The organism is Leuconostoc gelidum subsp. gelidum KCTC 3527, assembly GCF_000166715.1.
GTDB lineage: Bacteria > Bacillota > Bacilli > Lactobacillales > Lactobacillaceae > Leuconostoc > Leuconostoc gelidum.
In genome coordinates this window covers 57672-115342 of sequence record NZ_AEMI01000020.1, presented here as the reverse complement: position 1 = coordinate 115342, position 57671 = coordinate 57672, and the positions used below count along the sequence as shown (strand labels likewise).

57 protein-coding genes (2 of these 57 cut by a window edge) are annotated in these 57671 nt (G+C 36.6%); 51 read left to right on the top strand and 6 right to left on the bottom strand.

The window, feature by feature from the left end; all coding sequences use genetic code 11:
• The 20 genes from EUI_RS0106525 to EUI_RS0106430 form a co-directional block, all read left to right on the top strand.
• Window positions 1-73 carry the 3' portion of a sensor histidine kinase gene (locus EUI_RS0106525; RefSeq protein ID WP_010016929.1) on the top strand. It extends 1283 nt beyond the left edge of the window, so the window shows 73 of its 1356 coding nt (coding positions 1284-1356); its start codon lies beyond the left edge, outside the window; the stop codon is at window positions 71-73.
• 97 nt (window positions 74-170) lie between these two features.
• Window positions 171-1052 carry a phosphate ABC transporter substrate-binding protein PstS family protein gene (locus tag EUI_RS0106520; RefSeq protein WP_010016927.1) on the top strand — a complete coding sequence of 294 codons (882 nt, stop codon included), beginning with the start codon at window positions 171-173 and terminating at the stop codon, window positions 1050-1052.
• A gap of 152 nt (window positions 1053-1204) precedes the next feature.
• Window positions 1205-2104: a phosphate ABC transporter permease subunit PstC gene (gene pstC, locus EUI_RS0106515; protein WP_462803922.1), complete on the top strand. Its 900-nt coding sequence runs from the start codon at window positions 1205-1207 to the stop codon at window positions 2102-2104.
• Window positions 2104-2988: a phosphate ABC transporter permease PstA gene (pstA, locus tag EUI_RS0106510; protein ID WP_010016925.1), complete on the top strand. Its 885-nt coding sequence runs from the start codon at window positions 2104-2106 to the stop codon at window positions 2986-2988. Before pstC ends, pstA begins: the two co-directional genes overlap by 1 nt.
• 72 nt (window positions 2989-3060) lie before the next feature.
• Window positions 3061-3900 (top strand): phosphate ABC transporter ATP-binding protein PstB, encoded by an 840-nt coding sequence (pstB, locus tag EUI_RS0106505; protein WP_010016924.1) that lies wholly within the window; start codon window positions 3061-3063, stop codon window positions 3898-3900.
• A complete protein-coding gene (gene pstB, locus EUI_RS0106500) occupies window positions 3897-4667 on the top strand; it encodes a phosphate ABC transporter ATP-binding protein PstB (RefSeq protein WP_010016923.1) in 771 nt (256 codons plus the stop codon). Before pstB (EUI_RS0106505) ends, pstB (EUI_RS0106500) begins: the two co-directional genes overlap by 4 nt.
• 63 nt (window positions 4668-4730) lie before the next feature.
• Complete coding sequence (phoU, locus tag EUI_RS0106495; protein WP_010016920.1) at window positions 4731-5405, top strand: phosphate signaling complex protein PhoU; 675 nt, start codon at window positions 4731-4733, stop codon at window positions 5403-5405.
• A gap of 174 nt (window positions 5406-5579) precedes the next feature.
• Window positions 5580-5936 (top strand): phage holin family protein, encoded by a 357-nt coding sequence (locus EUI_RS0106490; RefSeq protein WP_010016919.1) that lies wholly within the window; start codon window positions 5580-5582, stop codon window positions 5934-5936.
• 1 nt (window position 5937) lies between these two features.
• Window positions 5938-6900: an HPr(Ser) kinase/phosphatase gene (gene hprK / locus EUI_RS0106485; RefSeq protein ID WP_010016918.1), complete on the top strand. Its 963-nt coding sequence runs from the start codon at window positions 5938-5940 to the stop codon at window positions 6898-6900.
• A complete protein-coding gene (locus tag EUI_RS0106480) occupies window positions 6893-7903 on the top strand; it encodes an NAD(P)H-dependent glycerol-3-phosphate dehydrogenase (protein ID WP_010016917.1) in 1011 nt (336 codons plus the stop codon). Before hprK ends, EUI_RS0106480 begins: the two co-directional genes overlap by 8 nt.
• Before the next feature lie 41 nt (window positions 7904-7944).
• Window positions 7945-8817 carry a UTP--glucose-1-phosphate uridylyltransferase GalU gene (gene galU / locus EUI_RS0106475; protein WP_010016916.1) on the top strand — a complete coding sequence of 291 codons (873 nt, stop codon included), beginning with the start codon at window positions 7945-7947 and terminating at the stop codon, window positions 8815-8817.
• 127 nt (window positions 8818-8944) lie between these two features.
• A complete protein-coding gene (gene trxB / locus EUI_RS0106470; RefSeq protein ID WP_010016914.1) occupies window positions 8945-9898 on the top strand; it encodes a thioredoxin-disulfide reductase in 954 nt (317 codons plus the stop codon).
• 275 nt (window positions 9899-10173) lie between these two features.
• Window positions 10174-11367, top strand: coding sequence for an MFS transporter (locus EUI_RS0106465; RefSeq protein WP_010016913.1), 1194 nt, complete (start codon window positions 10174-10176; stop codon window positions 11365-11367).
• 101 nt (window positions 11368-11468) lie between these two features.
• On the top strand, window positions 11469-12920 hold the full coding sequence (gtfA, locus tag EUI_RS0106460) for a sucrose phosphorylase (protein ID WP_010016911.1): 1452 nt from the start codon (window positions 11469-11471) through the stop codon (window positions 12918-12920).
• Between the two features lie 63 nt (window positions 12921-12983).
• Window positions 12984-13640: a DedA family protein gene (locus tag EUI_RS0106455; RefSeq protein WP_010016910.1), complete on the top strand. Its 657-nt coding sequence runs from the start codon at window positions 12984-12986 to the stop codon at window positions 13638-13640.
• A 45-nt stretch (window positions 13641-13685) separates the two neighbouring features.
• The gene (locus tag EUI_RS0106450) at window positions 13686-15386 is read left to right on the top strand and encodes a phospho-sugar mutase (RefSeq protein WP_010016908.1); all 1701 of its coding nucleotides are present in this window, start codon (window positions 13686-13688) and stop codon (window positions 15384-15386) included.
• A 121-nt stretch (window positions 15387-15507) separates the two neighbouring features.
• Window positions 15508-15867, top strand: a complete 360-nt coding sequence (gene rplS, locus EUI_RS0106445; protein ID WP_010016907.1) for a 50S ribosomal protein L19 — start codon at window positions 15508-15510, stop codon at window positions 15865-15867.
• Between the two features lie 387 nt (window positions 15868-16254).
• Window positions 16255-17340, top strand: a complete 1086-nt coding sequence (gene dinB, locus EUI_RS0106440) for a DNA polymerase IV (protein WP_029508535.1) — start codon at window positions 16255-16257, stop codon at window positions 17338-17340.
• Between the two features lie 67 nt (window positions 17341-17407).
• Window positions 17408-18424, top strand: coding sequence for a DHH family phosphoesterase (locus EUI_RS0106435; protein WP_010016903.1), 1017 nt, complete (start codon window positions 17408-17410; stop codon window positions 18422-18424).
• The gene (locus tag EUI_RS0106430; RefSeq protein ID WP_010016902.1) at window positions 18424-19797 is read left to right on the top strand and encodes a DEAD/DEAH box helicase; all 1374 of its coding nucleotides are present in this window, start codon (window positions 18424-18426) and stop codon (window positions 19795-19797) included. The genes EUI_RS0106435 and EUI_RS0106430 overlap by 1 nt, the downstream gene beginning before the upstream one ends.
• 37 nt (window positions 19798-19834) lie before the next feature.
• On the opposite strand, the gene EUI_RS0106425 is transcribed toward EUI_RS0106430, so the two are convergent.
• Both EUI_RS0106425 and EUI_RS0106420 read right to left on the bottom strand, forming a co-directional pair.
• The gene (locus EUI_RS0106425) at window positions 19835-20674 is read right to left on the bottom strand and encodes an alpha/beta hydrolase (RefSeq protein ID WP_010016901.1); all 840 of its coding nucleotides are present in this window, start codon (window positions 20672-20674) and stop codon (window positions 19835-19837) included.
• Window positions 20664-21878: a hypothetical protein gene (locus tag EUI_RS0106420; RefSeq protein ID WP_010016900.1), complete on the bottom strand. Its 1215-nt coding sequence runs from the start codon at window positions 21876-21878 to the stop codon at window positions 20664-20666. The genes EUI_RS0106425 and EUI_RS0106420 overlap by 11 nt, the downstream gene beginning before the upstream one ends.
• 154 nt (window positions 21879-22032) lie before the next feature.
• Here EUI_RS0106420 and EUI_RS10400 point away from each other — a divergent pair, with 154 nt between their 5' ends.
• Genes EUI_RS10400 through dltD form a run of 5 tightly spaced genes read left to right on the top strand, consistent with a single transcriptional unit; the run spans window position 22033 to window position 26473 of the window.
• A complete protein-coding gene (locus EUI_RS10400; RefSeq protein ID WP_013231414.1) occupies window positions 22033-22173 on the top strand; it encodes a teichoic acid D-Ala incorporation-associated protein DltX in 141 nt (46 codons plus the stop codon).
• A 15-nt stretch (window positions 22174-22188) separates the two neighbouring features.
• Window positions 22189-23721 (top strand): D-alanine--poly(phosphoribitol) ligase subunit DltA, encoded by a 1533-nt coding sequence (gene dltA / locus EUI_RS0106415; RefSeq protein WP_010016898.1) that lies wholly within the window; start codon window positions 22189-22191, stop codon window positions 23719-23721.
• On the top strand, window positions 23714-24919 hold the full coding sequence (gene dltB / locus EUI_RS0106410) for a D-alanyl-lipoteichoic acid biosynthesis protein DltB (RefSeq protein ID WP_010016896.1): 1206 nt from the start codon (window positions 23714-23716) through the stop codon (window positions 24917-24919). Before dltA ends, dltB begins: the two co-directional genes overlap by 8 nt.
• A gap of 28 nt (window positions 24920-24947) precedes the next feature.
• Entirely contained in the window at window positions 24948-25184 is a 237-nt protein-coding gene (gene dltC, locus EUI_RS0106405) for a D-alanine--poly(phosphoribitol) ligase subunit DltC (protein ID WP_010016895.1), read from the top strand.
• Window positions 25185-25189: 5 nt separating this feature from the next.
• Window positions 25190-26473 (top strand): D-alanyl-lipoteichoic acid biosynthesis protein DltD, encoded by a 1284-nt coding sequence (dltD, locus tag EUI_RS0106400; protein WP_010016894.1) that lies wholly within the window; start codon window positions 25190-25192, stop codon window positions 26471-26473.
• 74 nt (window positions 26474-26547) lie between these two features.
• Here dltD and EUI_RS0106395 read toward each other — a convergent pair whose 3' ends face one another.
• The gene (locus EUI_RS0106395) at window positions 26548-27267 is read right to left on the bottom strand and encodes a YslB family protein (RefSeq protein WP_010016893.1); all 720 of its coding nucleotides are present in this window, start codon (window positions 27265-27267) and stop codon (window positions 26548-26550) included.
• Window positions 27268-27357: 90 nt separating this feature from the next.
• On the opposite strand from EUI_RS0106395, the gene murI reads away from it, so the two are divergent.
• From murI to ruvA, 6 genes are all read left to right on the top strand, one after another.
• The gene (gene murI, locus EUI_RS0106390) at window positions 27358-28815 is read left to right on the top strand and encodes a glutamate racemase (protein WP_029508534.1); all 1458 of its coding nucleotides are present in this window, start codon (window positions 27358-27360) and stop codon (window positions 28813-28815) included.
• 38 nt (window positions 28816-28853) lie between these two features.
• Complete coding sequence (locus EUI_RS0106385) at window positions 28854-29390, top strand: YfcE family phosphodiesterase (protein ID WP_010016890.1); 537 nt, start codon at window positions 28854-28856, stop codon at window positions 29388-29390.
• A 55-nt stretch (window positions 29391-29445) separates the two neighbouring features.
• Window positions 29446-30504 (top strand): Holliday junction branch migration DNA helicase RuvB, encoded by a 1059-nt coding sequence (ruvB, locus tag EUI_RS0106380; protein ID WP_010016889.1) that lies wholly within the window; start codon window positions 29446-29448, stop codon window positions 30502-30504.
• Window positions 30504-31364 carry a metallophosphoesterase family protein gene (locus tag EUI_RS0106375; RefSeq protein ID WP_010016888.1) on the top strand — a complete coding sequence of 287 codons (861 nt, stop codon included), beginning with the start codon at window positions 30504-30506 and terminating at the stop codon, window positions 31362-31364. The genes ruvB and EUI_RS0106375 overlap by 1 nt, the downstream gene beginning before the upstream one ends.
• The gene (gene queA, locus EUI_RS0106370) at window positions 31357-32418 is read left to right on the top strand and encodes a tRNA preQ1(34) S-adenosylmethionine ribosyltransferase-isomerase QueA (RefSeq protein WP_010016886.1); all 1062 of its coding nucleotides are present in this window, start codon (window positions 31357-31359) and stop codon (window positions 32416-32418) included. Before EUI_RS0106375 ends, queA begins: the two co-directional genes overlap by 8 nt.
• A gap of 118 nt (window positions 32419-32536) precedes the next feature.
• Window positions 32537-33127: a Holliday junction branch migration protein RuvA gene (gene ruvA / locus EUI_RS0106365; RefSeq protein WP_010016884.1), complete on the top strand. Its 591-nt coding sequence runs from the start codon at window positions 32537-32539 to the stop codon at window positions 33125-33127.
• Between the two features lie 42 nt (window positions 33128-33169).
• Here ruvA and EUI_RS0106360 read toward each other — a convergent pair whose 3' ends face one another.
• Both EUI_RS0106360 and mscL read right to left on the bottom strand, forming a co-directional pair.
• Window positions 33170-33802 carry a deoxynucleoside kinase gene (locus tag EUI_RS0106360; protein WP_010016883.1) on the bottom strand — a complete coding sequence of 211 codons (633 nt, stop codon included), beginning with the start codon at window positions 33800-33802 and terminating at the stop codon, window positions 33170-33172.
• A 97-nt stretch (window positions 33803-33899) separates the two neighbouring features.
• Window positions 33900-34280: a large-conductance mechanosensitive channel protein MscL gene (gene mscL, locus EUI_RS0106355; protein ID WP_010016882.1), complete on the bottom strand. Its 381-nt coding sequence runs from the start codon at window positions 34278-34280 to the stop codon at window positions 33900-33902.
• 224 nt (window positions 34281-34504) lie between these two features.
• Here mscL and EUI_RS0106350 point away from each other — a divergent pair, with 224 nt between their 5' ends.
• From EUI_RS0106350 to trmD, 12 genes are all read left to right on the top strand, one after another.
• On the top strand, window positions 34505-34699 hold the full coding sequence (locus EUI_RS0106350; RefSeq protein ID WP_010016880.1) for a hypothetical protein: 195 nt from the start codon (window positions 34505-34507) through the stop codon (window positions 34697-34699).
• Window positions 34700-34711: 12 nt separating this feature from the next.
• Entirely contained in the window at window positions 34712-35203 is a 492-nt protein-coding gene (locus EUI_RS0106345) for a PH domain-containing protein (protein WP_010016879.1), read from the top strand.
• Window positions 35196-36665, top strand: coding sequence for a PH domain-containing protein (locus EUI_RS0106340; protein ID WP_010016878.1), 1470 nt, complete (start codon window positions 35196-35198; stop codon window positions 36663-36665). Before EUI_RS0106345 ends, EUI_RS0106340 begins: the two co-directional genes overlap by 8 nt.
• An 89-nt stretch (window positions 36666-36754) precedes the next feature.
• Window positions 36755-37168, top strand: coding sequence for a 30S ribosomal protein S16 (gene rpsP, locus EUI_RS0106335; RefSeq protein ID WP_010016877.1), 414 nt, complete (start codon window positions 36755-36757; stop codon window positions 37166-37168).
• Window positions 37169-37343: 175 nt separating this feature from the next.
• Complete coding sequence (locus EUI_RS0106330; protein WP_010016876.1) at window positions 37344-37940, top strand: 5' nucleotidase, NT5C type; 597 nt, start codon at window positions 37344-37346, stop codon at window positions 37938-37940.
• A gap of 140 nt (window positions 37941-38080) precedes the next feature.
• Complete coding sequence (locus EUI_RS0106325; RefSeq protein WP_010016874.1) at window positions 38081-38833, top strand: DeoR/GlpR family DNA-binding transcription regulator; 753 nt, start codon at window positions 38081-38083, stop codon at window positions 38831-38833.
• A 13-nt stretch (window positions 38834-38846) separates the two neighbouring features.
• Complete coding sequence (gene pfkB, locus EUI_RS0106320; protein WP_010016873.1) at window positions 38847-39758, top strand: 1-phosphofructokinase; 912 nt, start codon at window positions 38847-38849, stop codon at window positions 39756-39758.
• Window positions 39759-39776: 18 nt separating this feature from the next.
• Window positions 39777-41696, top strand: coding sequence for a PTS fructose transporter subunit IIABC (locus EUI_RS0106315; protein ID WP_010016872.1), 1920 nt, complete (start codon window positions 39777-39779; stop codon window positions 41694-41696).
• A 138-nt stretch (window positions 41697-41834) separates the two neighbouring features.
• On the top strand, window positions 41835-43613 hold the full coding sequence (locus EUI_RS0106310) for a DNA-binding protein (protein WP_010016871.1): 1779 nt from the start codon (window positions 41835-41837) through the stop codon (window positions 43611-43613).
• A 55-nt stretch (window positions 43614-43668) separates the two neighbouring features.
• The gene (locus EUI_RS0106305; RefSeq protein WP_010016870.1) at window positions 43669-44193 is read left to right on the top strand and encodes a methylated-DNA--[protein]-cysteine S-methyltransferase; all 525 of its coding nucleotides are present in this window, start codon (window positions 43669-43671) and stop codon (window positions 44191-44193) included.
• The gene (rimM, locus tag EUI_RS0106300) at window positions 44190-44711 is read left to right on the top strand and encodes a ribosome maturation factor RimM (protein WP_010016868.1); all 522 of its coding nucleotides are present in this window, start codon (window positions 44190-44192) and stop codon (window positions 44709-44711) included. Before EUI_RS0106305 ends, rimM begins: the two co-directional genes overlap by 4 nt.
• The gene (gene trmD / locus EUI_RS0106295; protein WP_010016866.1) at window positions 44711-45436 is read left to right on the top strand and encodes a tRNA (guanosine(37)-N1)-methyltransferase TrmD; all 726 of its coding nucleotides are present in this window, start codon (window positions 44711-44713) and stop codon (window positions 45434-45436) included. The genes rimM and trmD overlap by 1 nt, the downstream gene beginning before the upstream one ends.
• Before the next feature lie 409 nt (window positions 45437-45845).
• Here the strand turns inward: trmD and EUI_RS0106290 are convergent, their stop codons facing one another.
• Window positions 45846-46673 carry a helix-turn-helix domain-containing protein gene (locus EUI_RS0106290; RefSeq protein WP_010016865.1) on the bottom strand — a complete coding sequence of 276 codons (828 nt, stop codon included), beginning with the start codon at window positions 46671-46673 and terminating at the stop codon, window positions 45846-45848.
• 237 nt (window positions 46674-46910) lie between these two features.
• Between EUI_RS0106290 and EUI_RS0106285 the strand changes: the two genes are divergently transcribed.
• From EUI_RS0106285 to EUI_RS0106245, 8 genes are all read left to right on the top strand, one after another.
• Window positions 46911-51239 carry a glycoside hydrolase family 70 protein gene (locus EUI_RS0106285; protein ID WP_050792009.1) on the top strand — a complete coding sequence of 1443 codons (4329 nt, stop codon included), beginning with the start codon at window positions 46911-46913 and terminating at the stop codon, window positions 51237-51239.
• Between the two features lie 196 nt (window positions 51240-51435).
• Window positions 51436-52482 (top strand): glycosyltransferase family 2 protein, encoded by a 1047-nt coding sequence (locus EUI_RS10115; protein WP_010016863.1) that lies wholly within the window; start codon window positions 51436-51438, stop codon window positions 52480-52482.
• A gap of 422 nt (window positions 52483-52904) precedes the next feature.
• Window positions 52905-53672 (top strand): tyrosine-protein phosphatase, encoded by a 768-nt coding sequence (locus tag EUI_RS0106270; protein ID WP_010016860.1) that lies wholly within the window; start codon window positions 52905-52907, stop codon window positions 53670-53672.
• A gap of 30 nt (window positions 53673-53702) precedes the next feature.
• A complete protein-coding gene (locus EUI_RS0106265) occupies window positions 53703-54590 on the top strand; it encodes a YveK family protein (protein WP_010016859.1) in 888 nt (295 codons plus the stop codon).
• A gap of 18 nt (window positions 54591-54608) precedes the next feature.
• Entirely contained in the window at window positions 54609-55373 is a 765-nt protein-coding gene (locus EUI_RS0106260) for a CpsD/CapB family tyrosine-protein kinase (protein WP_010016858.1), read from the top strand.
• A gap of 38 nt (window positions 55374-55411) precedes the next feature.
• Window positions 55412-56035, top strand: a complete 624-nt coding sequence (locus tag EUI_RS0106255) for a sugar transferase (protein ID WP_010016857.1) — start codon at window positions 55412-55414, stop codon at window positions 56033-56035.
• Window positions 56028-57179: a glycosyltransferase gene (locus EUI_RS0106250; protein WP_010016856.1), complete on the top strand. Its 1152-nt coding sequence runs from the start codon at window positions 56028-56030 to the stop codon at window positions 57177-57179. The genes EUI_RS0106255 and EUI_RS0106250 overlap by 8 nt, the downstream gene beginning before the upstream one ends.
• Window positions 57172-57671: the 5' portion of a glycosyltransferase gene (locus EUI_RS0106245; RefSeq protein ID WP_010016855.1), read on the top strand. 619 nt of this gene lie beyond the right edge of the window; the window shows 500 of its 1119 coding nt (coding positions 1-500); the start codon lies at window positions 57172-57174; its stop codon lies off the right edge, out of view. The genes EUI_RS0106250 and EUI_RS0106245 overlap by 8 nt, the downstream gene beginning before the upstream one ends.

The window sequence follows — 57671 nt, the reverse complement described above, 5'->3', positions numbered from 1 at the left end:
ACATAACGGTGAAGTTAAAGTAAACTCACAGGTTGGAGTGGGAACCACTATCAGTGTCACTTTACCTTTGTAAATATTTTCTTTACCTAATCTTTACATAGCACTGTTAATACATTTACATGGTTTTAAGATAATGAAGTAGTAGTAGTTTAATCTTGGGAGGCATTATCATGTCGAAATCGCATCGCGGAACGATTGTAGCAACAATTGTGGCCGTTAGTATTGCAGCAGCACTTGGAACTGCTTATGCAACACGAGATAAAAGTGCTTCAGGAACATCGATTACGGCTGTTGGTTCGACAGCTTTACAACCGTTTGTTGAAGCAGCAGGTGAAGAATATGCAAAAATTAATTTAGGTACCTTTGTTAACGTGCAGGGTGGTGGTACAGGAACAGGACTAAGTCAAGTGTCGCAAGGTGCCGTAGACTTAGGAAATTCTGACGTTTTTGCGGAAGAAAAGGAAGGCATTAATGCTAATCGACTGGTAGATCATCAGGTAGCAGTTGTCGGTATTGCACCACTGTTGAACAAAGATATTGGCCTAAAGGATTTATCAACAGCACAGTTACAAGCAATTTTTACCGGAAAAGTAACGAATTGGCAACAAGTTGGTGGTAAAAATCAAAAGATTGTTATTATCAATCGTGCAGCGGGATCTGGGACACGTGCCACATTTGAAAAGTGGGGTCTGCTTGGCAAACAAAGTATTGAAGCACAGGAACAAGATTCTTCAGGAATGGTACGTTCCATTGTAGCAACCACACCGGGCGCAATTTCATACGCAGCTTTTGGCTATATTGATGATACAATCGTAGCGGCTTCAGTTAATCATGTATCACCTTTAAATAAAAATGTTGCATCAGGTATGTATCCTATTTGGTCGTATGAGCATGTCTATACTAATGGTAAACCAAAACCAGAAGTTGCTAAATTTTTGAATTATTTAACGTCAAAAGAAATTCAGAGCACTTTAGTGCCAAAATTGGGATATATCTCTATTCACGATATGCGTGTCACGCGTCAGTTGAATGGGAACATTATAAAAAAGTAATTGATTGATACGAATTGATTAACCAAATTGAAATACAAGAAAATTAATGCATTTGATGTTGTTTAATGAGTATGTGCAAATCGTACGTATTCGTTTTATATGACGATGTCTGATGCTATGGAGATAAAATGGATAACATTACACAGAAGTTGATGCAAAAATCTGAGTCAACAAAAAAAGATTCACTAGGACGAGCTGTTAGTTTGGCAGCCTTATCGTTAATTGTCATTGTTGTTGTATCGATTTTTGCTTTCGTTATGAGTCGTGGCTTATCAACATTTTTCCATGATGGCGTCCATGTTAAAGACTTTCTATTTGGTTCAACATGGAATCCATCGGTAGTTAATCCACAAACGAAACAACCTTATATAGGCGCGTTGCCAATGATTCTTGGATCGTTTTTGGTAACGTTTTTGGCGGCAATTGTAGCGACACCATTTGCTATTGGGACATCGCTATTTATGACTGAAATTGCCCAAAAACGTGGGACAAAAATTATGCAACCAGTCATTGAATTGTTGGTTGGTATTCCATCTGTTGTCTATGGATTTATTGGATTGACAGTTGTTGTACCTTTTATCCGGAGTGTTTTTGGTGGTTCTGGATTCGGTATTCTATCAGGTACAATTGTCCTGTTTGTAATGGTCTTACCAACAATCACCTCGATGACTGTAGATACATTAAAGTCAGTTCCCAGACACTATCGTGAATCAGCTTTGGCTATTGGCGCTACACGTTGGCAAATGATTTATAAAGTTGTGTTGCGAGCGGCAACCCCAGGTATTTTAACCGCTATTGTCTTTGGCATGGCACGCGCTTTTGGTGAGGCGCTGGCAGTACAAATGGTTATTGGCAACGCAGCGCTGATGCCACATAACTTGACATCACCCGCCTCAACATTAACATCAATCTTGACCATGGGGATTGGGAACACTGTGATGGGATCATTACAAAACGATGTGTTATGGACACTAGCAATGATTTTGTTAGTAATGTCATTGGTATTTAACTTAGTTGTACGTGCTATTGGGCGCAGAGGAGAGATGAAATAATGAATGCAAAAAGTGCTGATAAAATAGCAACAGTTGTAATTTATATGATTTCTGGCATTGTTGCGTTAATTTTGATTGCCATGCTTGCTTTTATTTTAATTCGCGGTGTGCCAAATTTGTCTTGGCACTTTTTAACATCGCCCGCTAGAGCATTTGAAGCAGGTGGTGGTATCGGAATTCAATTATTTAATTCTTTTTACTTGCTAATATTAGCTATGCTCATTAGTTTTCCAATCGCTTTAGGTGCTGCTATTTATTTGAACGAGTATTCAAAAAAAGGTAGATTTACAACGATCGTTCGTACAGCAATTGAAATTTTAAGCTCTTTGCCTTCAGTAGTCGTTGGCTTGTTTGGATTTTTGATATTTGTCGTTCAATTTCATTTTGGATTTTCAATACTATCAGGTGCAATTGCACTAACTTTTTTTAATTTACCTTTGTTGACACGATCTATTGAAACAAGCTTAGCCCAGATTCCAAATTTACAACGTGAAGCGGGATCTGCGCTGGGCTTGTCACGCTGGGAAACAGTGATTCATATCATTCTACCAGCTGCAGTTCCCTCAATTGTGACAGGTGTTGTATTATCTGCAGGTCGTGTTTTTGGTGAAGCTGCTGCATTAATCTACACTGCTGGACAATCTGCCCCTGCATTAAACTTTACAGACTGGAATCCATTTAATATTTCAAGCCCTTTAAATCCTATGCGTCCTGCCGAAACCTTAGCAGTACATATTTGGAAGATTAATTCTGAAGGCATTATGCCAGATGCGAATGCTGTGTCTGCTGGTGCATCAGCAGTTTTAATAATTGTTGTGTTATTGTTCAATCTTAGTGCACGTAAAATCGGTGCACAATTATACAAAAAGTTGACCAGTGCATAACAAAAATAAAATGATAGAGACTAAGTGTGATGTCATTAGGGAATTGTTAAGTAACCGAGTTATGGAGAAAAAATGGTAAATAATATCGATTTAAAACCAGCAAGTGAATTTATTACTGAAAATAAGCCAGAACGTTATATCTATGATGTTGGTGCAGGTGATCATGAAATTGCAATATCAACAAAAAATTTGCAAGTGAGTTATGGTCAAAATTTGGCTTTGAGCGAAGGTGATTTATCGTTTGAACGTTATAAAATTACCAGTTTAGTTGGTGCGTCAGGTTCGGGTAAATCAACATTCTTGCGGTCGCTAAATCGTATGAATGATAGTGTTGCGACAGTTAAAGGCAATATCATGTATCGTGGCGTAGATATTAATACAAAAGCGATTGATGTATACGAAATGCGACGTCATATTGGCATGGTTTTCCAACGTCCTAATCCATTTGCTAAATCTATTTATAATAATATTACTTTTGCACTGACACAACGTGGACAATATACAAAACAAGAACTTGATGAAATTGTTGAAACTAGCTTGAAACAAGCGGCGTTATGGGATCAAGTTAAAGATGAGTTAGACAAATCAGCCTTAGCTTTATCAGGTGGACAAGCACAACGTTTGGTTATTGCACGGGCATTGGCTTTGAAACCAGATATATTACTTTTAGATGAACCATCCAGTGCACTTGATCCGATTTCATCCGCGCAGGTTGAAGATACACTACTAAAGTTAAAAAATCAGTATACAATTATCATTGTGACACATAATATGCAACAAGCGGCTAGAATTAGTGATTATACAGCTTTTTTTCATATGGGAAAAGTGATTGAGTATGATTTGACACGTAAAATTTTTACAAGACCAAAAGTTGAGCTGACAAATGATTATATTTCGGGGAACTTCGGATGACAGATATTAAACAAAAAAATATACTTGAAACACGTGATGTTAAGTTATGGTATGGTCAAAAAGAAGCATTACATGGGATTAACTTAAATTTTCCAGAAAAAGGAATTACAGCGCTTATCGGCCCATCTGGATCGGGAAAATCAACTTATATTCGAGCAATTAATCGTATGCATGATTTGGAAGATAATGTGACAGTAACTGGTTCGTTTGATTTTAAGGGAACAGATATCTATGCACCAACAACAGATACTGTTGATTTACGTAAACGAATTGGCATGGTGTTTCAACAACCTAATCCATTCCCTTTTTCTATTTATGAAAATGTTATTTTTGGTCTTAAATTGGCTGGTATCAAAGATAAAGCTGTACTTGATGAGGCTGTGGAAAAATCTCTTAAACAAGCATCAATATGGGAAGAAGTTAAGGATGATTTGCATAAGTCAGCTCTTGGCTTGTCAGGTGGTCAACAACAACGTGTATCACTTGCGCGTGTTTTGGCAACTTCACCAGAACTGTTATTGTTAGATGAACCGACTTCAGCTTTAGATCCAGTATCGAGTCATAACATTGAAGAAACGCTATTGAATTTACGTGATGACTATGCGATGATTATTGTTACACATTCAATGTCACAGGCATCACGTATATCAGATCGTACAGCTTTCTTTTTAAATGGCGATCTTATTGAGGTAGATGCAACAAAGCACATTTTCTTGAATCCACAAAGGCAAGAAACACAAGATTACGTCAGTGGTCGCTTTGGGTGATATTAGAAACAAATAAAGTTAATTCATAATTATATAGACAGCATGGTGAAAAGGAGAAATAATATGCGACGATTATTTGATGAAGAACTAGCAGATTTAGATAATTCATTTACAGAAATGGGTATGCTTGTTGCCCAAACTATTCAAAAATCTGTCCAGTCATTTGTAGATCATGATCGTGAAGGCGCGAAAGCCATTTTAGATAATGATCATCAAATTAATGAACGAGAAGCGGCTATCGAAAAGAAAACTTTTGAGATGATTGCTTTGTACCAACCAGTTACAACTGATTTACGCAAAATTGTTACAATTTTGAAAGCAGTCTCTGTATTGGAACGAATGGGTGATCAAGCACGTAATATTGCTAATTCAACTATTCGTGTTAAGGGAACAAAACATATTTCTAGTGTTGAGCAGGCACTTGGTGAAATGGGCGAACAAGTAGCAACAATGGTCTCAACTGTGATGGATTATTATATTAAAAATGACGCTTTAGGGGCTGAATCTATTGCTGAAGAAAATCAAACGTTATCTAAACGTGCAGCCCAAGTGCGTTTTGATTCAGTTGAAGGCATGAAAGAAGATGCTGATTTAGTTGATTCAGCAGCAGATTATTTAGTGATTGCTGGTTATTTGAAACGCATCGGAGATTATACGACAGACATTGCAGAATGGATTGTATATAAGCGTACAGGTAAGATTATTGAGCTGAATCCAGGATATAACTATTTTATTTAATGATGTATCATTTTATGATTAATTGTAAATTTAAATGCGCGACTAAACGAAAGTTTAGTCGTTTTTATGTCTACTGATGGAAAGTTTTGGTATAATGGAGATGTTGTACATTACTTAATAAGTGCGTTATGTCAATATGTTAAGCGCTTACAGGGAATTACAGTAGGAGGGTATATGCGTTTTTTTGCACGATTAGCGACAACAATGTTAGTTTTCTTAGTTATCTCGTCACTTTTTTCAGAAGCGTTTCGTGTTGATAATTGGATGACAGCTCTAGGGGCAGCTTTAGTGTTAGCAGTATTAAACACGATTATTAAACCAATACTAACGATTCTGACATTACCATTAACGCTATTAACATTTGGTTTATTCACCATTGTTATTAATGGTATTATGTTGGAAATAACTGCGAACCTTGTTGGCGGTTTTGATTTTTCGAGTTTTGGTTGGGCAATGTTTACAGCGATTATTTTGTCAATTGTTAATACATTGTTGACACCTGATTTGCATGTACACGTAGAAAGAAAATAAAATGGCACAAAATTCAGTTACAGTAAAACAATTAGTAGATAACACGCGCTTAGAAATTGTAGCAGGTAAACAATATTTAGAACGCGTGATTACAACCGCAGATATTTCACGACCTGGACTAGAAATGACCGGTTATTTTAATTATTATGCACCAGAACGTGTGCAATTGTTAGGTATTACGGAAACCTCTTTTTCCGAGCGAATGGGCCATGAAGAATTACTGATGGTTTTTCGACGAATGGCTGATCCAGTAACACCAGCATTTGTTGTGTCGACAGGATTGCCAATCAGTGAGGAACTCAAACAGGCAGCAGATGAGGCTAAGATTCCAATTTTAACATCGACCCTAACATCATCACGTATTTTATCAAATATGACCTATTATCTAGGTGGTCAATTAGCACCACGTGAGAATGTTCATGGTGTGCTTATTGATGTCCACGGTCTGGGTGTTTTAATTACTGGGGATGCAGGTATTGGTAAAACAGAAGCTGCATTAGAGTTAATTCAACAAGATAAAGCAAGATTAGTTGCTGATGATCGTGTCGATATTTATCAAGAAGATGAAGAACGTTTAATTGGCGAACCGAACGAAGTTTTGCGCAATATGATGGAAATTCGAGGAGTTGGTATTATTGATGTACAGCAGGTGTATGGCGCGGTTTCTGTACGATCGCATGCAACTATTGCGCTTAATATTCATCTTTCAAATGGTAAAATTGGCGAAGCTAATTTTGATCGTTTAGGTAATGATAATGATACACTTGAAATTTTAGGTGTAAAAATTAAGCGTATGGTAGTTCCTGTGACGCCAGGGCGTAACACTGCAAGTGTTATCGATGCAGCAGCGGTAAAGTTTCGTACTGCTAACATGGGAATTGATGCATTGAAAACACTTGAAGAACGTATGTCAGTAGAAATGGTGAAAAACGAAAAAATAGATCTGGAGAACAAACATGACTAAGATAGCGGTACTTGGTGCCGGGTCCTGGGGAACAGCATTAGCAAATACAGCCGCTGAAAATGGCCATGATGTGCGCCTGTGGACACATAATCCAGATCAAGTTGAAGAAATAAACCAGCAGCATACGAATGTGAAGTACCTACCTCATGCAACTTTAGTTGATACGCTAGTAGCAACAAGTGATATGTTTTTGGCAATTGAAAATGTTGAAATTGTATTGAGTGTGGTGCCAACAAAGGCTGTGCGCGAGGTAGCCAAAAAACTAGCAAATGCCCTAAAAAAACAGTCACATACGGTGATTTTAGCACATGCTACCAAGGGTCTAGAACAAGGATCATATAAGCGCATATCTGAAATGATAGCAGAAGAAGTTCCAGAAGCTTATCGTTCAGCGTTAGTTGTTATTTCCGGGCCGTCGCATGCAGAAGATGTGATCAAACATGATTTAACAGCTGTTTCAATTGGCAGTTCGGACGAATCAGCAGCTAAATTATTGCAAAAAACTTTATCAAACGAGACTTTCCGTGCTTATACGAATCATGATTTACTTGGTTCAGAATTATTTGCGGCTTTAAAAAATATAGTTGCAATTGCTTCTGGTGCTTTAATTGGTTTAGGATACGGTGTCAATGCACAAGCAGCCTTATTGACAAGAAGCTTGGTGGAAATGCGTGACTTGGGAGCAGCTATGGGTGCTAAACCAGAAACACTTTATGAACTTGCGGGCATTGGTGATTTAATTGTAACAGGCATGTCACCAAATTCACGTAATTATCGTGCTGGTTTAGGCATAGGTAAAGGAAAAAGTTTACAACAAGTTACAGAGGAAATGGGCATGGTAATTGAAGGTGTCAATACAACGAAAGCTGTTTATGACTTTTCAAAAACCTATCATGTTGACATGCCAATTACGACTGCAGTTTATCAAGTTTTATATGAAAATAAATCCTTGCATACAGCGATTTCGGATTTGATGGCAAGGCCGTTGAAATCTGAAGATTAGCCTGTACGCATGAACTAATGAATAGAAAGAGAGTAATTAAAATGAAACCAGTACGTAAAGCAATTATACCAGCAGCAGGATTAGGAACACGTTTTTTGCCGGCTACAAAAGCATTAGCTAAAGAAATGTTACCAATTGTGGATACACCAACAATTGAATATATTGTGCGCGAGGCAATTGCTTCAGGAATTGAAGATATTGTGATTGTTGATGGCAAATCAAAACGTTCAATTGAAGATCATTTTGATTCGAATCCCGAACTAGAAAATAATTTACGTGAAAAAGGAAAAGATGAATTACTAAAAATTGTACAAGAAACAACTGACATCAATATGTACTTTATTCGTCAGTCTCATCCTAAGGGACTCGGGGATGCTGTGTTGACAGCAAAAGCTTTCATTGGTGACGAACCCTTTGTTGTCTTACTTGGTGATGATTTAATGGAAGATGAAGTACCATTAACTAAACAGTTAATCGAACGTTATGAAGAGACGGGAGAATCAACTTTAGCGGTGATGAAAGTACCTCATGATCAAGTCTCTGAATATGGCGTGATCGACCCAGCGGCAGAAGCCTCTGATGGCCTGTATCGTGTTAAATCTTTTGTTGAAAAGCCAAAGCCAGAAGATGCACCATCAGACTTGGCAATTATTGGTCGATATTTATTGACACCAGAAATTTTTGAAGAATTAGAAAACACGCAACCGGGTAAAGGAAACGAAATTCAATTAACGGATGCTATTGACTCATTAAATAATCGTCAACATGTCTATGCACATGAATTTAAGGGTAGTCGTTACGACATTGGATCAAAAATTGGTTTTTTGGAAACAAACATTGAATTTGGTCTGAAGCATCCACAAACAAAAGATCAGTTACGTGCATACATTAAGGAACTAGCAGCTAAGCTGTGAGATATGTTAGACCTATAGTTCAAAGACGTGTTTAATGGTGCTAAAATCTAATAGCTTTTTCTCGACAAAATAGTAAAATACGTGTAGAATTAGATTTACAAAAAGTAAGTGAAATGAGGTCTGCTGAATGGCTAAAGATAAACAGTACGATGTTGTGATTATCGGTGCAGGACCTGCCGGGATGACTGCTGCTACCTATGCTTCGCGCGCGAATCTATCTGTGTTGATGTTAGATCGTGGCATTTATGGTGGTCAAATGAATAATACCGCTGAGGTTGAAAATTATCCTGGCTTTGACTCGATTTTAGGACCAGATTTGTCAGAAAAAATGTATGCATCTTCGACACGTTTTGGCGCTGAATATGGCTTTGGCACAGTAGAAAGTATTGAAATAGACGGCCATAATAAAATTATTAATACTGATATGGGTCGTTATATTGCAAAAACTATTATTATTGCTACTGGGTCGGAACACGTCCATTTAGGTACTGATGGTGAAGAAGATTATCAGGGCCGTGGCGTTAGTTACTGTGCTGTGTGTGATGGTGCTTTTTTCCGAGATGAGGATGTTGTCGTTGTTGGTGGTGGGGATTCTGCTATTGAAGAAGGTTTATATCTAACAAACTTAGCAAGATCAGTCACGATCTTACATCGTCGGGATAGTTTACGTGCTCAAAAAATTATTCAAGATCGTGCTTTTGCTAATGACAAAATGTCATTTCGTTGGCACACAGAAGTGATAGAAATTACTGGTGATAGCGACAAAGTCACTGGTGTTCGTGTGATTGATAATCAAACACATGAAGTATCTCAAATCAACACGAGTGGAGTTTTTGTGTATGTTGGTTTGAAACCTAATACGCAAGGTTTTGAAAATCTAGACATCACCAATGATGATGGTTGGGTCATTACTGACGAGCAGATGCGGACAGCCATTCCTGGCGTATTTGCAGTGGGGGACGTTCGTGCCAAAGAATTACGTCAAATTACAACAGCTGTCGGTGACGGTAGTATTGCAGGTCAAGGTGTTTACGACTATATTAGTGCATTACCAGTTGCAGTAAATGAACCAGTCAACTAGTATGATTTAAAAGACAAATTTGAAAAAATTGTCTTTTTTTATTGATTTGTTTTTTATTATTTTTTTCATTTATTTTTCATAAAAATGCTAATATCCCTCTAATATTGATTTTGAAAAAAGATGAAAATTTATGAAAATAAATATTTTTTATTTTCATTTTGAAAATCGTTTGACATTTAAGGTGCAAGCGGTTACAATTATTTGTGTCAAGATGCACAAAGGAATTGTTTTTTAAAAAGGAACCGGTTCTATTAAGAAAATTTTAGGAGAAGATCATGCAAAGTCAGGATAAATGGATTACCAAAATTGCGTTTTTAGGTATTTCATTCATGTTAACTAGCGCTTATGCTATAAATGGGGCGATGCCTCAAATGACAAAAGCGCTGGGAGTCTCAGCTACACAGGTACAAGCATTAGCGACAACACCGTCAATTGTTGTGACAGTTTTTGTTTTGCTTAGTTCATTTATTGCAGCAAAACTAGGTGATAAAAAAACAATTATGCTAGGCATGCTTTTAGTTGGGTTTGCTGGAATTGTACCTTTTTTTGTGATATCATACCCTATCATTCTTGTATCTAGAATGGTCTTAGGTGCTGGATTTGGTATTTTTAATTCATTAGCTGTATCAATGATAGCTGTCATGTATCAAGGACAAACACGTGCAACGATGCTTGGTTGGCGTGCGGCTGTTGAACAAATTGGTCAAGCTGTCTTGACTTTCATTGCTGGATTACTTTTAAATTTTGGTTGGCAAACAACGTTTTTAGTGTATTTACTAGCTTTTCCAATTTTGTATCTTTTTTATGTTCGTGTGCCAGATACAACAGAAATGTTAGCTGCTGATCAAAAAAATAATAAAAAGACACATATTAATAGAAATGTTCCTCAAAATATTAGTCCCTTAGTATGGGTATTGACACTGTTTGCTGCCTTCATAGTTATTGACTATATGGCAATTCAACTAAGTTTTCCTTTCATGGCTCAAAGCTTAGGTGTTAGTGGTTTGCTTGTTTCAACGATTCTATCACTTATGCTGGTTGCAGCAATGGTAGGTGGGCTTGTATATGGTGGTATGCAAAAATTATTTGGCCGTTTTACACTTCAAGTTGGCCTACTGTTGATGGTATTATCTAATTTCTTAGTGGCGTTTTCAAACGGTAATTTTGTTATTTTGACAATAGGCGTATTATTAATTGGTTTTCCAATGCAATTAATTTCACCATTTATTTTTAGTCAATTACCTAACTTGGCGCCTTTAAAAAAGCAACCATTTGTGACCTCTATTGTATTGATTGGTTTCAATGTTGGTGTGTTCGTTGAACCTTTTGCATTATCATTACTAGCCAAGATGATGGGAAATGAAACGCATAGTGTGTCTGAAGCAGCATATACAACGATTCCGCTACTTGGGGTAATTTTGCTTATTATTGCAGGAGTCACATTCATTACTAATCGTAAACGTGCTTAAAAAATAAAACATTTTAAAAATTTGCGCCTTGAGGTGGCGCATTATAAGTAGCCTTAAATTCGGTGTCATTTATTAAACGTTTATAAGGAGAACGGAAAATCATGAAAAAACTAACAAATGAAGCGATGTTAATTACATACGCTGATTCACTTGGAAAAAACTTGAAAGAATTGAATCAGGTATTATCTAATGAACTTAATGGTGTTGTAGGCGGTGTGCATGTCTTACCATTTTTCCCATCAACTGGGGATCGTGGTTTTGCACCTGAACAGTATGAGACTGTTGATCCTAAATTTGGTGATTGGTCAGATGTTGATAAGTTGGCAGACAAATATTACTTGATGTTTGACTTTATGTTGAATCATATTTCGCCACAATCAAAGTATTTCCAAGATTTTTTGGAAAAGAAAGAGGCATCAGAATATTATGATATGTTCTTAAAGTATTCTGATTTTTGGCCAGAAAATCGACCAACAGATGCTGATATTGATTTGATATATAAGCGTAAGGACAAAGCACCATTTGCGCCTGTTACCTTTGCTGATGGCACAACTGACCAAGTTTGGAACACATTTGGTGATCAACAAATGGATTTAGATGTTACAAAAGAAGTAACAAAAAAATTCATTAAAGATTCACTTGTTAATTTGGCACATCATGGTGCATCAGTTATTCGTTTAGATGCCTTTGCTTATGCAATTAAGAAGTTAGATACAAATGACTTTTTCGTTGAACCTGAAATTTGGGCCATTCTAGATGAGGTCCGTGAAATATTGGCAGCAGAAGGATCAGAAGTATTGCCTGAAATCCATGAACATTATAAAATTGTACGTAAGATTACTGAACATGACATGTATTCATACGACTTTGCATTGCCATTGATTACATTATATTCATTATACTCAGGTAAGACAGAGCGTATTGCGGATTGGTTGCGTCAAAGTCCAATGAAACAATTCACAACATTGGATACACATGATGGTATTGGTGTTGTTGATGCTAAGGATTTGTTGACACAAGAAGAAACTGACTTCACAACTGAAGAAATGTATAAAGTTGGTGCCAATGTTAAAAAGATTTTCTCTTCAGCGGCATATAATAATTTGGACATCTATCAAATAAACACAACTTATTATTCAGCATTAGGTAATGATGATGCTGCCTACTTATTGGCTCGTGCAGCACAAATATTTGCACCCGGTATTCCACAAATTTATTACGTTGGGTTGCTTGCTGGTGAAAATGATATTGAACTTTTGGAAAATTCAAAAGAAGGTCGTAACATTAACCGTCATTATTATGACTTGGCTGAAATTGCTGAAACAACAAAGCGACCAGTTGTTTCAAACTTGTTTGACTTATTACGTTTCCGTAATACAAGTGCAGTCTTTGATTTAGATGGTTCAATTGATGTAGTTAATGATGGCGAAAATGAATTGACAGTATCACGTACATCTGCAGATGGCAAAACAACTGCTGTTTTGGATGCTAACTTTGCAACAAAGAGCTTTACTGTAACTGAAAACGGTAAAGAAATATTTACGACAAAGTAATTATGTCAGTTAAAGCGCCTCGGCGCTTTTTTGGTATAATAGAGGCAAATAAAGGACAACGTTATGCTCATACTTGCTTCTGATTTACCTCATTTTTTAACAGAAATTCTTTCGGCGGATAATCCGTTCTCAACGAGTAAGCTTATCATTCTTTTCTTGCTTATTTTTATTGAAACAGCAGGTATTGTGACTGGTTTCATACCTGGGGATACAATATTGACCACTGCTGGTGGGTTTGCAGGGACACATCATAATTTTGGTGAGTTAATGGCTTATATTGCTGTTTTTTCACTCGCTTCCTTTTTAGGCGATGCCGTCAATTATTGGTTCGGTGCGTTTTTGATGAAACAAATTAGTAAGATCCCGTTTTTAAAGCGACACTTGCAGGGGGGAATGTTAGATAAATTAGCCACTAATTTTCATCCAAAGCGTTGGTTATTGTTTGTTGTATTGGGAAGATTTTTACCATTCATTCGTGTTGTTGTGCCGTTATTAGCAAGAAGGTTAGCTCTGCCATTTGTTAGTTATATTCGTATGGCTGCTTTTGCGAGTGTATTGTGGTCTGCGGTCATTGTTTCTGCAGGATATTTCATTGGGCACTTAAATATACCGTCAGATATGCTGTTAATTATAGTTGTAGGTATAGCCATTGCTTTTATTCTGGCGTTAAGAGTCCCAAAATTTAGGCAAGCAATCGTTAACTTGTTTGTTCGGAAATAATCAAACTTTGTTATAATAAAGCTAGAATACACATAGGAGAAAATCATGATCTATCAAGAACAATTAGCAAAATGGGAAGCAGCAACTTTGCCAGAATATTTGGCAAAGGATTTGGCGCATTATACGCCCGAACAGCAAGAAGATGCGTTTTACCAGAATTTGAGTTTTGGTACAGCCGGTATGCGTGGTGTTCTTGGGGCCGGAACAAATCGTATGAATATTTACACAGTTCGTCAGGTTACTGAGGCATTAGCGCGTTATATTGACGGCCAAGGAGATGCTGCAAAGACTAGCGGTGTTGTTATTAGTTTTGATTCACGACACTTTTCACCAGAATTTGCTTCAAATGCAGCGCAGGTTTTATCTGCACACGGTGTTAAAGTCTATCTGTTTAGCAGTTTACGACCAACACCGGAATTGTCTTTTGCTGTACGCGAACTTGGCACATTTGCAGGAATTATGATTACGGCCTCTCATAACCCTAAAGAATACAATGGTTATAAAGTATACGGAGCAGATGGTGGACAAATGGTACCAGAAGCTGTTGATGCGGTTGTCTCAGAACTCGAAAATATACAAGACGTCTTTGGTATCGCTTTAGATGAATCCAAGGCACATGTACAGGTTATTGATTCAGAAATTGATGATAAGTATTTAGCTAACGTTGCCACAGTAACAGTTAACCCTGAGCTAGTTGCTAAAGAAGGGGCTTCGTTGAAATTTGTTTATTCACCATTACATGGCACAGGACAATACATTGGTGAGAAGGCGCTACAACAAGCCGGTTTTACAAACTATACAATTGTGAAAGAGCAAGCTGTTATTGACGGAGATTTTCCAACAGTTAAGAAGCCAAACCCAGAAGATGCGGCGGCCTTAGCTATGGCTATTGATTATGCCAAACGTGAAGGCGCTGATGCAGTTGTGGCAACTGATCCTGATGCAGATCGTATGGGGGCAGCTGTCAAATTAACTGACGGTACGTTCCAAGTCTTAACAGGAAACCAAATTGCAGCTGTGCTTGTGAACTATCTTTTGACGGCAAAGAAAGAAACAAATACATTACCAGAAAATGGTGCCATTGTCACATCTATTGTTTCATCGCGTTTTGCTTCAAAAGTAGCTGAAAGTTTTGGTGTAATCACTGAAGATGTTTTAACAGGCTTTAAATATATTGCAGCTACAATTGATAAGTACGAAGCAACTAAAGAACAGACTTTCTTGTTTGGATTTGAAGAAAGTTTTGGTTATCTGGTTAAGCCATTTGCACATGACAAAGATGCTATTCAAGCACTTGTGTTATTTGCTGAAGTAGCGGCTTATTATAAGTCACAAGGTAAAACATTTGCAGATGGTCTAGAGAAATTGTTTGAGAAGTTTGGTTACTTTGAAGAAAAAACAATTAGTCTTGATTTTCCGGGTATTCATGGTAACGATGAGATGGGCGCCATTATTTCACAGTTCCGTGATAAGCAACCTGATACAATTGGTGGTTTAAAAGTGATGCGCGCACAGGATTTTTCAAAATCAACTGAAACAGCTGTCAATGGTAAAATAACGACATTACCACAGCCAAAAGCAAACGTATTAAAGTATTGGCTTGAGGATGGGTCATGGGTAGCTATTCGTCCGTCAGGAACTGAACCAAAGTTAAAATTCTATATTGGGGTTGAATCAGATTCACAAGTAGCATCTCAGTCTAAAATTGATGTTATGACGAAAGATTTGATGGCATACACGAAATAAAGTTAGACAATTGAGACATATTTTGATACAATTAAAAAAGGCTTAGAGGCCATATTAACGCTAATCCGCTGTGCGTTTAGCCTAAGGGCAAGTGTAAGATTATCGACTAGGAGAATTACTAATGCGTCAAAATAGCATTTTAGAAAACATTACATCAGTACAATTACGTTCTGATATTCCTGATTTCCGCGCTGGTGACACTGTTAAAGTGTTCGCTAAGATTGTTGAAGGTTCGCGTGAGCGTATTCAATTATTTGAAGGTGTTGTTATCAAGCGTAAGGGTGCTGGTATTCAAGCAACTTACACTGTTCGTAAAATCTCGTCAGGTGTTGGTGTAGAACGTACATTCGCGTTGCATTCACCACGTGTTGAAAAGATTGAAGTGATCCGCTTTGGTGCAGTACGTCGTGCCAAGTTGTATTACTTACGTGCATTACAAGGTAAAGCAGCTCGTATCAAGGAACGTCGTCGCGACGTATAACTTGCTTAAAAAACATCCAGTGGGATGTTTTTTTTGAGTGTGGTATGTATTGATTTCAAAAACATAAATTTGTATAATGAATTTCAGAATGTAATATTTATGTAATGAAACAGCAAAACTTATGATATGTAAACAGGACGATGAGGGTATATAATTAAAACATACTCGAATAATATTTGAGTTTCATTACTCCCCTAGTAATGTTTCAATCAGCCCCCCAATTACTGATTGATTTAATTGATAACTTCGGTTATCGTGCCCCTGACCATCCCCTCTTCGGTCAGGGGTTTTTTTATGTTTTCAATGACTTTTTACTTGAATGCAAGTATATTTATCGGTTAAACAGTTAACGTTACGAACAGCAGTTCGTTATGTTAAAATAACTGTATGGTAGAATTCATGATTACAAATGATACACGCAAAATTTTGCACGTTGATCTGGATGCGTTTTATGCACAAATTGAAATGCGAGATAACCCAAAACTGAGACATAAAGTGTTAATTATAGCGCGTGATCCTGAAGAAACAGGCGGGCGAGGGGTTGTAGCAACAGCAAACTATGCTGCAAGAAAGTTAGGTGTTCATTCAGCTATGAGCGCCTCTGAAGCAAAAAATCTAGCACCTGATGCTGTATTTTTATCCCCTAACTTCACTAAATATAGGGCTGTCTCTGACCAGATTCATAATATTTTTGATGCTTTTACAAAGAAGGTCGAACCGGTAGCATTAGATGAAGCTTATCTTGATGTGAGTGATTTGAATTTATCAGGGTCAATGTTGGCAGCGCGTATTCGACACGAAATTTTAAGAGTGACGGGCCTCACGAGTTCTATTGGTATTTCACATAACAAGTTATTAGCTAAGTTGGGGTCTGAATATAATAAACCAAATGGTGTCACAGTTATCACAACTCAAAATATGTTAACATTTCTTGATGAATTAACTATTGGCGATTTTCGTGGTGTTGGGAAAAAAACACATGAAAAATTCAAGCGGTTGCAGATTGAAAATGGATCAGACTTAAGAAAAATGTCATATGATGAATTACGATCTCAATTTGGCAAGGTTGGGGAGCACCTATATTATCAGGCTCGTGGTGTTCATTTTGGTGAAGTTCAGTGGCAACGACAACGTCAGTCGATCGCTAAAGAAGAAACTTATGACCATTTTTTACATAGTGAACGCGATATACAATATGAATTTAAAAAACTAGCTGCTGCTATGATCGAGGCGCTAAAAAAGCATCATCGTGTTGGCAGAACACTGAATATTAAAGTACGTGATGATAATTTTAATACAATGACTCGTGCAATAACACGAGAGTTACCATGGCCATTGTCGGAAGAATTGTTAACTGAAAATGCGCAGAATATTTTTGAGGATTTAATGGCGCCACCTTTTTCAGTTCGATTATTAGGAATGTCAATGAGTAATTTGCAATCTAACAGTTTTGAAGAAATGACGTTATTTTAAACGTGATATACTAGATAAAGACGTGTTAATTTTAAACACAGATCTGTAAAAATAGAAAGATAAGATTATGGCAACGATTGAAGAGCAACTACTACAACAAATTAAAAGATATGACACAATTATTATTCATAGACACCAGCGACCAGATCCTGATGCGTTTGGTTCACAACTAGGCTTGAAGGCAGTATTACAAGCGAGCTTTCCTGAAAAACATGTTTATGCTGTAGGCAAAGAAGTGCCAGGGTTGTCATGGATGAACGAAGATGATACATTTATGGATGATATACCTGATAAAACCTACAAGAATGCTTTGATTATCATGGTGGATACTGCTAATTCACCCCGTATTGACGATCAACGGTGGCCTAATGGTTTAGAAACAATTAAAATTGATCATCATCCAAATGATGAACCTTACGGTGATTGGCAATGGATTAAGCCAGGACATTCAGCAACGAGCACGATGATCTATGAGTTCTATGAAACACTTAAAGATCAAGGGTTAATCATGACTGATAAGGCAGCACGGTTACTTTACATTGGTATTGTAGGTGATACTGGACGATTTATGTATGGTATGGACAAGGAAACTTTTCGTGTAGTTTCAGAACTGTTTAATTATAAATTTAATTATGAAGCGGTTCATCATAATATGGAAACAATTACTGAAAATGCCGCTAAATTATCAGGATATGTCCTACAAAACTTGAACATTTTGCCTTCCGGATTTGCTTTTGTCGTGCTAACGAAAGCACTAGTTAAAAAATTTGATTTAAGAGAATCTGGCACTGCGTTTGTTGTCCCACTGCCTTCAAAAATTGATAAAGTCAAAGCTTGGGCTATTTTTGAAGAACAAGATGAAGGTAACTATCGTGTACGTTTGCGATCAAGAACTATTGTCATTAACAAAATTGCAAACCAATTTGAAGGTGGCGGACATCCAATGGCATCAGGTGCTTGGGCACAAACAGGACAAGATGTTGAACGATTAATAAAAATGGTTGATAGTGCATTAATTAAACAGTATGGTACCGAGGGAACAGCTCAGGAAACGACTGAGAAAATTGAAAGTAGAGAAATTTGATGGCAGAAACAGCAAACCAATTTGGACAATTTAATTTAAAGCCAGAAATCATTGTAGCTCTGACCAAAATTGGGTTTACACAACCAACACCAGTACAAGCTAAGCTTATTCCTAGTATTTTGCAAGGCAATGATGTTGTTGGTCAGTCTCAGACAGGGTCTGGGAAAACACATACATTTTTGATACCGATATTGAACCAATTGTCACAAAATGAACAAAATGAACAATATGTACAGGCTGTGATTACAACACCATCACGTGAACTAGCAGCACAAATTACCAAGGCAGCTAAAGATTTTGCGGAAAACTGGCAACAAAATGTGACTATTTCAGAATTTGTCGGTGGTACAGACAAAATGCGACAAATCAAGCAACTTGAAAAAGGTCAACCTCAAATTGTTATTGGCACACCAGGTCGTATTAAAGATTTGGTATCAACCGGGGCTTTAAAGTTACATGCTGTACACACATTGGTTGTTGATGAAGCAGATATGACACTTGATATGGGATTTTTGAGTGAAGTAGATTTTATAGCTGGTGCAATGCCAGATAAATTACAAACTTTGGTATTCAGCGCAACCATGCCAGAAAAATTAAAGCCATTTTTAAAGAAGTATTTGGATAATCCAAAATTTGAAGCCATTCCTGTATCAACTGTTATTGCAGATACCATTGACAACTGGTTATTAGCGACAAAATCAAAAAATAGAAATGATGTTATATATCAAGTATTGTCAATTGGCAATCCTTATTTGGCATTGGTATTTGCTAATACAAAAGAACGTGCAAAAGAAATTGCTTCGAATTTGCGTGGTCGTGGTTTGAAAGTTGCAGAAATACATGGTGATATTGAACCACGTGAACGTCGACGTGTGATGAAAGCAATCCAAAACTTAGAATTTCAATATGTTGTCGCAACTGATTTGGCGGCCCGTGGTATTGATATTGAAGGCGTATCTCATGTTATTAATGATGACATACCAGATGAGTTAGAATTTTTCGTTCATCGTGTCGGACGAACTGGGCGTAATGGTTTAGCAGGTCTCGCGATTACGCTATATGGTCCAGATGAAGAGCAAGAAGTTGCCGAATTAGAAGCGCTTGGTATTAATTTTAAAGCTAAGCAAATTAAAGATGATGAGATTGTCGATGTTAAAGATCGTCGCGCACGTAAACAACGTGTTGCCACAACCAAAAAACTAGATCCAACAATGGTTGGTATGGTTAAAAAGAAGAAAAAAATCGTTAAACCGGGCTATAAGCGCCGAATTAAGTCAGCGATTCAACGTAAAGATCAAATGGATCGCCGTATTTCAAAGCGAGAAGAAATGCGCGCAACACGTAAGGAAAATAAAAAGCGTGGCGATAGGTAATAAAAAATAAGACGACTCAGTTGAGTCGTCTTATTTTTTAATGTCGATCACGACGTGATAATGGTGCAATGATGTTGGCTTGAATTAATTTCATGACTTCGGGATTATCTGGTAAATTAGAATGTTGCGCATTGTCACCTGTCACAGTAATCTGGGTGTATGATTTAACTTTTTTTTGATAAATATATTTTCCAGCGATGACACTTTGAATTGGAACAATGCCATCATCAGTGTAATCTTCAGTACCGGCAATTGAATACACTGTTAAGTGACTTGGTATTTTACTATTTTCTTGTATAAAATCTTTTAACATTTCAGTGCGTCGTTGTAAAGAAGTTTCTGAAAAGTTAAAGGGCGTCCCCAATGTCATCAATGTTGGTATTGAAAAGTCATCACTGTCAAAATATTTTTCAAGAAAATTTGTCCATATTAAGCCGCCGTTTGAATGGCCAATGGCAGAAAATGTCTGAAAGTGATAGCGATCTTGTAAGGCATAAAGAGCACTTGTTAACCACTGTGTTTGTTTTTTAATATTGTTGTAACCATCTTCGTTGTTTTGAAAGCCAATAACAATAAATGGTTGGCGATCATTAGCGTTGATTTTGCCAGTGTATATCAACTCACCATTTTGATTAACTTTGACTTTTAGAATACTGTGAGTTGGGCCATTAGCATTGATTTCTGATAATAAATGATCGAACCGATTAACAGTTGCTTCAGATCCAGGAACAAAAATAACAGGTGTCATATGTGAATTTTTAATTTTGGACTGATGAGTACTTGTTTCTGATACCCAATGCTGGCCATAGATACCTAAAAACACCATTAATATTAAACTTAATATTAAAATTAATGTTAACACGATTCTATTTTTCATGAGTAACCTCTGTTGTAAGACGCTTTAAAAATGGTCGATAAATTAGCAAAGAGATGCTAAAAATGAGAAAGGCAAGTATCGTTGATCGGATCGGTGTGGCACTTGCAAGGGTAGGAAGTAACATATTTGGCAAATTATTAGGTGTAATAAAAACTGCAGGTTGCACAATATGCCCTGCTATAGCGACATAGCTGATTAACATACTAGTGATATTAACGAGTATCATAGGTACTAACATGAGAGGTCTGAGAAACATGGGCAGGCCAGCATAGAGTAGGTAATTGTTATCAAACAAGCTAGGAATCCATGATAAAATACCCAAACGTTTATATTTTTTTGATACTGCAAACAATAATAAAATATTAAGTGTTAAAGTATTACCAACACCACCAAATAAAGTAAACGCGCCATAAATGCTATACAAATTTTCAGGGAAAGGGAGGGGTGCTAAACCGTGAGTTAAAAATTTATCTAAATTTGATACCATAGCATTAAACGAGGTCTGATTGCTGGAAAGCTCAGAAGGAAGTGAAAATCCAATTATAAATAGCAATGGCGACAAAATTGAAATTAGTAGCAACCCAGAAAAGGTTGTAAAAAAATTTTTAGATAACAGATTTGAGATAATAGTCGTTATACTTGAAAGATGTAATCCGACATGAAGTAATAGACTAGCAGAGATCATTGTTGTAGCCCATAGTAAATATTTTAGACTAAAAGGAGAGACAGCTATTTTAAGACGACGATAATACCAATAATATGTATAACAGCTCAACAAAGTGAAAAGTGTTATTAATAAGTAATGGATAGCCGTATTTGTGGGTGATTGATTTTTTGCGAACAGTAACATATAAATTGCAATAAAGTTAGTTATAATAGGTAGCGTCGTATTTTCAATGCCTTTTTGAGTTAAATAGTGATATGTTAAGCCGATAACAAAAATCATAGTGACAGCAACGTCAAGATTTTGTATGATAAACATTAACTGATCGGAGACGCTATCTGGTATTATTGGATAGTCGTAAAAAATGTTTGCGAGCAAAGCATCAGGAGAAATAGCTAACTTAAAAAAAAGTCGACAATAAATATCGATGGCCAAAATTGGCACAGATTGTTGCATAGCAACTGATATGGCCTGCATAAAAGAGCGATGGCATAAGGCCTCATCCACATTTTGGACGGAATTGATTAAACGATTGAGCATGATGCCTCCAGAGCTTTCAAAAAATTTGTACTGTAAGAACAAGACTATACATAAAAAATGTTTGTGTTATAATAATGACTATGAATCTTTTTTACTACTGCAGCAAAGTACTATTTGATTATACATTAAATCACAGATACGGGGGTAACGTGAAATGATTAAACAATTTTTTCAGCGGCCGATTGTTAATTTTATTAGTCGGACGCTATTTTATTTTATAATTATTTTAGTGCTGATATACCTTTACAGCTATTCAGGCGTGGGTGAAGGTCACTTTATTTATAACGAATTCTAAATTAGGAAAATTAATATGATTATTAAAAATATCATGACAGCGATTGATACAATTGCAGAAACGCAAGGGCATACAATTGCTTATGATGAATTGGGAAATACACACACATACGAACAGCTTAAAAAGTATTCGGATAGCCTAGCATCATTTATAGAGAACTTGCATGTTGCTGATAAAGCACCAATTATGGTTTATGGGGGACAGCAGTTTGACATGATTGCCAGTTTCTTAGGCAGCGTCAAGGCGGGTCATGCCTATGTGCCGGTTGATGTTAATTCAGCTGATGAGCGCTTAACAGATATCATCGAGATTGGACAACCAGCGTTAATTATTGCTGTTGATGATTTACCAATCGAAGTTACTGATGTAACAGTCATCAATAAGACCCAATTGACCGAAATATTTAATACAGTCAACGCGTTTAAAATGACCCAGCCTGTTGTTGGTGATGAGAATTTTTATATCATCTTTACATCGGGCACAACTGGTAAACCAAAAGGTGTTCAAATTTCGCATGATAATCTTGTGAGTTTTGCGAGTTGGATGTTAGGTGAAACCTTTAATTGGCAATCTGGTAGTAATGTCTTATCACAGCCACCATACTCATTTGATCTATCAGTGATGGATTGGGTTCCAACGTTGTTAGCAAAAGGAACTCTGAAGGCTTTACCAAAAGACGTAGCTGATGATTTTAAGACATTATTTAAGACATTGCCCAGTCTCCAGCTACATAAATGGGTATCAACACCATCTTTTGCTGATGTCGCGTTACTTGATCCAGAATTTACACAACAAAAGCACCCCAATCTTGATGCTTTCTTCTTCTGTGGCGAAGTATTGACATCAACAACAGCACAAAAGTTGCTTGACCGTTTTCCAGACGCAAAAGTTTATAATACCTATGGACCAACTGAAGCAACTGTTGCGGTTACTGGTTTACAAATTACACAAGATGTTATTGCAAGTCATGATAAAATGCCGATTGGTTATGTTAAATCTGATACAAAAATCATTATTCAAGATAGTGATGGCATTGCAGTATCTGAAGATGAAGCAGGTGAAATTGTTATTGTTGGTCCGTCAGTATCAAAGGGATACTTAAATAATCCTGAAAAAACAGCAGCAACCTTTACCGTTATTGATGGTCAGCAAGCCTATAAAACAGGTGACTTAGCAACACGTGATGCGAATGGTTTACTACACTATAACGGACGTAGTGATTTTCAAATCAAGTTGCATGGCTTCCGAATTGAGTTAGAAGAAGTTGCCCAGCAATTGCAACAAAGTCAATGGGTGGAACAGGCAGTGGCTGTGCCTAGATATGATGCTGATGGTAAAGTAAAGCAACTATTAGCTATTATTGTAGCTAAAAATAATACTTTTGAGAAACCCATTTTGTTAACCAACGCTATTAAATTAGAACTTGAAAATATTATGATGCCATACATGGTCCCTAGTCGGTTTATGTATCGTGAAGCATTACCACTCACGCCGAATGGTAAAATTGATCTCAAAGGTTTGATTTCTGAGGTGAATAATAATGCTTAATCTACAGCCATATGCTGACCCAAAGTATTTTATTATTTTATTAGTAGCATTGTTGCCACTAGCAATTGGTTTATATTTTGGCAAGCGATTGAATTGGTATGAAGTTGTTGTATCTGTCATTTTTATCTTTTTAATGTTTGATGGTCATAAATATCATGAAGGATTTGCCCTAATTGGTTATATAATTTGGCAATGGCTACTAGTATGGGCCTATACGCTATATCGCAAGAAAAATAATCACGCAATGGTTTTTTATGGGGCGGTTGTGTTAGGTATACTACCATTGGTTTTGGTTAAAATAGCGCCAGGTGCACATTGGACCCATGTGACTTCACTACTTGGATTTCTTGGTATTTCATATCTAACATTTCGATCGGTAGCCATGATTATGGAAACACGAGATGGGGCCATTAAAGACTTTAATCCTTGGTTATTTTTGCGTTTTATGCTCTTTATGCCTACAATATCATCAGGACCAATTGATCGTTATCGTCGTTTTATTAAAGATATCACAACAGTACCAGATCGCACAAAATATATCAGTATGCTTGAAAAAGCAGTATGGTATTTCTTCCTTGGATTTTTATATAAGTTTATAATATCTCATATTTTAGTAGACGAATTGTTACCGCAAATTACCAACTTTGCCTTGCAAGATGCTCATCTTCATAATGGCTGGACATGGTGGTTGATTCCCTATATGTACACTTGGGGATTAGATTTATTCTTTGATTTTGCTGGTTATTCATTGTTTGCTGTCGCGACAAGTTATGTGATGGGGATTGAATTACCAATGAACTTTAACAAACCCTTCCTATCAAAAAACTTGAAAGATTTTTGGAACCGTTGGCATATGTCATTGTCGTTTTGGTTCCGAGACTACATTTTTATGAGACTTGTGTTTTTGATTATGAAAAAGAAGTGGATCAAAAATCGAGTAACAGTTTCAAATATAGCCTATATTGTTAATATGTTAATTATGGGATGTTGGCACGGATTGCATTGGTACTATATTGCATATGGTTTGTTCCAAGGTGTTGGTATGGTTATTAATGATGCATGGCTGCGATATAAAAAGAAACATAACTTTCCACATAACAAATTTACAGAGGCGCTTGCAATTGTGATAACATTTAATGTGGTGATGGTTAGTTTCTTATTGTTTAGTGGATTTTTGGATACATTATGGTTTAAATAATAGCAATTAAAAGAAAGAGGAAATAACAATGGCAGTAAAAGAAGACGTAATCGACATTTTGAATACAATTATTGGTGAAGATATCACTGATCAAATGGATGATGATTTTTTTGATAGTGGGTTGCTCGATTCAATGGCAACTGTTGAATTGTTACTCGACTTGGAAAGTAAGTTTGATATTCAAGCACCAGTATCAGAATTCAATCGTGATGAATGGAACACACCTAATAAAGTGATTGCCAAAGTTGAATCTTTGATTGGGTAGTCACCATGAAAAAAAGGGGGTTATGGTGGATTTTTGGACCAGTAGTGGTCGCTTTTGTATTGATTTTTGCATTATTTTTAGCACCTTTTTCTTTAAATCACATTACACATAAAAATATACGTAATGCATCGGTTTCTTTTTCCAAGAATACCTTTAAAGGAGAGGCTATAAAAACAGCGGCGTTTAGTGATCATTCTAGACGTTATGTGCCTTTTTTCGGGTCAAGTGAGCTATTACGTTTGGATACCATGCACCCTTCAATGTTGGCTGCAAAGTATCATAGAAACTACCAACCATTTTTACTAGGTCAGGCGGGCACGGAATCGCTGACTCATTATTTAGGCATGCAAGAAATGACACCTGCATTACACAAAAAGCAAGCAGTTTTTATTATTTCACAGCAGTGGTTTACTAAGAAAGATACAAAACTCTTCTTTCCTGAATTTTATTCACCGTTACAAACAGTGGATTGGTTACGTAATATCAATCATATTACGCCAACTGATCGCTTTATTGCAGGTCGTTTGTTGGAACAAAAACAAATTAAAGACAGTGATTTTTACGCAACATTGATTACTAAAATTAGTGATAATAAACCCTTGTCAAAAACTGACATCAACCTACTAAGTTTACGTCATCGCTTATTGTTACGTGATGATCAACTATTTTCAAATTTTTCACGATCGAACAATTGGGATAAGCGTGTTGAACCGGCATTAAAAATATTACCTAAACAGGATAGTGCCTCATCATTATTACGGCAAGCAACAAAAATTGGTGAAAAAGAAACAACAAATAATGATTTTCAAATTAAAAATTCATTTTACAGATACCGTGTAAAAATGCGTTTAAAGCAATTGGCTCAGTCACAGAAATCTTTTGATTATCGTCAGTCAGACGAGTATGCTGATTTTCAAGCAGTGTTAGCAGAGTTTGCAAAACAACATACAGATGTCTTGTTTATTATTCAACCAGTTAATCAGCGTTGGGCTCATTATACAGGATTAAACCAAGATATGTACTATCAAAGTGTCGACAAAATTAAGGAGCAGTTGACGACACAAGGGTTTAATAATATTGCTGATTTTTCGCATGAAGGTAATGCGAATTACTTTATGCAAGATACAATTCATCTGGGATGGAATGGCTGGGTAGCTGCAGACAGGCATATCAATCCATTTTTAACAAATGGTTATAAGCCAACAAATTATCATATTAACAATAATTATTTATCACGTGAGTGGCAAAATCTTATGCCAACATCCGATAATTTGGAACAATTCAAATAAAAACCGCCAATGTGTCGGGTATTAAGAAAATCAATAAAGTTTTCTTAATACCCAACACGAAGCGGTTTTTTTGTTTATGAAAATGGTGATTGGGATTCTGCATCCGTTGATGTTGGAAAATTAAAAGGGTCGATTGCGTCGTCACCAGACAAGGCACTCAAACTGGTTGGCGCTTCTTTTGGCAGGTCAATATCATCAAATTTAAAGGCCAGTAATGAATCTGTAATAGATTGTTCGTGTGAAATATCACCATCATCCCGTATATTAATGATTTTGGCATGCTCAATATTTTCATGTGTTTGTCTTAAAAATGATTCTCGCGCAGCAACACGTTGCTTGATATCAGAAACATCAACTGTCTCATTAAGATCAGTCACAACTTCGAAGCTCACACCCTCATTTTTTTTCATGAGTTTAAATGTTGCTTCGGCGATGGCCCCAGTTTGCGTTTCAAGTTGTTGTGCCAAAAAACCAGCCTCTAAACTAAAATCAGCAGACTTATCCAGTCCTAAACGTTGTTTGACTAAATCACCAGTCAAGTACCAACGTTGATTTTTACTGTCTTGAGAAGCAATTTCTATAGTGCCAAAACCAGCGTTATCAAAGAACGTTACCACGGAAGAAAGGGCATCAGTTGGGAATTGGCGTGCTATTTCTTTACCAGCCCAATATAAAATATGGGGATAATCTTCTTGTAATAGATTTTTTAAAAGACCATCACGGAGAAGCGTCAAGGCAAAGCTATTGACTTGAAAATTTGTCTGTAAAATTTTGTCGTAATCATTGCTATTCATAAGTTTATATAAACCTTTCAGATCTTTATTATACCAAACTTTTGGTCTAGAAAACTTGCATTCTTAAATTTTCCGTTCATAATTATAAATATGAATAAAAATAATCCAATCGGGATGGTTGATTCTGGGGTTGGTGGCCTAACGGTCATTAAAGAAGCCCAAAAGCAACTACCTAACGAACAATTTATCTTTATTGGCGATACAGCGCGTATGCCTTATGGGCCACGGACGACGGATGAAGTGACTGCCTACACACTGCAAATGGCAAATTATCTGGTAACAGAAAAGCAAATTAAAATGCTTGTCATTGCTTGTAATACGGCAACAGCACGTGCACTCACTGTGCTTCAAAAAAAATTAACTATTCCGGTCATTGGTGTCATACAACCAGGCGCGCAAGCCGCACAATTGGCAACCAAAAATAAAACAGTTGGTATCATTGCAACTGAAGGCACTGTCAATTCTAAAGCCTATGAATCGCAAATACATCAATATGACGCTGATATAAAGGTTTTGTCACAAGGTGAACCAGATTTTGTACAATTAGTTGAAGCAAATAAGTATCAAGATCATGCTGCGCGAGATCTTGTCATGAATCATTTAGCACCGTTTAAAGCAGCGGGAATTGATACACTAATACTAGGTTGCACCCACTTTCCATTGCTTGAATCTTTTATTCAAGAGGCAGTCGGTCAACAAGTTACCTTGATTGATTCCGGTCGTGAAACCATTTATGCCATTAAACAATGTTTGAATAAGCTGGCCTTAAACAGTGATATAAAACATAATCATGATGAAGATATTTATTACACAACGAGTGATAGTGATAATGAAACGTTTAAAGTTATTGCGACAAATTGGTTAACGCGCACCCATGAACTTGATGTTCGTCATTTAAAAATCGTAGGCAATGGGATATTACAGCATTTAGAGGAAATTAGCATGTCTAGACTTATTTTGGCTAGTAACAATCAACATAAGATAGCAGAAATAGAAGCTATCTTGAATGATATCGGTATCGACCTAACAGTGACACCGCTACGAAATTTAGGGGGCAATGTACCTGAAATTATTGAAGATGGCACAACATTTGAAGAAAATGCGACAAAAAAAGCGACGGCAATTGCTAAAATTGCGCCAAATGATTATATTTTAGCAGATGATTCTGGCTTATCGATTGATGCTTTGAATGGTGAACCAGGCGTGTATTCTGCACGATATGCAGGGGATCATGATGATGAGGCGAATAATGATAAAGTCTTAAACAAGCTTGAAGGAATCACATCGCGTGAAGCACAGTTTAATAGTGTCCTTGTGCTAATCGGTCCGAACAAGCGTAAATTAGTCGCAACAGGAACGGTGCATGGCTTAATAACAGATCAACGTTATGGCGATAACGGTTTTGGTTATGATCCGCTTTTCTTAATACCACAGTTTGATAAAACGTTTGCCCAATTAACTGCAAATGAAAAAAATCAGGTAAGTCATCGTGGCTTGGCTTTACAGGAATTAGGTAAACATCTACCAGAATGGTTGAAAGGAGTGTAAGTAATAATGAAAATTGCTACTTACAAAAATGATATAATATGTCAAAATTTTTAATTGTTTCAGATAATCATGGTGATCGCGCGATATTGTCAAATATTATTGCTAGGTGGCGGCCACAAGTTGCCGGTATTTTTTTTAATGGTGATTCAGAATTGGCAGCACAAGATGCTGTTTTTGATGGTGTTTCAACAGTAATTGGTAATATGGACTATGATCCTGATTTTGTTGAAGCGCGCGCGACAACAATTGATCATGTGACTTTTTTTCAAACGCATGGGCATTTATATAATGTGACAATGTTTAATGGGTGGGCTAATTTAGAGTTGTTAGATAAAGCAGCTCTCGAGAGTGATGCTCAGGTTGTTTTATTTGGTCATACGCATATTGATGGGGCACTTGCCTATAATGGTAAGTTATTTATTAATCCAGGATCAACGAGTTTACCAAAGGGACCACGGTCAATAATTGGTGGAACGTACGCTGTACTTATCGTTGAGGCAGATAAGTTTGTTGTACATTTTTATAATCGTTCGCACGTACTGTTAGATAATCTCACAGTAGAAATGACACGTTAATTTTTCGGGATAGTCTCTGATATAAATATCCGGTAAACATGGTAAAATGATAAATATGGTAGATCAACAAGAACCACAATTTAATCAATGGTATGATGAAAATACAGCAGCCGATCAATTAATACGTGATGCAGCGGCAAATGAGGTGGAACAGCGTAATGAATTTTCATTACGTCCGCAATTTTTGCGTGAATATATTGGTCAAGCTGCCTTAAAAGAAGAGCTAAATGTTTATATTTCTGCAGCTAAGCAACGTGAAGAGGCATTAGATCATGTTTTGTTGTTTGGACCACCAGGGTTAGGAAAAACAACATTAGCCATGATTATTGCAAACGAAATGGCTGTGCATATTAAAACAACTTCGGGTCCGGCAATTGAGAAGCCAGGAGATTTAGTAGCCTTACTTAATGAACTTGAACCAGGTGATATTTTATTTATTGATGAAATTCACCGCTTACCAACGAATATTGAAGAAATTATGTATTCGGCGATGGAAGATTATTTTGTTGACATTATGGTTGGTCAAGGACCGACAGCACGTGCTGTTCATTTTCCGTTACCACCCTTTACACTTATTGGTGCAACTACACGACCAGGTATGTTATCAAAACCTTTACGTGACCGTTTTGGAATCATTAACGCAATGGCATATTACACACCAGAAGAATTACAAGAAATCGTGGTTCGTTCATCAGATATTTTTAACGCACCAATTAAATTGGCAGGCGCTTATGAAGTCGCTTTGCGTTCACGAGGCACACCGCGTATTGCTAATCGATTATTGAAACGCGTACGTGATTTTGCACAAGTAGAAGGTAAATCAGCAATTGACAAGGCAATTGTTGATATTGCTTTGGATAAATTGCGTGTCGATAATCGCGGACTTGATGAAACAGATCACAAATTTTTAGGAACGATGATTGAATATTATAAGGGTGGTCCTGTAGGTTTGAACACCATTGCAGCCAATATTGGTGAAGAGGCTGAAACATTAGAGTCTATGGTTGAACCTTACTTATTGCAGATTGGTTTTTTGCAACGCACACCACGTGGTCGTGTTGTTACTGAAAGTGCTTATGCACACCTTAAAATACCGTATCAAAGGGAACAATAATGCAATATATTATGTCAGATACGCATTTTAATCACGAAAAAATTTTATATTTTGATAAATCACGTGCAGAATCATTACGTGCACTGGATATTGAACCGACTATTAAAAACATGGATATTTACCTTGAAACAACCTGGAATAATGTTGTGAAAGCTGAAGATACCGTGTATTTTTTGGGTGATCTTGGTATGTTTCGTAAAAAGCAAGATTTTGTTGCACAATTAACACGTTTAAATGGGCGTATTGTTTTTTTTAAGGGGAACCATGATCATTCTGACCAGTTAAAAGCAGCCGTAAAGGCTTCAGAAACTGGTGTAATAGAAGTTGTCGATACTGCCAAAGCGGTCAAAATTAATGGGATACAAGTTTGGTTGAGCCATTATGCCATTGATTTACCTTATCCAATTTTGTCTGTTCATGGCCATATTCATGAAGCTGAATATCAATCTGCCGGTATGATTAATTTATCGCTTGATTCGGATTATATGCAAACCAGAAAATTCGGTGCACCAATCAGTTTTGATGAGTTGACACCGCTTTTGGTTGCACGACAAAAAAAGATTGCACAACTGTATCAAATAGAATCAGAAAACAAACGTTATGATCGCTTGATAGAACGGGCATTTGATGAAACGATTACAATTAATAAACCAACTGCTACTCAGCGACATGAATTAGCGCTGTTAGTGGACTATCTCAATACTAATGATTTGACATATGCAGATGTTTTAAAAGCGTTTAACATTCCTAATGAAGATAAAGTATTATCGGATCAGGCAAAAGAAAAGGTTGCCTTAACAGGATTTGAATTTGAAAAAAAAACTAATCTACAAGGCAATATAGGTGAAAAAAATGACTGAAGAACAACATTACCAATTAGCAGATTTTGATTATGATTTACCAGAAACACTCATTGCCCAAACGCCCTTAAAACAGCGTGATTCGTCTCGTTTGTTAGTGCTAGATGCGAATACTGGCGTGTATGAAGATAAACATTTTTATGACATTTTAGATTATGTGAACCCAGGCGATGCTATTGTGATGAATAACTCTCGCGTGCTACCAGCACGATTGCATGGCGTACGTCCTGAAACAGGTGGACATGCCGAAGTGTTATTATTACGTCAAGATCATGGCGATGTCTGGGAAACATTGGTCAAACCCGCAAAAAAATCACCAGTTGGGTCAACGATTTTTTTTGGTAACGACATTGACAATCCAGTCATGACTGCTACTGTTGTTGGGGAATTAGAGCATGGTGGTCGTTATATTGAGTTCCACTATGAAGGTATTTTCATGGAGCTACTAGAAAAATTAGGGGAAATGCCGCTGCCACCTTATATTAAAGAAAAGCTGGCAGATCAGGAACGTTATCAAACTGTTTATTCCAAAGTTGACGGTTCTGCCGCAGCACCAACAGCTGGGTTACATTGGACACCAGAACTATTAGATAAGGTGCGAGCAAAGGGTGTCCAAACAATTGAGTTAACGTTACACGTTGGTTTGGGAACATTTAGACCGGTTGAAGAAGAAAATATTGAAGATCACAAAATGCATTCAGAGTTCTATCAGTTGAGCTCAGAGGCGGCTGATGCTTTGAATAAGGTTCATGCTACTGGTGGTCGTATTATTGCTACAGGTACGACTTCTATACGTACATTAGAAACGATTGGCTCAAAATTTGATGGGCAATTACAAGCTGATTCAGGTTGGACAGATATATTTATTAAACCAGGATATCAATGGACGACGGTTGATGCGTTTATCACAAATTTTCATCTTCCTAAGTCAACGTTAGTTATGTTAGTCGCGGCTTTTACAGGGCGTGATAATATTTTAAATGCTTATCAGCACGCTGTGGATGACAAGTATCGTTTCTTTAGTTTTGGGGATGCAATGTTTATCAAGCGCTAGATGTCATTGTGATTCACTATTGCCATATGCTTGTTAACAACTGGTAGTTTTCAGAAAGTATCTCATCACTTGATTTTTATGATAAACTAAAAAGATGTGATTTAAGGGGGAAATAAAAGTGTACGAATATATTAATGGTTTAATTACGAATATTTACCCAGCTTATTTGGTCATTTGTGACCGCAGTGGTGTAGGTTACAAACTATTTGTAGCTAATCCATATCGTTTTGAACAAAATGTGGAATCACATGTTTACTTGGAACAAATTGTACGTGAAAATGAAATCACGATGTATGGTTTTATTGATGAAAATGAAAAAATATTGTTCAATAAGCTATTAAATGTTTCCGGTATTGGGCCTAAAAGTGCTTTGGCCATTTTAGCTAGTGATGATGCGGCTGGTTTAGTTAATGCTGTTGCAAATGATGATGCAACTTACTTAACACAGTTTCCAGGTGTTGGTAAAAAAACAGCGCAACAAATTGTTTTGGATTTGAAAGGGAAATTGGATGATTTGGCTGCCTCTGTTGGTATGGCAACGCCAGTTTCGCAGCCAAATTCAAACCAGGCATTGTCTGATGCCTTAGAAGCTTTAAATTCATTAGGTTATAGTACTAAAGAGGTTGCTAAGCTGGAAAAAACTTTAGCAGCAAAACACGATACAACAGATGGTTATATCCGTTCAGCATTAAAATTGCTAGTTAATTAAAAAATACGTTCATCACTGTATTAATCAGTGATGAACGTATTTTTAATGTATTGTTTTTAATGCCTGATCAATTTGTTGTAAAATCACTTCTTGATTTTTGTTTTGTTCAAGATCAAATGTTTGTAAATCAATTTTTATTTTTGGTGACGCATCATATGCATCAAACCAATCACGATATGCTGACCACATACGGAAATAATACTGACGTAATGCATCATTATCGTCAAACTGTTCGTAATCACGTCCACGTTTTTTAATCCGGTATAAGATAGTTTCAAAATCAGTTTCAGCGTAAACGAGTAAATCAGGGGCCTTCTTAGGTAATTTTTGTAACTCAGACATCATATTATTGAGTAGTTGTGTGTAAACACTCATTTCAGCATCTGTGATGTTACCATCTTTATGATTTTCAGATGTAAATAAAGCGTCTTCATAAATTGAGCGATCTAACACATTATTGTCATCTGCTAGTGCTTTCTTAATCATATCGAAACGTCGGTTAAGAAAATAAATTTGTAGTAAAAAACCATACTGTTTTGGGTCGGAATAATAAAGTGGGAGTACGGGATTGTCGCCCACTGGTTCATAAAAGGCTTTTGTGCCAAAATGTTCAGCAATTAACCCAGTTAATGTTGTTTTTCCAACGCCAATCATGCCTGCGGTAATAATCACCATGACGACCTCCAATAATTTAGTAACCTAATAACTATACAAAAAATCCGTCCAAACAACAAGGTCATTTCTTGGACGGATTTGCTTCAAAATGCGAACATTATGCTTTTTTTTCAGCTTCCAATAAATCACGAATTTCGGTTAAAATTTCTAATTCAGGGTTAACTTCTACTGCCTTTTCCTTGTTTGTACGGAAGAGGCGGTTGATAACTTTGATTAGAAGGAAAACGACAAAGGCCGTAATCAAAAAATTAATCAAGTCATTGATGAAGGCACCATACTTAAATGTGAGTTCTTTAGTAATAACAAGCTTTAAACTAGCTAAATCTGAAGTACCACCAGTGAAAAATGTCAAAATCGGACCAATTAAATTGTTAGTCAAAGACTTCACTAATCCAGTAAAAGCACCACCAATAATCACACCAACTGCTAAATCAAGCACGTTACCACGCATGATAAATGTTTTAAATTCTGAGAGCATATTTTTGTTTGTGTTTATAGTATTGTAGTGTCTATAAACACATTCCTTTCATTTCTACATTCTATATAAATATTTTACCTGAAAATACAAGGATTACAATATGTTTTTAAAAAATATTATATTTCTTAGGTAATTGCACGTTGTCAATAAAATTTATGAGCATTATCATGACATACAATTGTAGTCATGATAGAATAAACATAATTGTTTGAAGGAGAAAAATTATGAATGAAAAAGAACAGTTGACCATATGGCATGAACAGCTTATTAGTATCATTAATGATGTTAATACGCCACACACACTAGGTGGTATCACTAATGACGCTAATCGTGCCCATGATTCACGATTAGCACGTCGTGCATTAGATAACTTGATTATATTAAGTGAAGAAATTAATGCCAAGCGTGAAGATGATTAGAGCGCAATAGTGATGATACCAAAGCATGCACAGAGCTTACCAAAAGCGGCTAAAAAAGTGTGGTTAATGTATGATATGATTGCTTTATTAGTGCTCTTAGCAATCGGATTAATAACTAACATATTTTTGAAATTTAATGGGTATAATCCTTTAACAATTGGGGTTAATGTATTATTTGGTTTTATTTTGTTGCTTATTATTGGTAATGCTATTTTGATTCCTTACCGTTATCGCTTTCACAAGTATTTGCTGCAGCAGGAAGCTATTTCTATTTATAAAGGATTTTTTCTACGTAAATCAGAAACAATTCCATTGAATCGTATACAAAATGTTGATACAGTTCAAGGACCAATCTTAAAAATATATCATTTGCAAAATGTGTCAATCGTTACAGCGGCACATGCTTTTAAAATTGCAACAATTAATGAAGATGTGGCACAATACTTACGTGATCAGTTGATTACAGCGGCAAGACAGGCGCGTGAGGTAGATACAGATGACTGATCGCCAACATCAACCAAAAATTGCGATTCTTTCTGAATCAATTGCCGTTATTCGGATGATTATTTTTCCTGCTTTTTTGATTTTTTTTAAAGGTGACAATCGGTGGCAAATGCAATTACTTATAGTTATTGGTATGTTGTCACTATCGTTAATATTTGGTATTTTGAATTGGTGGTTCTTTGTTTATGAAATCACGCCTCATGAAATCAGCCTGACTCAGGGAATATTTGTAAAAAAACGTGCACATATAACGTTTGAACGTGTTCAGACAATCACGCGAACACAACCAATTTATTTTCAACCGTTTGAAGTATTTAAGGTTAGTATAGAGACTTCCGGAAAAAAAGATGATAAGCTTGAATTCAAGGCCTTACTTTTACCACAAATTGAAGCTATTGAAGCGTTACGTAAGCAAGCTCAAACAAAAAGTTCAGATCACACTACTAAGTTGGTGTCACACAAGGTAGATGCGCAGTATCAAATTAATAATCACGATTTGTGTGTATATGCTTTAACATCGTTAGGCAGTTTAGGAACTGTGGGTGTGCTATTTGCAACCCTGACAACAGTGAATGAATTTTTTCCTAAATGGTTTCAAAATGATCTTGACAATTGGATAAATAATCAAACATTTGAAATATATGCTGCACTAATATTAGCTGCCGTAATCATTGGTTTTTTCGGGGCATTCATGCGCTTATATAATCGCTATTTTCAATTCACCATTTTTCGCACGGGTGCACACTTAAACATAACACGTGGCCTTTTAACGAAACAAAACATGCAGTTACGGATCTCTCGTATTCAAGCTATTCATTATGAACAATCCTTGTTGCGCCGATTAGTACATCTTGTATCTGTCAATGTTTTATTAGCATCATCAGTGGTAGATAAGGATGATCAAACGAAACAAACACGTATCATGCCAGTTGTAAAAGAAAATGAGACGACAAATGTTTTACAACGTTTTTTACCTAAATATCATTTTTTACGACCACAAAAAGCACCAACAGTTTCCAGGTCTTCGATCTATCAGTTACGCTACATTTTTGTACTTGATTGTCTCGGAATTGGCATCGCATTTGTTTTGTATAGGTTAATTGAATATATAACAAATATGAATGTACCACATGAGTTACCAATACTAAGTTTAATAGTTGTAGTTATATTCTGTTATTCATTAATGGCCACATATGTAAAAATGTTAGATCAAGCGATTTGCTTTGATGCTGATTATTTAATCATACAAACATCATTAAGCTTCACAAAACACACCTATTTTATCCCACGTGAAAAAATTCAAGGCTTTGAAACGGCACAAAGTTGTTTTATGGTGAATAAAAAAGCACAGCATCTTACTATTATTCTACGTGACAGTGATTCAACGCAACACGTGACATTGCGGTATCTTAAGCAGTCAGAGATACATAAAATTGAAAATTGGGTAACACGTGTCAAGTAAAAGTACTTGACATCGGTGCCGGTTAGTGGGATACTAAATAAGTAAATTAAAGTGCAAAAAGCACAAAAGAAATTTGGAGGACATTAAATATGTCAGTTAAAATCCGTTTGAAGCGTATGGGTGCCAAGAAGCGTCCTTTCTACCGTGTTGTGATCGCTGATTCACGCTCACCTCGTGATGGCCGTTTCATCGAAACAGTTGGTACATACAACCCAATTACACAACCTGCAGAAATTAAGTTAGACGAAGAAAAGATTTTGTCATGGTTGAGCAATGGTGCACAACCATCAGAAACTGTTCGCAATTTGTTGAGCAATGCAGGTATCTTGACAAAGCATACTGAAACAAAGTCTGGCAAGAAGCCAGCTGTTGCTAAGCCTGCTGCATCAGTAGCAAAGCCAACAGAAAAAAATACTGTTGCTGAACTTAAAGCATATTTGAATGCTAAGGGCATTGAATTTGCTTCATCAGCAAAAAAAGCTGATTTGTTAGCATTAGTATAATTAACTAAAAAGACAACTGCCATAATTATTTATGACAGCTGTCTTTTTTTCTGTTGTTAGGATGATGCCAATAGATTTGTAAAACAATTTTGCCAATTAATCTCACATCGGCTATAATGAAACTATCCAATTATGGAAACGCTTTCTTTAATTCTGATAGTAATGGAGAAGATAAATGGTTAAGAAGCCTAAATTATTTTTAGATATGGATAATGTATTAGTCGATACGTTATCCATTTTAAATGTTATTGATATGAGATCGGAAAAAGTAAAAAAGCCTGATCAAATACCCGGTATTTTTCGTAATTTACCACCAATGGTTGGTGCTGTTGAAGCTGTTAAATCATTGGCAGAAAATTATGAGCTGCACATTTTATCGACCGCACCATGGCAAAATGCCAGTGCTTGGCAGGATAAATTACTTTGGCTTGCGCAGTACTTTGGGAATGATAAACAAAGCCCATTTTATAAGCGTGTGACGTTGACGCATGATAAAAGTTTAGCGCATGGTGTTGGTGGTATTTTAATTGACGATCGTCCTTATCATGGCGCAAGTCAATGGAATGATGAGGCAGCGGATAGCTTGTGGATTCAGTATGGATATGACGCCCGTTTAGTTTGGTCAGACCAGTTGGTGAATTATTTAAATGCAGTTGCCAAAGCCTATAAGACATCTGGTACGTTACGTTTAAGCGCAGAAGCGGTAGCAGAACAAACAGGCTATCAACTTTTTGGAAAAAATGATCATTTTGAAAAAGCGCATTGGGAATAGTAAAAACAGTAATCAAAATAATGATTGCTGTTTTTTTTGACGTATTTTGAACAAATATGGTATAAAAATGTTGCAAATATATTTAAAAAAAGGTATTATAATCTTATAAAGAAAGCGCTTACATTTAAGTGAGGAAGATAATGATTGTAGAAGAAAGACAGGAAAGATTATTAGCTGTAATTCAAAAGCATCAGTTTATTTCCCTTCAGGAATTAAAAGGGGTCACGCAAACATCTATTTCAACCATACGGCGCGATCTAGCATCGTTAACCGATAAAGGACTAGTAAAACGTGTGCATGGTGGTGTTGAATTTATTGCTCAGAATAAAAAATCATCGACAGTTAGTGAACGCAGACCGATTTATCAAGCTGATAAACAAAAAATTGCGAAACGAGCGGTGCAGCAGTTGCAAGGTGGCGAGACAATTTTTTTAGACGCTGGGTCAACAACGGGCGAAGTTATTGCTTATTTAGCGGATAAGAAGCCCGCGATTACCGTTGTCACAAACTCTGTTCATCATGCAGCTAACCTATCAGATTTGATGATACCCGTGTTGATCATTGGTGGACAAGTAAAACAAACAACGGATGCCGTAATAGGTGCCGCCGCAGTTGAACAAATTAAAAATATGGTATTTGATGTCAGTTTTGTTGGTGCTGATGGCATATCTGTTGAGTTTGGACTAACAACACCGGACTTGGAAGAAGCTGCCGTTAAACGTGCAGTTGTTGAACGTTCTCATGTAAGCTACGTCTTGGCTGATGCGAGTAAAATTGGAATTGCTTCATTTGCTAAGGCGGTGGCATTGAATGAAGTTGTCTTGGTCACAACTAATTTAGTGTCAAAACAACGTGATGAACTTAAGCAAGTCATGAAAGTGTTAGTAGTATAGAAGAGGGGAAATTATGATTTATACGGTCACTTTGAATCCATCATTGGATTTTATAACACGTTTGAAAACATTGACATTAGGTGAAACAAATCGCGCTGATTCAGAAACTATTTTTCCAGGTGGTAAGGGCATTAATGTGAGTCGACTGCTAGGTCAGTTAGCTATTGATAATACAGCTTGGGGATTTCTAGGTGGATTTACCGGTCAACATTTACAAAATACCTTACGTGACACACATTTAACGCAAGATTTTACACAAATAGCTGGTAATACGCGTATCAATTTAAAAATAAAAGCTGCCAACGAGACGGAAATTAATGCAACTGGTCCGGCGATTACGGCGCAAGAATTAGCAATATTCTTCCAAAAATTTGATTGTTTAACACATGACGACGTTGTTATTCTTTCAGGCAGTGTGCCTAAGAGTTTGGATAATCATGTTTATCAACAAATGCTACATAAAATTCAATTATGTGGGGCACGATTTGTCATTGATACGACTGGACAACAGTTAAAAACGGCTTTGGCCGACCGACCATTGCTAGTAAAACCAAATCGTAGGGAATTAGCACAACTTTATGATACTGATTTAGCCACGCAAGCGGATCTCCTACGATGGGGAAGACAATTGATAATAGATGGTGCGCAACATGCTATTGTGTCACTTGCTGGTGATGGTGCGCTACTTTTCACGCAGCAGACACAATATTTTGCAAAACCAATTAGAGGTCAAGTTCAAAATTCAGCCGGTGCTGGTGATTCAATGATTGCTGGTTTTATCGGTACATGGTTACAGTCAGAAGATGTGTTAGAAAGTTTTAAAATTGCTGTAGCTAGTGGTACTGCAACAGCCTTTAGTAACGATATAGCAACAAAACAAAAAATTGAGGAAATTTATCAGCAAGTTAGTATCACAACTATTTGATGAATATGAGGAAACGTCATGAAAATAAGTGAATTGTTATTACCAGATGTGATGCTTTTAGACTTAAAAGCCACAACAAAACAAGCAGCTTTTGACGAAATGATCGATCAACTTTATGCCGCCGATCGCATTACGGATAAGCAAGAATTTTTAAAGGGTATTTTGGCACGTGAAGCACAGACAACGACTGGTTTAGGTGATGGTATTGCGATGCCACATGCTAAAAATAATGCGGTTAAGCAGCCTACGGTGGCGTTTGCGCGATCAAAAAATGGTGTTGATTATGATGCCATGGATGGCCAACCTGTCCATTTGTTGTTTATGATAGCAGTGCCAGCCAATGCAAATAACACACACTTGGAAGCACTAGCCAGTCTATCACGTTATTTGTTGCAAGATGGCTTTATGGATAAATTAAAACAGGCGGAAACACCAGCTAAAGTAGTTAGTCTGTTTACAGCACAAGAATCAGAATCAACTGAGGTAGTAGTTGATGATGATGCACCCTTCCTTGTTGCTGTCACGGCATGTACAACTGGTATTGCGCATACTTATATGGCTGAAGAAGCGTTGAAAAAGCATGCTGAAAAGCTGGGCATCCGCATTAAAGTTGAAACAAACGGTGCTAGTGGTGTGGGGAACAAACTAACAGACGCAGATATTGCACACGCGCAAGGGGTGATTATAGCTGCCGATAAAAAAGTTGACATGGCACGCTTTGATGGTAAGCCATTAATTAATCGACCAGTAGCCGATGGCATCCGTAAGCCAGATGAATTAATCGACTTAGCACTTCGTCAGACAGCACCTGTTTATCATAGTAATGAACCTAGGCAACAATCAACAGAAGCACCACAGTCAATTGGTAAGGCGTTTTATCGCCATCTCATGAGCGGCGTATCGAGTATGCTACCATTTGTTATTGGCGGTGGTATTGCAATTGCGTTTGCCTTCTTAATTGACCAAAGTTTGGGTGTACCAAACAGTGCATTGTCAAGTTTGGGTACGTATCATCCAATTGCTGCGTTTTTTAAACAAATTGGTGGCGCAGCATTTGGTTTCATGTTACCAGTTTTGGCAGGGTATATTGCTTATTCAATTGCTGAAAAGCCAGGGTTAGTAGCTGGATTCGTAGCTGGTGCATTATCTGCAAATGGTTACAATCTTTATAATGTCGGCTTAAATGCTAACCATGCGCCAATTCCTTCAGGATTTTTAGGTGCCCTAGTCGGTGGTTTCCTAGCCGGTGGCATTATGCTGTTACTCAAAAAGGCATTCCAAAAATTGCCTAAGACATTAGATGGTATTAAATCAATTTTGTTTTATCCAGTATTAGGTGTCCTATTAACTGGTTTTGCGATGCTACTCATTAATATTCCAATGTCGGCAATTAACACTGGCTTGAATAATTTCTTATCTGGTTTGGATGGTACCAATGCCGTACTATTAGGTGCGATACTTGGCGGTATGATGTCAATTGATATGGGTGGTCCAATCAACAAAGCAGCCTATGTCTTTGGAACAGGCACTTTAGCTGCAACAGTTGCAAGTGGTGGATCGGTGATTATGGCAGCTGTCATGGCTGGTGGTATGGTGCCACCATTAGCAGTCTTTGTGGCAACACTATTGTTCAAACATAAGTTCGATCAGCAAGAACGACAAGCAGGATTAACTAATATAGTGATGGGACTATCCTTCATTACAGAAGGCGCCATTCCATTTGCAGCTGCAGATCCAGTACGTGCAATTCCAAGCTTCATGGTTGGATCAGTGTTGTCTGGTGGATTAGTTGGTTTGGCTGGCATTAAACTGTTAGCACCACATGGTGGTATCTTCGTGATTGCCTTGACAAGTTCACCATTGCTATACTTGCTCTTTATAGCAATTGGGGCTGTTGTTTCTGGCATAGTCTACGGGTTCTTCAAAAAAGCAGTATAATTTAAAACCTAATCGATAACTGTCGATTAGGTTTTTGATTATCTTCGTAATGATGGCAGTTTACTATCTTTGTTATCATTGTTACTTTATAATTGATAATGATAGGTATGCTATTACACACTTTGAAGGAGATTTTTTATGTTACTAAATTTTATCAATGTGATGTTAGTTTTTAGTATTGGGATACTATTAGTTAATATTGCTGCTGTTATTTTAAATCGTCGTTGGTTGTGGTTCGTTATAACGACTGTTATCGAACTACTATTTGTGTACTTGGTACTTTACATCCAATTACCACCCAAAAATTTGACAACGTTACTAAATGTCAATATTTTATTAGCTGGGGTTGCAGCAATCATTAATTTTATTGGGAATGCTGGCTTATCTGCTGTGGATAAAGTACGCGCGCTTGGGCAGCATGAACGACACGTTAAAGTAACTGATAAACAAGCTCATTTTTTGCGTCGTTATTTGTTGGTATTATTGGTTCCAATTGTATTATGGATAATTGTTGGTGCCACTGCGTTTGTCACACGGTTAACGAGTATTAACAACGTATATGATTCAATTCCTACACAAACAAAGCGTTCTGCTGAATTATTGACCTCTGCCAAAGACATGCCAATTGCGTTGGCACCAGATACAGCTAAGCGTAAAATGCAACAAAAATTTAGCGTTATTCCCAATTCAAATATGTATAAATTAGATGGTATAACAGCACAAATGGTTAATGGTAAGTATGTTTATGTGGCCACAGTGGAATTCAATGGTTTCTTCAAATGGCTCAAGAACAAATCCGTTCCTGGTTATTTCATCATTAGTGCTACAGATGTTAATGCACAACCTAAATTTGTAACAGAGCGTTTGAAATATACAACATCCGCGTACTTGAACGATGATGCCGCGCGTAAAATCTATGCTAATGCACCAACTTATGCTAGTACTGGGCGTATGAATTTAGAAATTGATGATCAGGGTAAGCCTTACTATGTGCAAACACTGTATCGTGAATATGGTGTGTCAGGTCGCATGAAGTTCAATGAATTTAAGACTGCAGTCCTTAATGCACAAACCGGGGAAGTTAAAGTTTATGAGGCCAATCACGCGCCGAAGTTTATTGATGCACCAATTACAAGTGCTGCGGCTAATCAAATGAATGAATTCTACGGCCGTTATCAAAAGGGTTGGTGGAACCAAACATCTTTTGGTGCGAAACGTAATGTTAAAATACCAACGAATAATGGCGTTTACTCTGGTGGACAAATTACACCGTTAATTGATGCTAAAGGTCATTTAGTCTATTTTACTGACTTTACGTCAGGGAATAATGATCAAGATTCAGCCTTAGGATACTCACTCATTGATGCGAAAACTGGTAAGTTGACCTATTATCGTGATACGCGTTCAGGGTTAATGGATTCAGATGGCGCCATTAGTATTGCAGATAAAATATATCCAGAAAAGAAGTGGCAGGCTCATATGCCAATTTTGTATAACATTGATGGTACGCCAACTTGGGTTGTGTCATTGCTGGATACAAAAGGTATCTTTAAAAAATATGTGTACATTAACGCCATAGATAACGATATTGTCATTGATGGTGATAACGCACAAGAAGCTTTGGATGATTATCGTAAAGATTTGGCGGAGTCTACTTCTAATAATCGATCAACCGATCCTAAAACAGAAAAAGAAATTACTGGAAAGGTATCACGAGTAGCGGTAATCAATGATGGTAAAAAAACGATTGTGAATTTTATGCTTGAAAACCAGTCAACAGTCTTTAAAATCGATTCAGACAGCAGTCCCACAGTTGTTTTCCTGAAGATGGGCGACGAAGTTAGCTTTAAAGCTAACCTACTAGACAATGCGAAAATCGCAACAATTGATGATATGACAATTAAAGGATTAAAATAAAATTAATTTAATTTTTAGATGACTACTATGATTAAATAATAGGGGCAAGTAAAATATGATAATTTATGACACAATGGCATTTTTGGACAGGCAATTGACAATTTTTAAACAAGATGATGCGCTTGTATTTGTGAGTCTCGCTATTGATGGTGTGAAAGAATTTCATTTGTTCTATCCAAATGAACAAGTCATGCGAGCAACGTTAATCGAAATGATTGATTTTCAACGCTATGTGACTAGTAGGGCAAGTGATTTTTCACAGTTAAAAATTAATTATTTGAAAGGGACGTTATTTCAACGTGATGTATGGACTGCCATGCATGATATGCTACCGAATGAAACTTTAACGTATGGGGAGCTGGCCATTCGTGCCAATCATCCAACAGCTATTCGTGCAGTGGCGTCGGCAGTTGGGAAAAATCCTTTGACAATTATTAATGCATGTCATCGTATCTTGCCTAAAAGTGGGGGTGTTGGTCAATACCGTTATGGGTCAGAGATGAAACAAAAGTTAAGACAATTAGATCAATCCATGATGGTTAGTAAGCTGGCTGAAAAATCTGATATAATAACATTATGACAAATACAGAAAATTATTTTAAAGTTGGCACGATTGTTAATACACATGGTATCCGTGGTGAAGTAAAAATCATGGCAATTACAGATTTTGCTGCCGATCGTTTTAAAAAAGGCACAGAATTGCAAATTAATACGAAGCAAGGTTTTGTACCTGTTAAAGTACAGGCTTCTCGTATGCATAAAAATATGTGGTTGGTTCTTTTTGAAGGTGTGACAAACATCAATGAAATTGAAAAGTATAAAACACATGATATCTATGTTATTGGTGGTGCACGTGAAGCGTTAGGTGCTGATGAGTATTATTATAACGAAATCATTGGTTGCCGAGTAATTGATTTGGCGGGTAATGACATCGGTGTTATTTCTGAAATTATGGAAACTGGGGCAAATGATGTCTGGGTTGTATCACGTGATGGTCAGTCAGATGCGTTAATTCCGATGATTGATGATGTTGTAAAAAACGTCGATGTTGCTGGTAAATTAGTAACCATTGATGCACTGGAAGGACTGCTGGATTAATGCGAATTGATGTTTTAAGTTTATTTCCTGATATGTTTACACCATTAAAACAGTCAATTTTAGGTAAGGCGATTGATAAAGGTGCCTTAGATTTTCATGTGACAGATTTTCGTGATTATACTGAAAACAAGCATAACAACGTTGATGACTATCCGTTTGGTGGCGGTGCGGGCATGCTACTTATGGCACAACCAATTTTTGATGCAATGGCTGCTGTTGAAAAAAAAGCCGGTGACAAAGGACATGTTGTATTGCTTGACCCAGCAGGTCGTAAATTTGATCACCATGTAGCAGAAGAGTTAGCACAAAAAGAACATTTGACATTTATTGCGGGACACTATGAAGGTTACGATGAGCGTATTCGTGAGTTAGTTGATGATGAAATATCGTTGGGCGATTATGTTTTGACAGGTGGTGAACTTGGCGCAATGGTTATTATTGATGCTACAGCACGCTTTTTGCCCGACGTATTGGGTAATAATGTCAGTGCTGATGAAGACTCATTTCAAGATGATCTGTTAGAGTTCCCTCAGTATACACGGCCAGCAGAATTTCGTGGTCGCAAAGTACCTGATGTACTGATGAGTGGTAATCATGCAAAAATCGCTGAATGGCGACTAAAAGAGTCATTACGAAGAACTTGGCAACGCCGTCCTGACTTACTAGAAAAACGCCAACTCACCAACAAAGAACGCGATTTACTAGATGATGTAAAGCACGAGTAAGCGCTTGAGCGCGATACCGTGACTTATCTCAGCGAAGTGGTGGTAAAGCACGAGTAAGCGCTTGAGCGCGATACCGTGACTTATCTCAGCGAAGTGGTGGTAAAGCACGAGTAAGCGCTTGAGCGCGATACCGTGACTTATCTGTATAGAAAAGTAGCATGATATATATCTGAAAATATGTGTTAAAATAATCTTTATTTTTCAATGACAATCATATTAATGATTGTCATTTTTTTATTTGAGACTGTTCAATGATTAATATCAAATATATATTAATAAGAAAGCCCTAAAATATTGTCAAATATTTTAGGGCTTTCACATTTAGAATTTATTATATTTTTTATATGAAATGATAAAAATGAATAAAGTATCATTTTAATAGCGGGAGATCAAAAAATTATCAATTGCGTTATCTTAAGTAAATCGACTGAATAAGATTGAATTTTTTTTTAAGACAAGGGTTATTCAAATAATCTGTAACGGTGTACGCTTGGTTTATTTTCTTTGTATCATGCTGATATAGTGCAATTAAAAACAAAAACCATACTTTGAAATTTGAATTTTCTCTGATTTCTAAGTCAGCTAATTTTAAAAGTATCCAATCAGTAATCACATCTTTTTTTTGCACAATACTGCTTTCTAAATATTTGACAATTAATGTCAGAATGATATCGCTCACATACACTTTATTTTCTGTTCTTATGTATTGCACTAAAATATCAGAAATGTATGGTTTTATTTTTTCAGAAGGCATCATATTTAATGTACATTCTAATAAATAAATATCATAGAGTTGCCATCTCATGATTTGATCAAAGTATTTTAAAAGGAAATTTTGATCATTTAATGATGCTAACTTGAATGTCTTATGATAGATGGTTGCTTGTATCATAAGCATTTGGTGTTTATGTTTAAGTGTTAGCGTGTTGGTTGCTTTTATGTCTGAATATTGCTGTTCTAAAGCTGTCGTATCAGTAGACATGTATTTTTCATTGAGATCATTTCTAAAATCAGTAATATCTGTGCCAACTTTATAATATGTGTAAAAATATTCTTCGACTGTAAGATCCAATGTTTTACAAATGAGATGAATGGTTTGAAGGTTTGGTAGTATCTGACCATTTTCTATTCTTGAAACCATTGCCTGTGAACCGATTATCCTCCCTAATTCACTTTGTGAAATGTTTTTGATCTTACGCCGTTCCTTGATTAAATTGAAATTGACATCTTTTTGCATAGTAATTCCTTTCTGTTTGTAAAAAATATAACAATTAATTATTATCCTGCATTTTGACATAATTTCTACTTATTCATTATTGAATAATCAATATTGAATAAAGTGAAAAACTGCACAGTATGCGTTGTAGAATGACATGGTAAAGGTTAATAACTTTTACAAGTACGTAAAATTCCTAAAAAATGTAATGGAATTTTAAAGAACAACATCAGAAAAGGGAAGAATGGTGGCAATGGAATGAGGAATGAAAGAGTAGTATGTGAACGCAAGAAGTTGTATAAATCAGGGAAAATATTGGTGACAGCTGGAATTTTTTCTTTAGCCATATTCGGCGCTACAATATCTGATAGTCGTGCTGATACAATAGATACAAATAGCACGACAATGGCTGTTAAAGAAGATTCTGCAAAAAGCCAACCCAACCTAGCACCAACAGTTGCAGATAAAGCATCAACACCGGTGGTGGAAAAGTCAGTAGAACCAGTTACAGACAAAGTAGTAGCAACGTCAAAAGCCACCACGGCGGTACCAACAGTAGATAAGTCAGTTGAGACACCAGCAAAAGATACGACGACAGTACCAACAGCAGATAAGCCAGTTGAGACACCAGTAAAAGATATCACGACAGTACCAACAACAGACAAAACAGTTGAAGCACCAGCAAAAGATACGACGACAGTACCAACAACCAAAACAACTGACACGCAGACAGCAGCGACAGTTTACAAAACGACTGACACCACAAAATCAGACAAAACAGTTGTAGCAACTTCAAAAACAGCCACAACAAATAAAAGTGATACGCAAAAACTTGAGCAAGTAGAAAGCGCATCACCAAATATCAAACAAATTGATGGAAAAACCTATTTTGTAGGTGATGATGGTCAAATTAAGAAAAATTTTACTGCTGTTATTGATGGTCAAGTGCTTTATTTTGATAAGACAACAGGTGAATTGACATCGAATGATCGTCAATATGCTGAAGGTCTTACGAATATAGCCAATGAGCATAACGCTGCATATTCATTAACATCTGATAGCTTCACAAATGTTGATGGTTACCTGACAGCTAGTAGTTGGTACCGACCTAAGGACATTCTCAAGTCAGGTACCACATGGACACCATCAACAGTAACTGATTTTCGACCATTGTTAATGTCATGGTGGCCTGACAAAGATACACAAATTGCTTACCTCAAATATATGCAGTCACTTGGACTTCTAGAAGATGATGTGGCCATTTCAAATAATACGCAAACAAGTGACCTGACTAATAATGCGATGTCAGTCCAAAAAAATATTGAACAGAGAATTAGTTTGTCTGGAAATACTGATTGGCTAAAAACAGATATCAGTCAATGGATTAAGACACAACCAAACTGGAATATTACCAGTGAAGCTAAATCAAATGATCATCTTCAAGGTGGGGCGTTGTTATATGTTAACAGTGACAAGACACTAGATGCAAATTCAGATGACCGATTATTAAACCGCACACCGATTAATCAAAAAGGTCAAATTACTGATTTTGGACAACAGGGTGGCTATGAGATGTTGTTAGCTAACGATGTGGATAACTCAAATCCAGTTGTGCAAGCTGAACAATTAAATTGGTTGTACTACATGATGAACATTGGAACTATCACACAAAATGATCCAACTGCTAATTTTGATGGTTACCGAGTTGATGCTGTTGATAACGTGGATGCTGACTTGTTACAAATTGCTAGCGACTACTTCAAAGCAGCTTATAAAATAGATCAAAGCGATAGTCAAGCCAATGCGCATCTCTCAATTTTAGAAGATTGGGAATCCAAAGATGCAGCTTATATCAAAGCACATGGTAATAATCAATTGACAATGGACTTTCCAATTCATCTTGGCTTGAAATATGCGTTAAATGTGCCAGTTAGCCAACGTAGTGGTTTAGAACAAACAATTACGAATAGCTTGGTTAATCGTACAGAAGACGCAGCTGAAAATACAGCGCAACCAAATTACTCGTTTATCCGTGCACATGATAGTGAAGTACAAACAGTTATTGCACAAATTGTCAAAGATAAAATCAATCCTAAATCAGATGGCTTAACTGTTACACCTGATGAAATTGAAAAAGCTTTTGCAATATATAATGCAGATGAATTAAAATCGGATAAAGAATACACTGCTTATAATATACCATCTTCTTATGCATTATTATTAACTAATAAGGATACAATTCCACGTGTGTATTATGGTGATTTATATACTGATGATGGGCAATATATGGCTAAAAAATCACCATATTATGATGCTATTACTTCACTATTGCAGTCTCGTGTAAAGTACGTTTCTGGTGGTCAAAGTATGGGCATGTCTTATCTACATGATAATCAAGGCGTACTTACTTCGGTCCGTTATGGAACCGGTTCTATGAAGGCGACAGATGCTGGCAATGCTGAGACACGTACAGAAGGTATTGGTCTGGTTATTAGTAACAAGACTGATTTGAATCTAAATAACGATGAACAAGTTGTGTTGAATATGGGGGCTGCGCATAAAAATCAAGAGTATCGCGCCTTGATGTTAAGTACTAAAGATGGCTTGAAAATTTATAATAATGATGCTGGGGCACCAATTGCTCGTACAAATGATTTGGGGCAATTGATTTTCAAATCAGATATGGTGTATGGTGTCAATGATCCGCAAGTTTCAGGTTACCTTGCTGCATGGGTACCTGTTGGTGCTAGCGACAATCAAGATGTGAGAACAGCAAGTAGTAAGGCTATTTCAACAGATGGTGCGACTTATCATTCTAATGCAGCGTTAGACTCCCAAGTTATCTATGAAGGATTTTCTAATTTTCAAGCCATGCCAACCAATGCCGACGAGTATACTAACGTCAAAATAGTACAAAATGCGGCATTGTTTAAGAGTCTTGGTATCACCACTTTTGAATTAGCACCGCAATACCGTTCAAGTACGGACACAAGTTTCTTAGATTCAATTGTTCAAAATGGTTACGCTTTTACAGATCGGTATGACATTGGCTACAATACACCCACGAAATATGGTACAGCTGATCAATTGGTAAATACTTTGAGGGCTTTACATGCACAAGGCATTCAAGCCATTAATGATTGGGTGCCTGACCAAATATATAATTTGCCAGGTGAACAGATTGTGACAGCAGATCGTACAAATAGTTCTGGAAAAGATGACGCTGATTCCGTCATCAACCACACTTTATATGATTCATCAACAATCGGTGGTGGTCAATATCAGGCACAGTACGGTGGCGCATTCTTAGATCAATTGAAGGCGGACTATCCGACTCTGTTTGAAACAAAGCAAATCTCTACAGATAAGCCAATGAATCCCAATGTTAAAATCACAGAGTGGTCAGCTAAGTACTTTAATGGTTCAAATATTCAAGGTCGTGGTGCTTGGTATGTACTAAAGGATTGGGCAACGAATCAATACTTTAATGTGTCGAGTGATAACAATTTCTTACCTAAACAATTGTTAGGTGAAAAGACAAGCACTGGTTTTACAATTGATGAGAATGGTAAGACATCATTTTATTCAACGAGCGGTTATCAAGCGAAGAATACCTTTATTCAAGATAATACAAATTGGTATTATTTCGACAACGATGGCCACATGGTTGTAGGTACGCAACAAATTAATGGTAAAAAGTATTACTTCTTACCTAATGGTGTTGAATTACAAGATGCCTACTTGTCTGATGGCCAAAATCAGTATTATTACAACAAGACTGGTAAAGCAGTCTCAAATCAATACTATATAGGACCTGACAATAATTGGCGTTATTTCTTTGCGGATGGCCACATGGCGCTAGGATTAACAACCATTACTGCAGATAATGGTTCAACGTCTGAGCAATATTTTGATCAGAATGGGGTACAGGTTAAAGGAACTGACATTAGAGATACTGCGGGTAATTTGCGATATTTCGATGATCAGACAGGCAATCTCTTGACTAATACATGGCAAGAATTAGCAAACAAATCGTGGATTTATTTGAATGCTCAAGGCATTGCTGTTACTGGTCAACAAAACATTAACGGTCAAATTGTTTATTTCAATGATGATGGTACGCAAATCAAAAACGCTTTCAAACGTTTAGATAATGGTGCATGGTTATACTTGAATGACCAAGGTGATGCTGTGACAGGAGAACAGACAATTAATGGCTGCCGCGTATACTTTAACCAGAATGGCGAACAAGTCAAAAATGATCAAGTCAAAAATAGTGATGGCACAATAAGCTATTATGCAGGTATCAATGGTCAAAAAATAACAAATGACTTTGGTGAGTTACCGGATGGTTCTTGGTTATATTTGGATAATCAAGGACATGCCGTAACAGGAGAACAAACGATTAATAATCAAGTTCTTTACTTCAATGATAACGGTGTACAACTTAAGGGCGGTACGCATATTGATGAAGCAGGTCATATGCATTATTATGATGCTAATTCAGGTGAGCGGGTTTCGAACCAATCTGTACAAATCGATGGCCGAAAAATTTACTTCGATAATGCAGGTAATGCTGTAGATTGATCTGTTGTCATCTAATAGAATCGGGAAGCACAAATATGTGCTTCTTTTTTTTGTAATATTGACGTAATGGTTAAGTGGTTAGAAAATCGCTATACTAATAATAAGGACATTAAAATTAGATTAGATATTCAAAGTAAATCAATTGATTGCGTCTGTTATTAACAAAGTAGATATGAATCGAATTGGAGATACTGGCATGAATAAGAATCAAGACAATTATAGAGTATCAGTAGTCATTGCACATTATAATGCTGGGAATTATATCAAAAAAGCGTTGGACTCGCTGGCTAGACAAACGATGTCTCAAACAGATTTTGAAGTTATCATTGTTGATGATAAAAGTACCAAACCTTTGGATGTGATTCTTGCTTATCATGGAAAAATTAACAATCTAAAAATTATTAGAGAAGGAGAGAATTATGGTTATCCGAGTATACCTAGAAATCATGGCATAGATCAAGCAAGTGGCACGTTTGTGATGTTGATGGACCAAGATGATCATCTTGCTGATAATACGCTTGAGCGGTTTGTTAGTTTTGCTGGGGATGATTCTGATGTCATTATTGGTAAATATGCGCAAGGAGCACATTATAACGGGACACAAGTGCCATTTAAAACAGGCAAAAATATTAAAGATGCCAGTATGTTAACAGACCACATCTTAAATTCACTCGCGCCGCACAAAATGTACCGACGAGCTATGTTAAATACCTATGATGTGCGTTTCTATGATAGTGACTATATCCCAGTAGAAGAAGACCAAGTTTTTAATATCAAAGCTTACTCGGTGGCTAGAAAAATTTCAATATTGGCAGATCAAGATTATTATTTTTGGAACCAACGCGATGATTTCGGCAATCTGGGTAAAAGTCCTACATATGCTTATAACGAGCCTTGGAAGTATTTAAACATTTTGTCGGCTATATTTACTATCATTGAAGCGTCACCAGTTTGGAACCAACATGAACAGTCATTACTTAAGGCGATGTATATTGGGAGATTATTCCATTCTTATGGTACAGTACTAACCATACTTAAAATTCAGCAAAATGACGAAAAACGCGAGCAATTAATTGTTGGGTTGCGAGAAATAATTGATAAATATCTGGAAGAAAATGATATTTGGCATGTTTGTCAACAAAGTCAATGGCTAGTGATAGGGATTAAAGCGGGTATGAATTATGATGCTTTACAAAATTTGAATAAAATAATTGATAAAAATACTGAGTCAGTACAGAGCTAGAATAAAAGCATCGTTAAAATAGGAATGATCAGTTTTTCGTGTCATAATTAAAGAAGAAATCTAAATAGGTAATATGTGGAGAAAATGATGGCCAATGCATTAGATACAATTATTTTGAAAAATAAAATCGGCGAAGAGCTGAGTTTGCTACGTATGCCAACAACAAAATCAGCAGAGGGAAATAGTTTATGCAATTGGTGGTAGTAAGCAGGAAGTTAGCGTATTTCTCAGTCAATAATACTAAATGATATAAGTCAGGTCTGTTAATTTAGAACTGATATTAAGACCTACATAATTCAAGATTTATAACGAATAATTTCTTTGTAATATTTTTGTAATAGTATTGTTGAATATTGATCTGTATACTTAACAAGTACGGATTAAATTAAGATTAAACACAGCAGTATTAGTGAGGAGAAAATATGATCGATTTACACAGTCATCTTTTACCTAATATTGATGATGGTTCGAAGTCGTTACGTGCATCATTGCGTATGGCAAATGAAGCTGTTGAAAATGGTATCGAAGCAGCACTTATGACACCACATCATATGAACGGTCACTATATCAACCATAAGGCAGATGTTATCCAGTTGACGAGTCAATTTCAAGACCAGCTAGATAAAGAAAATATACCGTTACAAGTTTTCCCGTCACAAGAAGTACGTATTAACGGTGGATTGCTTGAAGCCTTAGATAATGATGATATTTTGTTTGCTGATGACAGTAATCGCTATTTGTTATTGGAATTCCCTGATGATGATGTCCCAACATACAGTGAAGATATGATCTTTAAGATTATGCAACGGGGCATTAGTATTCAAATTGCCCATCCAGAACGCAATACAAAAATCATGTCTGACCCAAATATACTGTATAGTTTGATTGAAAAAGGTGCTATTGCTCAGGTGACTGCTAGTTCTTATGTGGGCAGTTTTGGTAAAAAAGTGCAAAAATTTGGTGAATCAATCATAGAACATAATTTGGCACATGTTTTTGTCTCTGATGCGCATGATTTGCCGAATCGTGATTATGAAATGCGTCAAGCACTTGATAAATTGAGAAGTCATCTAGGACGGGAATATCAACAATTATTTGAAAAAAATGCTGAGGCAATTTTGGATGGTAATAATGTAGAAAAATTAGTGCCTGAACCAATTGTTAAACGTCGCTTTTTTAATGGTTTCTAGAATATATAATAATAAAGGATTAATTAAATAATGAATAATGTACTTGAACTACGCCAATTATGGGATATTATCCGTAAGCATTTCTTCCTGCTCGTTTTAATGGCGATTATTGGTGGTGCTATAGGGTTTGGTATCGCTAAATTCGTGATAGCACCTACTTATAGCGCTTCAACTAGCATGTTAGTCAACCGGACAACAGATAATGCACAGACAACAGCGAATTTATCTGATCAGCAAGCTGATGTGCAAATTATCAATACCTATAAAAACTTGGTTACCTCAAGCAATGTTTTGGGGGATGTATCAAATACCCTAAAGAAACCAGATCGCATTGTTGTGCAAAAATATCAACCGGCAGTGTTTGACACACTTGCGGATGGCACACGTCGACTTGTCACACCAGAACAAAAAGAGGTGACACGCGCATCATCGCAAAAGAAATATAATCTCACAGTTGATGACCTGAAAAAGATGGTTTCTATTAGTAATCAACAGAATTCACAAGTATTTGCTATCAATGTGAAGTCAAACGATCCCAAGCAAGCCGCATTGGTGGCTAATACTGTTGCTGACTCATTTAGAGATAAGATTGGTCATTTTATGAAAATCAATAATGTCTCTATTATTGATTCAGCGAAAACACCTGATAGTCCAGTTGGTCCAAATAAAAAACTGTTTACTTTAGCCGGTCTTGTGATTTTGGTTGGTCTGACATTTTTGATTGTATTAGTTCGTGAGTTGTCAGATACAACAGTTAAGTCACCAGATGAGGTGACAGAACTGTTTGGCATGACTAACTTAGGTGTCATTGGCCATATTAAGGCTATGAAGCATTTTGATGTGGCATATATGCAGGCAGAGAATCGTTCTACTGGTAATCACTCACGCTCACGTGTGAGTCGCTTAAATAGAGAGTGATAGAGGAGACACATAGTTATGGCTTTTTTTAAAAAACGATCACAAATTGGACGCGATAAATTATCAACTGAAACAATGACTAAGGGTGCACGCTTAATTACTGCAGCAGAGCCTAAAAATCCAGTTTCAGAACAGTTTCGAACATTGCGAACAAACATTGAATTTGCATCTGTTGCCAAGGGGGATGTCAAGACACTACTTATTTCATCCGCACTGCCATCAGAGGGTAAGTCAACTATTACAGCTAATCTCGCTGTCGCTTGCGCGCAACAAGGTAAAAAAGTTTTACTAGTAGATGCTGATTTACGTCGACCAACAGTTGCGGTAACTTTTGGCATTACTGATAACCATGGCCTAACCAATTATCTGGCAGATGCTAACAGTGACATCCAAGCGATTATCCATAAAACAAGTATGGATAAGTTGGATGTCGTTACTTCGGGTCCTGTACCACCTAACCCAGCTGAACTATTAGGTTCAGGACGTATGACGACGCTTATTAGTGAATTAAGAGCACATTATGATTTGGTCATATTCGATGTACCGCCATTTTTGATGGTAACAGATGCGCAAGTATTGATGAGTAAAATGGATGGTGTTGCTATTGTGGTCAGCGCAGATAAGACGACTAAGGGGGCATTACAACGGACCAATGACATTCTAAAAATTGCTGGATCACCAGTACTTGGATTTATTTATAATGATATGAACCGTAAAAAGAAGGGGAGTGCTGGATACGGTTATGGATATGGCTATGGATACGGGGATACTACAGCTAAATAATTAGTTATCTATGAGAGATGAGATACAGGAGAGCCGCAATGTTGTATAAAAAAGTTGTTAAAAGAGTACTTGATTTATTACTTGCTGTTCCAATGGCTATTATTTTATTTATCCCACTAATTGTTATCGGGCTAATTATAAAGTTTACTTCAAAGGGACCCGCCTTATTTAGACAAGAACGATACGGTATGAATTCTAAACCTTTTTTGCTATATAAATTTCGGTCGATGACAGATGAGGCACCGGTAAAAGCAAACTCAGATTTCGATGATATTACCAGTTATGTCACACCTTTTGGTATGATCATTCGAAAAACTTCGATAGATGAATTGCCACAATTAATGAACATTATTAAAGGTGATATGAGTTTTATTGGACCACGTCCTTTAGCTAAAACAGATTCAAAAGTTTTATTTCTACGTAAACATAATGGTGCTGATCAAGTCTTACCTGGCATTTCAGGATTAGCACAAGTCAACGGTCGTAATAATCTTTCTGATGAAGATAAGGCTGCTTATGATGCTAAGTATGCAGCACATCTAAGTTTTAGAGTAGACATGTTGTTAACTGTTGAAACGTTTGTATCTGTTATGAAGCGTGATGGTATATTCAAGGAAACAGATATTGATGATGCAGGTAAAGACGTGGTGAAGCATGACTAAGAAAGTATTAATGTTAGCAGCAAAGGCTAATATGATTCAACAATTTAATCATCGCAATATTGGAATTTTGCAAGGTTTAGGTTATGAAGTTCATGTTGCTACAAATATGGTAGACTTTGGATCTATGTCATCAGAAGAGGATGAACGATTTAAACAGTGGATGATTAATCATGATGTTATTGCGCATCAGATTGACTTTGAAAGGCGTATGGGTTCTTTAAAGGGAAACTTACGTTCGATTAAGCAACTGCGTCGATTGTTTCAACAATATGACTTCACTTTCACTCATGTACATTCACCGTTAGGTAGCATTTTAGGTCGCCTTGTTGCAAAACAATTTAAGGTGCCAACAATTTATACAGCACATGGCTTTCACTTCTTTAAAGGTGGACCTAAGAGTGGTTGGCTCGTTTTCTATCCGCTGGAATGGTTGTTTTCCTTCATAACAGATACGCTGATCACTATTAATGATGAAGATTATACTCTTGCTAAGAAACATATGCATGCCAAACATATTGTTAAAATTAATGGCATAGGCGTTGATGTAGAAAAAGCATGGCGTGTAACTGATGAAGAAAAGCAGGAAGCACGAAAAAGAGTACGTCAAGAATTAAATATTCCAGAAGACGCTTTTTTGATATCATCAGTTGGTGAGTTAAGTGATCGTAAAAATCATAGAGTTGTGTTGCAAGCTTTAAAAGAAATGACGCCAGAACAAAGACAAAATATTTATTACATTATTGCCGGAACCGGTGCGAATGGTGCAATGCTTAACGAACTTGCTGAAAGTTTTGATTTTGGTGAACATTTTAAATTATTAGGTTACCGCTCGGATGTACATGATATTAATTATGCTAGTGATATATCTATATTTCCATCGTTTCAAGAAGGCCTTGGTGTTGCTGGTTTAGAAGCAGTTGTTGCTGGACTATACATTATTGGAAGTAATATACGTGGTATACGGGACTATATATTAAATAAGTCAATAGGTAAAACTTTCCCACCGAGCGACCCAAATATTCTTGCTGCTATTATATTTGAAAAATCGAAATACAATTATAAAAAAAATACAATAGATAATGACGAGCTGATTAATTTTGACAAAAGAAAAGTTGATTATGAAATGAAGAAAATTTATGAATAAGCAAGATAAAATAGTAAGATTAAATAAGTCAAAAAAGGTTGTGTTTCATTTTTTGAACACTGGAAATTATTCTGGTGCTGAGAATGTTGTAATTAATATAGCTACGTTAATAAATGATTGTGAGCATGTGTATGTTTCTCCTTCAGGAGCGATTGACAAAATTTTAAAAGAATTTAATATTCGTCATATTGTAATTAAAAAATTAACATCTAAGACAGTTTATAATGTAATTAAGAATAATCAACCAACTATAGTACATGCTCATGATTTTAGAGCAAGTATCATGATTGCCAGAAATGCAAGTTACATACACAGTTATGGTGGATTTGTGATTTCACATCTTCATAATAATGATCCTCGAATGCGGAGATTCGGACTGTTACCATTATTATATAGATGGAGTATTCCTAAATATAATAAAATTATAGTAGTTTCCGAGTCAATTATTGATGAATATATATTTAGTCAGTACATTAAAAAGAATATAGATGT

Bases quoted from the DNA above. Each gene is read 5' to 3' on its own strand.
- EUI_RS0106520 (WP_010016927.1), top strand. From the start codon at position 171: ATGTCGAAATCGCATCGCGGAACGATTGTAGCAACAATTGTGGCCGTT.
- pstC (WP_462803922.1), top strand. From the start codon at position 1,205: ATGCAAAAATCTGAGTCAACAAAAAAAGATTCACTAGGACGAGCTGTT.
- pstA (WP_010016925.1), top strand. From the start codon at position 2,104: ATGAATGCAAAAAGTGCTGATAAAATAGCAACAGTTGTAATTTATATG.
- pstB (WP_010016924.1), top strand. From the start codon at position 3,061: ATGGTAAATAATATCGATTTAAAACCAGCAAGTGAATTTATTACTGAA.
- pstB (WP_010016923.1), top strand. From the start codon at position 3,897: ATGACAGATATTAAACAAAAAAATATACTTGAAACACGTGATGTTAAG.
- phoU (WP_010016920.1), top strand. From the start codon at position 4,731: ATGCGACGATTATTTGATGAAGAACTAGCAGATTTAGATAATTCATTT.
- EUI_RS0106490 (WP_010016919.1), top strand. From the start codon at position 5,580: ATGCGTTTTTTTGCACGATTAGCGACAACAATGTTAGTTTTCTTAGTT.
- hprK (WP_010016918.1), top strand. From the start codon at position 5,938: ATGGCACAAAATTCAGTTACAGTAAAACAATTAGTAGATAACACGCGC.
- EUI_RS0106480 (WP_010016917.1), top strand. From the start codon at position 6,893: ATGACTAAGATAGCGGTACTTGGTGCCGGGTCCTGGGGAACAGCATTA.
- galU (WP_010016916.1), top strand. From the start codon at position 7,945: ATGAAACCAGTACGTAAAGCAATTATACCAGCAGCAGGATTAGGAACA.
- trxB (WP_010016914.1), top strand. From the start codon at position 8,945: ATGGCTAAAGATAAACAGTACGATGTTGTGATTATCGGTGCAGGACCT.
- EUI_RS0106465 (WP_010016913.1), top strand. From the start codon at position 10,174: ATGCAAAGTCAGGATAAATGGATTACCAAAATTGCGTTTTTAGGTATT.
- gtfA (WP_010016911.1), top strand. From the start codon at position 11,469: ATGAAAAAACTAACAAATGAAGCGATGTTAATTACATACGCTGATTCA.
- EUI_RS0106455 (WP_010016910.1), top strand. From the start codon at position 12,984: ATGCTCATACTTGCTTCTGATTTACCTCATTTTTTAACAGAAATTCTT.
- EUI_RS0106450 (WP_010016908.1), top strand. From the start codon at position 13,686: ATGATCTATCAAGAACAATTAGCAAAATGGGAAGCAGCAACTTTGCCA.
- rplS (WP_010016907.1), top strand. From the start codon at position 15,508: ATGCGTCAAAATAGCATTTTAGAAAACATTACATCAGTACAATTACGT.
- dinB (WP_029508535.1), top strand. From the start codon at position 16,255: ATGGTAGAATTCATGATTACAAATGATACACGCAAAATTTTGCACGTT.
- EUI_RS0106435 (WP_010016903.1), top strand. From the start codon at position 17,408: ATGGCAACGATTGAAGAGCAACTACTACAACAAATTAAAAGATATGAC.
- EUI_RS0106430 (WP_010016902.1), top strand. From the start codon at position 18,424: ATGGCAGAAACAGCAAACCAATTTGGACAATTTAATTTAAAGCCAGAA.
- EUI_RS0106425 (WP_010016901.1), bottom strand. From the start codon at position 20,674: ATGAAAAATAGAATCGTGTTAACATTAATTTTAATATTAAGTTTAATA.
- EUI_RS0106420 (WP_010016900.1), bottom strand. From the start codon at position 21,878: ATGCTCAATCGTTTAATCAATTCCGTCCAAAATGTGGATGAGGCCTTA.
- EUI_RS10400 (WP_013231414.1), top strand. From the start codon at position 22,033: ATGATTAAACAATTTTTTCAGCGGCCGATTGTTAATTTTATTAGTCGG.
- dltA (WP_010016898.1), top strand. From the start codon at position 22,189: ATGATTATTAAAAATATCATGACAGCGATTGATACAATTGCAGAAACG.
- dltB (WP_010016896.1), top strand. From the start codon at position 23,714: ATGCTTAATCTACAGCCATATGCTGACCCAAAGTATTTTATTATTTTA.
- dltC (WP_010016895.1), top strand. From the start codon at position 24,948: ATGGCAGTAAAAGAAGACGTAATCGACATTTTGAATACAATTATTGGT.
- dltD (WP_010016894.1), top strand. From the start codon at position 25,190: ATGAAAAAAAGGGGGTTATGGTGGATTTTTGGACCAGTAGTGGTCGCT.
- EUI_RS0106395 (WP_010016893.1), bottom strand. From the start codon at position 27,267: ATGAATAGCAATGATTACGACAAAATTTTACAGACAAATTTTCAAGTC.
- murI (WP_029508534.1), top strand. From the start codon at position 27,358: ATGAATAAAAATAATCCAATCGGGATGGTTGATTCTGGGGTTGGTGGC.
- EUI_RS0106385 (WP_010016890.1), top strand. From the start codon at position 28,854: ATGTCAAAATTTTTAATTGTTTCAGATAATCATGGTGATCGCGCGATA.
- ruvB (WP_010016889.1), top strand. From the start codon at position 29,446: ATGGTAGATCAACAAGAACCACAATTTAATCAATGGTATGATGAAAAT.
- EUI_RS0106375 (WP_010016888.1), top strand. From the start codon at position 30,504: ATGCAATATATTATGTCAGATACGCATTTTAATCACGAAAAAATTTTA.
- queA (WP_010016886.1), top strand. From the start codon at position 31,357: ATGACTGAAGAACAACATTACCAATTAGCAGATTTTGATTATGATTTA.
- EUI_RS0106360 (WP_010016883.1), bottom strand. From the start codon at position 33,802: ATGGTGATTATTACCGCAGGCATGATTGGCGTTGGAAAAACAACATTA.
- mscL (WP_010016882.1), bottom strand. From the start codon at position 34,280: ATGCTCTCAGAATTTAAAACATTTATCATGCGTGGTAACGTGCTTGAT.
- EUI_RS0106350 (WP_010016880.1), top strand. From the start codon at position 34,505: ATGAATGAAAAAGAACAGTTGACCATATGGCATGAACAGCTTATTAGT.
- EUI_RS0106345 (WP_010016879.1), top strand. From the start codon at position 34,712: ATGATACCAAAGCATGCACAGAGCTTACCAAAAGCGGCTAAAAAAGTG.
- EUI_RS0106340 (WP_010016878.1), top strand. From the start codon at position 35,196: ATGACTGATCGCCAACATCAACCAAAAATTGCGATTCTTTCTGAATCA.
- rpsP (WP_010016877.1), top strand. From the start codon at position 36,755: ATGTCAGTTAAAATCCGTTTGAAGCGTATGGGTGCCAAGAAGCGTCCT.
- EUI_RS0106330 (WP_010016876.1), top strand. From the start codon at position 37,344: ATGGTTAAGAAGCCTAAATTATTTTTAGATATGGATAATGTATTAGTC.
- EUI_RS0106325 (WP_010016874.1), top strand. From the start codon at position 38,081: ATGATTGTAGAAGAAAGACAGGAAAGATTATTAGCTGTAATTCAAAAG.
- pfkB (WP_010016873.1), top strand. From the start codon at position 38,847: ATGATTTATACGGTCACTTTGAATCCATCATTGGATTTTATAACACGT.
- EUI_RS0106315 (WP_010016872.1), top strand. From the start codon at position 39,777: ATGAAAATAAGTGAATTGTTATTACCAGATGTGATGCTTTTAGACTTA.
- EUI_RS0106310 (WP_010016871.1), top strand. From the start codon at position 41,835: ATGTTACTAAATTTTATCAATGTGATGTTAGTTTTTAGTATTGGGATA.
- EUI_RS0106305 (WP_010016870.1), top strand. From the start codon at position 43,669: ATGATAATTTATGACACAATGGCATTTTTGGACAGGCAATTGACAATT.
- rimM (WP_010016868.1), top strand. From the start codon at position 44,190: ATGACAAATACAGAAAATTATTTTAAAGTTGGCACGATTGTTAATACA.
- trmD (WP_010016866.1), top strand. From the start codon at position 44,711: ATGCGAATTGATGTTTTAAGTTTATTTCCTGATATGTTTACACCATTA.
- EUI_RS0106290 (WP_010016865.1), bottom strand. From the start codon at position 46,673: ATGCAAAAAGATGTCAATTTCAATTTAATCAAGGAACGGCGTAAGATC.
- EUI_RS0106285 (WP_050792009.1), top strand. From the start codon at position 46,911: ATGAGGAATGAAAGAGTAGTATGTGAACGCAAGAAGTTGTATAAATCA.
- EUI_RS10115 (WP_010016863.1), top strand. From the start codon at position 51,436: ATGAATAAGAATCAAGACAATTATAGAGTATCAGTAGTCATTGCACAT.
- EUI_RS0106270 (WP_010016860.1), top strand. From the start codon at position 52,905: ATGATCGATTTACACAGTCATCTTTTACCTAATATTGATGATGGTTCG.
- EUI_RS0106265 (WP_010016859.1), top strand. From the start codon at position 53,703: ATGAATAATGTACTTGAACTACGCCAATTATGGGATATTATCCGTAAG.
- EUI_RS0106260 (WP_010016858.1), top strand. From the start codon at position 54,609: ATGGCTTTTTTTAAAAAACGATCACAAATTGGACGCGATAAATTATCA.
- EUI_RS0106255 (WP_010016857.1), top strand. From the start codon at position 55,412: ATGTTGTATAAAAAAGTTGTTAAAAGAGTACTTGATTTATTACTTGCT.
- EUI_RS0106250 (WP_010016856.1), top strand. From the start codon at position 56,028: ATGACTAAGAAAGTATTAATGTTAGCAGCAAAGGCTAATATGATTCAA.